The sequence below is a fragment of the Achromobacter mucicolens genome (genome assembly GCF_902859725.1).
Lineage (GTDB): Bacteria > Pseudomonadota > Gammaproteobacteria > Burkholderiales > Burkholderiaceae_B > Achromobacter > Achromobacter mucicolens.
The window spans coordinates 1-55,511 of record NZ_CADIJP010000018.1 but is presented as its reverse complement, the minus strand read 5'-3'; the positions used below and the strand labels follow the sequence as shown (position 1 = coordinate 55,511).

Annotated in this window: 54 protein-coding genes and 3 tRNA genes (1 of these 57 running past the window's edge); 40 read left to right on the top strand and 17 right to left on the bottom strand. The window is 65.7% G+C overall.

All coding sequences use genetic code 11. The annotated features are described in order from the left end of the window. The 3 genes from rfaD to cysM all read left to right on the top strand — a co-directional run. Nucleotides 1-626, top strand: partial view of an ADP-glyceromanno-heptose 6-epimerase gene (gene rfaD / locus HV786_RS21120; RefSeq protein ID WP_062838608.1) — the 3' portion only. The gene continues 364 nt to the left of window position 1, outside the view; 626 of the gene's 990 nt are visible here — the last part of the coding sequence; the start codon falls outside the window, past its left edge; it ends in the stop codon at nucleotides 624-626. A gap of 170 nt (nucleotides 627-796) precedes the next feature. After that, the gene (locus HV786_RS21115) at nucleotides 797-1,303 is read left to right on the top strand and encodes a ComEA family DNA-binding protein (protein ID WP_175211742.1); all 507 of its coding nucleotides are present in this window, start codon (nucleotides 797-799) and stop codon (nucleotides 1,301-1,303) included. A 159-nt stretch (nucleotides 1,304-1,462) separates the two neighbouring features. After that, entirely contained in the window at nucleotides 1,463-2,371 is a 909-nt protein-coding gene (cysM, locus tag HV786_RS21110) for a cysteine synthase CysM (protein ID WP_056322744.1), read from the top strand. A 156-nt stretch (nucleotides 2,372-2,527) separates the two neighbouring features. Here the strand turns inward: cysM and mltB are convergent, their stop codons facing one another. After that, the gene (gene mltB, locus HV786_RS21105; protein ID WP_175211740.1) at nucleotides 2,528-3,688 is read right to left on the bottom strand and encodes a lytic murein transglycosylase B; all 1,161 of its coding nucleotides are present in this window, start codon (nucleotides 3,686-3,688) and stop codon (nucleotides 2,528-2,530) included. Between the two features lie 10 nt (nucleotides 3,689-3,698). On the opposite strand from mltB, the gene HV786_RS21100 reads away from it, so the two are divergent. The 16 genes from HV786_RS21100 to HV786_RS21030 all read left to right on the top strand — a co-directional run bounded on the left by HV786_RS21100 (nucleotide 3,699) and on the right by HV786_RS21030 (nucleotide 22,151). Then, nucleotides 3,699-4,622, top strand: a complete 924-nt coding sequence (locus tag HV786_RS21100; protein ID WP_175211738.1) for a histone deacetylase family protein — start codon at nucleotides 3,699-3,701, stop codon at nucleotides 4,620-4,622. A 71-nt stretch (nucleotides 4,623-4,693) separates the two neighbouring features. Continuing rightward, on the top strand, nucleotides 4,694-5,443 hold the full coding sequence (locus HV786_RS21095) for an electron transfer flavoprotein subunit beta/FixA family protein (RefSeq protein WP_056322273.1): 750 nt from the start codon (nucleotides 4,694-4,696) through the stop codon (nucleotides 5,441-5,443). Between the two features lie 2 nt (nucleotides 5,444-5,445). Then, nucleotides 5,446-6,375: an electron transfer flavoprotein subunit alpha/FixB family protein gene (locus HV786_RS21090; RefSeq protein ID WP_063952771.1), complete on the top strand. Its 930-nt coding sequence runs from the start codon at nucleotides 5,446-5,448 to the stop codon at nucleotides 6,373-6,375. Between the two features lie 183 nt (nucleotides 6,376-6,558). Then, entirely contained in the window at nucleotides 6,559-8,250 is a 1,692-nt protein-coding gene (gene aspT, locus HV786_RS21085; protein WP_128827744.1) for an aspartate-alanine antiporter, read from the top strand. 113 nt (nucleotides 8,251-8,363) lie between these two features. Continuing rightward, on the top strand, nucleotides 8,364-10,184 hold the full coding sequence (locus HV786_RS21080; RefSeq protein WP_128827745.1) for a bifunctional aspartate transaminase/aspartate 4-decarboxylase: 1,821 nt from the start codon (nucleotides 8,364-8,366) through the stop codon (nucleotides 10,182-10,184). Nucleotides 10,185-10,238: 54 nt separating this feature from the next. After that, a complete protein-coding gene (gene aspT, locus HV786_RS21075) occupies nucleotides 10,239-11,939 on the top strand; it encodes an aspartate-alanine antiporter (protein WP_128827746.1) in 1,701 nt (566 codons plus the stop codon). A gap of 205 nt (nucleotides 11,940-12,144) precedes the next feature. After that, entirely contained in the window at nucleotides 12,145-12,786 is a 642-nt protein-coding gene (locus HV786_RS21070; protein ID WP_056322285.1) for a peroxiredoxin, read from the top strand. Nucleotides 12,787-12,999: 213 nt separating this feature from the next. Next, nucleotides 13,000-14,028: a sulfate ABC transporter substrate-binding protein gene (locus HV786_RS21065; RefSeq protein WP_128827747.1), complete on the top strand. Its 1,029-nt coding sequence runs from the start codon at nucleotides 13,000-13,002 to the stop codon at nucleotides 14,026-14,028. A 24-nt stretch (nucleotides 14,029-14,052) separates the two neighbouring features. Beyond that, on the top strand, nucleotides 14,053-14,943 hold the full coding sequence (cysT, locus tag HV786_RS21060; RefSeq protein WP_420809650.1) for a sulfate ABC transporter permease subunit CysT: 891 nt from the start codon (nucleotides 14,053-14,055) through the stop codon (nucleotides 14,941-14,943). After that, entirely contained in the window at nucleotides 14,940-15,839 is a 900-nt protein-coding gene (gene cysW / locus HV786_RS21055) for a sulfate ABC transporter permease subunit CysW (protein WP_128827749.1), read from the top strand. Before cysT ends, cysW begins: the two co-directional genes overlap by 4 nt. Nucleotides 15,840-15,863: 24 nt before the next feature. Further along, a complete protein-coding gene (locus tag HV786_RS21050) occupies nucleotides 15,864-16,928 on the top strand; it encodes a sulfate/molybdate ABC transporter ATP-binding protein (RefSeq protein WP_175211736.1) in 1,065 nt (354 codons plus the stop codon). Next, nucleotides 16,925-17,668: a phosphoadenylyl-sulfate reductase gene (locus tag HV786_RS27380; RefSeq protein WP_128827750.1), complete on the top strand. Its 744-nt coding sequence runs from the start codon at nucleotides 16,925-16,927 to the stop codon at nucleotides 17,666-17,668. Before HV786_RS21050 ends, HV786_RS27380 begins: the two co-directional genes overlap by 4 nt. A gap of 39 nt (nucleotides 17,669-17,707) precedes the next feature. Continuing rightward, nucleotides 17,708-18,616: a sulfate adenylyltransferase subunit CysD gene (cysD, locus tag HV786_RS27375; RefSeq protein WP_062838617.1), complete on the top strand. Its 909-nt coding sequence runs from the start codon at nucleotides 17,708-17,710 to the stop codon at nucleotides 18,614-18,616. A 42-nt stretch (nucleotides 18,617-18,658) separates the two neighbouring features. After that, nucleotides 18,659-19,957 (top strand): sulfate adenylyltransferase subunit 1, encoded by a 1,299-nt coding sequence (locus HV786_RS21040; protein ID WP_175211731.1) that lies wholly within the window; start codon nucleotides 18,659-18,661, stop codon nucleotides 19,955-19,957. Between the two features lie 210 nt (nucleotides 19,958-20,167). Further along, complete coding sequence (locus HV786_RS21035) at nucleotides 20,168-21,604, top strand: PA0069 family radical SAM protein (RefSeq protein WP_175211729.1); 1,437 nt, start codon at nucleotides 20,168-20,170, stop codon at nucleotides 21,602-21,604. 76 nt (nucleotides 21,605-21,680) lie between these two features. Then, nucleotides 21,681-22,151 (top strand): hypothetical protein, encoded by a 471-nt coding sequence (locus tag HV786_RS21030; protein ID WP_175211727.1) that lies wholly within the window; start codon nucleotides 21,681-21,683, stop codon nucleotides 22,149-22,151. A 19-nt stretch (nucleotides 22,152-22,170) separates the two neighbouring features. On the opposite strand, the gene HV786_RS21025 is transcribed toward HV786_RS21030, so the two are convergent. Further along, complete coding sequence (locus tag HV786_RS21025) at nucleotides 22,171-23,043, bottom strand: DMT family transporter (RefSeq protein ID WP_108696456.1); 873 nt, start codon at nucleotides 23,041-23,043, stop codon at nucleotides 22,171-22,173. Nucleotides 23,044-23,256: 213 nt separating this feature from the next. On the opposite strand from HV786_RS21025, the gene rplS reads away from it, so the two are divergent. After that, nucleotides 23,257-23,637, top strand: coding sequence for a 50S ribosomal protein L19 (rplS, locus tag HV786_RS21020; protein ID WP_056322312.1), 381 nt, complete (start codon nucleotides 23,257-23,259; stop codon nucleotides 23,635-23,637). Nucleotides 23,638-23,761: 124 nt separating this feature from the next. Continuing rightward, on the top strand, nucleotides 23,762-24,493 hold the full coding sequence (locus HV786_RS21015; RefSeq protein WP_128827751.1) for a CoA pyrophosphatase: 732 nt from the start codon (nucleotides 23,762-23,764) through the stop codon (nucleotides 24,491-24,493). A gap of 82 nt (nucleotides 24,494-24,575) precedes the next feature. On the opposite strand, the gene rsgA is transcribed toward HV786_RS21015, so the two are convergent. Together rsgA and HV786_RS21005 are read right to left on the bottom strand one after the other, a co-directional pair. Continuing rightward, nucleotides 24,576-25,478, bottom strand: a complete 903-nt coding sequence (gene rsgA / locus HV786_RS21010) for a ribosome small subunit-dependent GTPase A (RefSeq protein ID WP_108696455.1) — start codon at nucleotides 25,476-25,478, stop codon at nucleotides 24,576-24,578. Further along, the gene (locus HV786_RS21005; RefSeq protein WP_128827752.1) at nucleotides 25,475-26,725 is read right to left on the bottom strand and encodes a M48 family metallopeptidase; all 1,251 of its coding nucleotides are present in this window, start codon (nucleotides 26,723-26,725) and stop codon (nucleotides 25,475-25,477) included. Before HV786_RS21005 ends, rsgA begins: the two co-directional genes overlap by 4 nt. 61 nt (nucleotides 26,726-26,786) lie before the next feature. On the opposite strand from HV786_RS21005, the gene orn reads away from it, so the two are divergent. Together orn and HV786_RS20995 are read left to right on the top strand one after the other, a co-directional pair. Next, a complete protein-coding gene (orn, locus tag HV786_RS21000; protein ID WP_062838623.1) occupies nucleotides 26,787-27,332 on the top strand; it encodes an oligoribonuclease in 546 nt (181 codons plus the stop codon). Between the two features lie 59 nt (nucleotides 27,333-27,391). Beyond that, entirely contained in the window at nucleotides 27,392-28,030 is a 639-nt protein-coding gene (locus HV786_RS20995) for an NAD(P)H-hydrate epimerase (protein ID WP_128827753.1), read from the top strand. 23 nt (nucleotides 28,031-28,053) lie between these two features. On the opposite strand, the gene paaX is transcribed toward HV786_RS20995, so the two are convergent. Beyond that, a complete protein-coding gene (paaX, locus tag HV786_RS20990; RefSeq protein ID WP_128827754.1) occupies nucleotides 28,054-28,983 on the bottom strand; it encodes a phenylacetic acid degradation operon negative regulatory protein PaaX in 930 nt (309 codons plus the stop codon). 172 nt (nucleotides 28,984-29,155) lie between these two features. Between paaX and paaA the strand changes: the two genes are divergently transcribed. From paaA to paaK, 9 genes are all read left to right on the top strand, one after another. After that, nucleotides 29,156-30,145, top strand: a complete 990-nt coding sequence (gene paaA, locus HV786_RS20985) for a 1,2-phenylacetyl-CoA epoxidase subunit PaaA (RefSeq protein WP_056322331.1) — start codon at nucleotides 29,156-29,158, stop codon at nucleotides 30,143-30,145. A 194-nt stretch (nucleotides 30,146-30,339) separates the two neighbouring features. Next, nucleotides 30,340-30,624 (top strand): 1,2-phenylacetyl-CoA epoxidase subunit PaaB, encoded by a 285-nt coding sequence (paaB, locus tag HV786_RS20980; protein WP_006388300.1) that lies wholly within the window; start codon nucleotides 30,340-30,342, stop codon nucleotides 30,622-30,624. Nucleotides 30,625-30,640: 16 nt separating this feature from the next. Then, nucleotides 30,641-31,405, top strand: coding sequence for a 1,2-phenylacetyl-CoA epoxidase subunit PaaC (gene paaC / locus HV786_RS20975; RefSeq protein ID WP_062838627.1), 765 nt, complete (start codon nucleotides 30,641-30,643; stop codon nucleotides 31,403-31,405). Beyond that, the gene (gene paaD, locus HV786_RS20970) at nucleotides 31,402-31,908 is read left to right on the top strand and encodes a 1,2-phenylacetyl-CoA epoxidase subunit PaaD (RefSeq protein WP_056322749.1); all 507 of its coding nucleotides are present in this window, start codon (nucleotides 31,402-31,404) and stop codon (nucleotides 31,906-31,908) included. The genes paaC and paaD overlap by 4 nt, the downstream gene beginning before the upstream one ends. Before the next feature lie 14 nt (nucleotides 31,909-31,922). Then, nucleotides 31,923-33,011: a 1,2-phenylacetyl-CoA epoxidase subunit PaaE gene (gene paaE / locus HV786_RS20965; RefSeq protein ID WP_056322336.1), complete on the top strand. Its 1,089-nt coding sequence runs from the start codon at nucleotides 31,923-31,925 to the stop codon at nucleotides 33,009-33,011. Nucleotides 33,012-33,058: 47 nt separating this feature from the next. Beyond that, nucleotides 33,059-34,723 carry a phenylacetic acid degradation protein PaaN gene (gene paaN / locus HV786_RS20960; protein ID WP_128827755.1) on the top strand — a complete coding sequence of 555 codons (1,665 nt, stop codon included), beginning with the start codon at nucleotides 33,059-33,061 and terminating at the stop codon, nucleotides 34,721-34,723. Between the two features lie 15 nt (nucleotides 34,724-34,738). Further along, on the top strand, nucleotides 34,739-35,527 hold the full coding sequence (gene paaG / locus HV786_RS20955; protein WP_128827756.1) for a 2-(1,2-epoxy-1,2-dihydrophenyl)acetyl-CoA isomerase PaaG: 789 nt from the start codon (nucleotides 34,739-34,741) through the stop codon (nucleotides 35,525-35,527). Next, nucleotides 35,527-35,997 (top strand): hydroxyphenylacetyl-CoA thioesterase PaaI, encoded by a 471-nt coding sequence (gene paaI, locus HV786_RS20950; protein ID WP_056322752.1) that lies wholly within the window; start codon nucleotides 35,527-35,529, stop codon nucleotides 35,995-35,997. Before paaG ends, paaI begins: the two co-directional genes overlap by 1 nt. A gap of 36 nt (nucleotides 35,998-36,033) precedes the next feature. After that, nucleotides 36,034-37,347 (top strand): phenylacetate--CoA ligase PaaK, encoded by a 1,314-nt coding sequence (gene paaK / locus HV786_RS20945; protein ID WP_056322344.1) that lies wholly within the window; start codon nucleotides 36,034-36,036, stop codon nucleotides 37,345-37,347. Between the two features lie 42 nt (nucleotides 37,348-37,389). On the opposite strand, the gene HV786_RS20940 is transcribed toward paaK, so the two are convergent. The 6 genes from HV786_RS20940 to radC form a co-directional block, all read right to left on the bottom strand. Further along, nucleotides 37,390-38,790, bottom strand: a complete 1,401-nt coding sequence (locus HV786_RS20940; RefSeq protein WP_155721765.1) for an MATE family efflux transporter — start codon at nucleotides 38,788-38,790, stop codon at nucleotides 37,390-37,392. Continuing rightward, nucleotides 38,787-40,517, bottom strand: coding sequence for an ArnT family glycosyltransferase (locus tag HV786_RS20935; protein ID WP_128827757.1), 1,731 nt, complete (start codon nucleotides 40,515-40,517; stop codon nucleotides 38,787-38,789). The genes HV786_RS20940 and HV786_RS20935 overlap by 4 nt, the downstream gene beginning before the upstream one ends. Nucleotides 40,518-40,641: 124 nt before the next feature. Further along, nucleotides 40,642-40,908, bottom strand: coding sequence for a type B 50S ribosomal protein L31 (locus HV786_RS20930; RefSeq protein ID WP_008164119.1), 267 nt, complete (start codon nucleotides 40,906-40,908; stop codon nucleotides 40,642-40,644). 226 nt (nucleotides 40,909-41,134) lie between these two features. Further along, complete coding sequence (gene kynA / locus HV786_RS20925) at nucleotides 41,135-41,983, bottom strand: tryptophan 2,3-dioxygenase (RefSeq protein WP_062838631.1); 849 nt, start codon at nucleotides 41,981-41,983, stop codon at nucleotides 41,135-41,137. Nucleotides 41,984-42,127: 144 nt separating this feature from the next. Next, on the bottom strand, nucleotides 42,128-42,754 hold the full coding sequence (gene kynB / locus HV786_RS20920) for an arylformamidase (RefSeq protein ID WP_056322353.1): 627 nt from the start codon (nucleotides 42,752-42,754) through the stop codon (nucleotides 42,128-42,130). Nucleotides 42,755-42,845: 91 nt separating this feature from the next. Beyond that, nucleotides 42,846-43,523 carry a RadC family protein gene (gene radC, locus HV786_RS20915; protein ID WP_056322355.1) on the bottom strand — a complete coding sequence of 226 codons (678 nt, stop codon included), beginning with the start codon at nucleotides 43,521-43,523 and terminating at the stop codon, nucleotides 42,846-42,848. Between the two features lie 50 nt (nucleotides 43,524-43,573). Here radC and HV786_RS20910 point away from each other — a divergent pair, with 50 nt between their 5' ends. From HV786_RS20910 to maiA, 3 genes are read left to right on the top strand one after another with little or no spacing between them, the layout of a single operon-like run. Beyond that, nucleotides 43,574-44,050: an FKBP-type peptidyl-prolyl cis-trans isomerase gene (locus HV786_RS20910; RefSeq protein ID WP_081100848.1), complete on the top strand. Its 477-nt coding sequence runs from the start codon at nucleotides 43,574-43,576 to the stop codon at nucleotides 44,048-44,050. Further along, nucleotides 44,050-45,027, top strand: coding sequence for a 4-hydroxy-3-methylbut-2-enyl diphosphate reductase (ispH, locus tag HV786_RS20905; RefSeq protein ID WP_056322361.1), 978 nt, complete (start codon nucleotides 44,050-44,052; stop codon nucleotides 45,025-45,027). The genes HV786_RS20910 and ispH overlap by 1 nt, the downstream gene beginning before the upstream one ends. A 49-nt stretch (nucleotides 45,028-45,076) precedes the next feature. Next, nucleotides 45,077-45,721, top strand: coding sequence for a maleylacetoacetate isomerase (maiA, locus tag HV786_RS20900; protein ID WP_128827758.1), 645 nt, complete (start codon nucleotides 45,077-45,079; stop codon nucleotides 45,719-45,721). A gap of 12 nt (nucleotides 45,722-45,733) precedes the next feature. On the opposite strand, the gene HV786_RS20895 is transcribed toward maiA, so the two are convergent. From HV786_RS20895 to HV786_RS20880, 4 genes are all read right to left on the bottom strand, one after another. Further along, nucleotides 45,734-47,173 carry a DegQ family serine endoprotease gene (locus HV786_RS20895; RefSeq protein WP_128827759.1) on the bottom strand — a complete coding sequence of 480 codons (1,440 nt, stop codon included), beginning with the start codon at nucleotides 47,171-47,173 and terminating at the stop codon, nucleotides 45,734-45,736. Nucleotides 47,174-47,236: 63 nt separating this feature from the next. After that, a complete protein-coding gene (locus HV786_RS20890; protein WP_175211725.1) occupies nucleotides 47,237-48,565 on the bottom strand; it encodes an ATP-binding protein in 1,329 nt (442 codons plus the stop codon). Beyond that, nucleotides 48,562-49,221, bottom strand: coding sequence for a response regulator (locus tag HV786_RS20885; protein WP_128827761.1), 660 nt, complete (start codon nucleotides 49,219-49,221; stop codon nucleotides 48,562-48,564). The genes HV786_RS20890 and HV786_RS20885 overlap by 4 nt, the downstream gene beginning before the upstream one ends. A 139-nt stretch (nucleotides 49,222-49,360) precedes the next feature. Next, nucleotides 49,361-49,436 (bottom strand) — tRNA-Thr (locus HV786_RS20880). 215 nt (nucleotides 49,437-49,651) lie between these two features. Between HV786_RS20880 and HV786_RS20875 the strand changes: the two genes are divergently transcribed. From HV786_RS20875 to HV786_RS20865, 3 genes are all read left to right on the top strand, one after another. After that, nucleotides 49,652-49,727, top strand: a tRNA-Asn gene (locus HV786_RS20875). A 91-nt stretch (nucleotides 49,728-49,818) separates the two neighbouring features. Next, nucleotides 49,819-50,820: a CobW family GTP-binding protein gene (locus HV786_RS20870; RefSeq protein WP_128827762.1), complete on the top strand. Its 1,002-nt coding sequence runs from the start codon at nucleotides 49,819-49,821 to the stop codon at nucleotides 50,818-50,820. A gap of 101 nt (nucleotides 50,821-50,921) precedes the next feature. After that, entirely contained in the window at nucleotides 50,922-51,827 is a 906-nt protein-coding gene (locus HV786_RS20865) for a LysR family transcriptional regulator (protein ID WP_128827763.1), read from the top strand. 224 nt (nucleotides 51,828-52,051) lie between these two features. Here the strand turns inward: HV786_RS20865 and HV786_RS20860 are convergent, their stop codons facing one another. Next, nucleotides 52,052-52,420: a hypothetical protein gene (locus HV786_RS20860; RefSeq protein ID WP_128827764.1), complete on the bottom strand. Its 369-nt coding sequence runs from the start codon at nucleotides 52,418-52,420 to the stop codon at nucleotides 52,052-52,054. A gap of 51 nt (nucleotides 52,421-52,471) precedes the next feature. Then, a tRNA-Met gene (locus HV786_RS20855) sits at nucleotides 52,472-52,548 on the bottom strand. A gap of 63 nt (nucleotides 52,549-52,611) precedes the next feature. Here HV786_RS20855 and scpB point away from each other — a divergent pair. Both scpB and rluB read left to right on the top strand, forming a co-directional pair. Next, on the top strand, nucleotides 52,612-53,844 hold the full coding sequence (scpB, locus tag HV786_RS20850) for an SMC-Scp complex subunit ScpB (RefSeq protein ID WP_175211723.1): 1,233 nt from the start codon (nucleotides 52,612-52,614) through the stop codon (nucleotides 53,842-53,844). Continuing rightward, nucleotides 53,841-55,511 (top strand): 23S rRNA pseudouridine(2605) synthase RluB (gene rluB, locus HV786_RS20845; protein WP_175211721.1); only part of this gene is annotated, 1,671 nt, incomplete at its 3' end. The genes scpB and rluB, both read left to right, overlap by 4 nt.

The following is a 55,511-nucleotide window of genomic DNA, read 5'->3' as shown; positions in this document are numbered from 1 at the left end:
CGACCACCTACGTCGAGCATCCCGACAACGAAGGCCCCCTGAACGTCTACGGCTATTCCAAGCTGCTGTTCGACCAGGTGCTGCGCAAGCGCATGGACAGCCTGACGGCGCAAGTCGTCGGCCTGCGGTACTTCAACGTGTATGGCCCGCACGAGCAGCACAAGGGCCGCATGGCGTCGGTGGCCTTCCACAACATGAACCAGTTCCTGGAACACGGCCACGTGAGGCTCTTCGCGGGCTGGGACGGCTACGTGGATGGCGGCCAGAGCCGCGATTTCATCTCGGTCGAAGACGTGGTCGCGGTGAACCTGCACTTCCTGGATCATCCCGAACAATCCGGCATCTTCAACTGCGGCACCGGCAAGGCGCAGCCGTTCAATGACGTGGCGGCCGCGGTGGTCAACACGCTGCGCGCCGAGCGTGGCGAGGCCGAGCTGACGCTGGCGCAGCTGGCCGAACTGGACCTGATCCGCTACATCCCGTTCCCGGACGACCTCAAGGGCCGCTACCAAAGCTACACGCAGGCCGATGTCACGCAGCTTCGCGCCGCCGGCTTCACGGCGCCCATGCGCGATGTGCAGACGGGCGTGGCCGAATACGTGCGCTATTGGCGCGCGCGCAAATAATCCTTCCGGCAGCCGATCCGACAAGGCCACCGCCATGCGGTGGCTTTTTTTCGCCTGCGTGGTTGCCGGGCTGGATGAATTGATTCACTCGCCGGGCGCGGCGCGGGGCGGGGGCCGATGATGGGAACAAGGCGCGGCACCCGCTGCGCTCCGACCAGTCAGGAGAGCCCATGAATCCCTTCGTCCATTCCACCGTTGCCCGCCACCTGCCGCTGGCGCCGTGGCGCCGCGCGCGTCCGGCCGGCATGCACGCCTGCCCGCGTGTGGGCCAGCGTGCGCTGCGGCAGGCGCTTGGCGCCTTGCTGCTGTCCGCCGGCCTGGGCGTGGCCGCGCCGCCCGCCCAGGCCGTGGATATCAACCAGGCTACCGCGGCCCAGCTTGAGGGCCTGCGGGGCATCGGTCCGCGCACCGCCGACATCATCGTGCGCGAACGCGAACGCGGCGGCCGTTTCGAATCGCTGGACGACCTGACCGAGCGTGTGCGGGGCATCGGACAGAAAAAGGCGCAGGCGCTTCAGGCCGCCGGCCTGACGATCGGCGCGGCGGGCGCCGCGCCGAAGTCTGCGGCGGCAGCCGCGCCCGCAGCCCGACCCGCACCAGGCAAGGCGGCTGCGGCCAAGCCTGCCGGGGCGTCCACGGCGGGCGGCGCGCCGGTCCCGGCCCGCGCCAAGCCCTGAGCCCGGCGATCCGGCGATCCGGCGATCCGGCGATCCGGCGATCCGGCGATCCGGCATCCCCGCATCCCCGCATCCCCGCATCCCGGCGATGCGGGGAGCCCCTGGCGCGTGCGCGGCTTTTGGGGTCGCGCGGCGCCGGGCGGAGTTATGATCGACCGCATGACTACTACCTACCCCACCATCGAGCAGACCGTCGGCAACACGCCTCTGGTGCGCCTGCAGCGCATTCCCGGGGCGGCGGGCGACGCGCGCGGCAATGTCATCCTGGCCAAGCTGGAAGGCAACAACCCGGCGGGATCCGTGAAGGATCGCCCGGCCTTGTCGATGATCCAGCGCGCCGAAGAGCGCGGCGACATCAAGCCGGGCGACACCCTCATCGAAGCCACCAGCGGCAATACCGGCATTGCGCTGGCCATGGCGGCCGCCATGAAGGGCTACCGAATGATCCTGATCATGCCGGACAACCTGTCTGTCGAGCGGCGTGCCGCCATGGCGGCGTATGGCGCAGAGCTCATCCTGACGCCGGCCGACAAGGGCGGCATGGAATACGCTCGCGACCTGGCCACCGAGATGCAGGCCGATGGCCGGGGGCTGGTGCTGGACCAGTTCGCCAATCCCGACAATCCGCGCGCGCACATTGAAACCACGGGCCCGGAACTGTGGAATCAGACGGAAGGACGCATCACGCACTTCGTCAGCGCCATGGGCACTACGGGCACGATCATGGGCGTGTCCACGTACCTCAAGTCGCGCAACCCCGCCGTGCAGGTGGTGGGTGCGCAGCCGGCCGAAGGATCGCAGATTCCGGGCATCCGCAAATGGCCCGAGGCCTATATGCCCAAGATCTTCGACCGCAGCCGCGTGGACGCCTACGAGTCCATCCAGCAGTCCGAAGCCGAAGTGATGGCGCGGCGGCTGGCCGCCGAGGAAGGCATTTTCGGCGGGATCTCCTCGGCCGGCGCGCTGGTCGCGGCCCTGCGCGTTGCCGAGCGCGTCAACGATGCGACCATCGTGTTCATCGTGTGCGACCGCGGTGACCGCTATCTGTCCACGGGTGTCTTCAACTGACCTGCTGGCCGGCCCGCGCGGGCTTGCGCGGCGCGCCGCTCAGGACGAGGCGGCAATCCCTTGAATGAAAAAACGCCCCGGCGGTTGAATCCGCCGGGGCGTTTGTCCATCCGCGTGGCAGCCGTCACCACGCGGGGTAAATCGGCGCGCGCGCGATCATTGCGTCACGCGGGCCTCGATCTCGGTGGCCAGATCGGCCACCGACGTGGCGTAGAAGTAGCTGCGGTTGTACTTGGTGAGCGCAAAGAAGTTGGGCGTCCCCACGCGATACTGCGCCGTGCCGCGCATTTCCTCGACCAGATCCACCACGCCCAGCGGCTGGCTGACCCAGCCATCGCTGGATGCGCCGGGCTTCAGGCGCGAGCCCGCTGCCGTCAGCGTGGTCCAGCTTTGCTTGGGCTCCAGGCCGCCGTCCACCAAGGCGGTCGGGTCGGCGGGCAGCACCACGGGCGCGAACACCGGCAGGCCGCGCTGCCAGCCGTGTTGCGCCAGGAAACTGCCCACGGACATGATGGCGTCCTGGGTGTTGTTGGTCAGATCGATATGGCCATTGCCGTCGCCATCCACGGCGTAATGCATCACGCTGGTCGGCATGAATTGCGGCATGCCTATGGCGCCGGCATAAGACCCTTTGGTTTCCAGTTCCAGCTTGTCGTTCATGACAAGCGTCAGGAAGTCGGCCAACTGCGTGCGGAACATCGTGGCGCGCTCGGGCTTGGCCGGGTCCGGGTAGTCGAAGGCCAGCGTGGCCAGCGCGTCCAGCACGCGGAAATTGCCCATGTTGCGGCCATACAGCGTTTCGACGCCGATGATGGAGGCGATGATCGGGGCTGGCACGCCAAAGCGTTGCGCCGCCTGATTCAGCAGGTCGCGGTTTTCGTTGTAGAACTCGACGCCCCAAGCGATGCGCTTGGGTTCGACGAAGCGTGAGCGATAGGTCAGCCAGCTGCGCCAGACCTTCTTGCCGGGTGGGGAAGGTGCGATGAGCCGCGCCACCGTGGCGTTGTAACGTGAGCTTTCCAGCGCCTGGACCATCGGCGCCAGCGGCAACTGACGCTCGGCGGCCAGGTTTTCGACGAAGGTGCGGACGTCGGGCCGCAAGGCGCCGGATGGCGTCAGCGTGGCTGGGGCGTCGTCCGCGAGTTCGGGGCCGAGCGTCGGCGTGCTGGGCCCGATGCGGATGGCGGGCGTCCCTGAAGCCTGAGCGGTCTGGGAAGCGGAAGTAGTGGAGGTTGCTGCGGTGGGAGTGGTGGTGGAGCACCCCGCCAGCAGGGCGGAAAGCGCGCCGAGTTGCAGTATTCGCCGACAGATGAACATAATCTTCCTTATGGAGACCATGTATCTTACCCACCCGGCATGCCGCTTGCATGAAATGGGAAGCTGGCATCCGGAAAGCCCCCAGAGGCTGGACGCCATCTCCGATCAGTTGCTCGCAAGCGGATTGATGCCTTATCTGGATGACCGGCAGGCGCCGCAGGCGTCCCGCAATGACCTCTTGCGCGTGCACACTGTCCAGTACCTGGACAGTTTGCAGAAACATACGCCGGACCAAGGGTATTACCCTATCGATCCGGATACGCTCATGAACCCGCACACCTTCGAGGCGGCGTTGCACGCGGCGGGAGCGGGGGTGGCGGCGGTCGATGCGGTGCTGGGCGGCGAGGCGCGAACGGCCTTCTGCGCCGTGCGTCCGCCAGGGCACCACGCGTGCCGGTCGCAGGCCATGGGCTTCTGCTTTTTCAACAACGTCGCCATTGCGGCGCAGCATGCCATGGACTTTCACGGCCTGACGCGCGTGGCGATCGTCGATTTCGACGTCCATCATGGCAACGGCACCGAGGATATCTTTGCCGGGGACGATCGGGTGCTCATGTGCAGCTTCTTCCAGCATCCGTTCTTTCCCAATAGCGGCGCGGACCATCCGGCCGCCAACATGCTCAATGTGCCCGTGCCCGCCTATACCGCGGGCGCCGCGGTCAGGACCATCGTCACGGACACCTGGCTGCCGCGGCTGGAGGCGCACCGTCCCGAATTGATCCTTGTGTCCGCGGGCTTCGATGCCCATCGCGAGGACGACATGGGGCAGATGGGCCTGGTGGAGGCGGACTACGCCTGGATCACCGAGCAGCTTGTCGAGGTGGCCGATCGCCACTGTCAGGGCCGGATCGTGAGCACGCTCGAAGGTGGTTACAACTTGTCCGCCTTGGGCCGCAGCGTGGTCGCGCACATACGGGCGCTGGCGAAGCTGTAGAATCAGGAAAAAATTGTGCAATGCGATCCCGGCCCATGCCGGGTCATTATTTTCCAATTGGAGGCAGCGGGATGAAGGTGTTGGTACCTGTCAAGCGCGTCGTTGACTACAACGTCAAGGTGCGCGTCAAGTCTGATCAGACCGGCGTGGATATCGCCAACGTGAAGATGTCCATGAACCCCTTTGACGAGATCGCCGTCGAAGAAGCCACCCGCCTGAAGGAAAAGGGCGCGGTCGCTGAAGTCGTGGCGGTTTCTTGCGGCGTTGCGCAATGCCAGGAGACACTGCGTACCGCCATGGCCATCGGCGCCGATCGCGGCGTGCTGGTCCAGACCGATGCCGAACTGCAGCCGCTGGCTGTCGCCAAGCTGCTCAAGGCGCTGGTCGATAAGGAACAGCCCCAGCTCGTGATTCTGGGCAAGCAAGCCATCGACGACGACGCCAACCAGACGGGCCAGATGCTGGCCGCGCTGCTGGACTGGCCGCAAGCCACGTTCGCCAGCAAGGTCGAACTGGCCGACGGCAAGGTCACCGTGACGCGTGAAGTCGACGGCGGTCTGGAAACCCTGTCGCTGAAGCTGCCCGCCATCGTGACCACCGACCTGCGCCTGAACGAGCCGCGCTACGTCACGCTGCCGAACATCATGAAGGCCAAGAAAAAGCAGTTGGACACCGTCACGCCGCAAGACCTGGGCGTTGATCCCGCGCCCCGCCTGAAGACGCTGAAGGTCAGCGAGCCGCCCGCCCGCAAGGCCGGCATCAAGGTTGCCGATGTCGCGGCGCTGGTGGACAAACTCAAGAACGAAGCGAAGGTGGTCTGATCATGACGACGCTGGTTATTGCCGAACACGATAACGCCCAACTCAAGGGCGCAACCCTGAACGCCATCGCCGCCGCCGCCAAGATCGGAGGCGACGTGCACGTGCTGGTCGCCGGCGCCAACGCGCGCGCCGTGGCCGACCAGGCCGCCCAGGCCGCCGGCGTGGCGAAGGTCCTGCTGGCCGATGCCCCGCATCTGGCCGACGGCCTGGCCGAAAACATCGCCGCGCAGGTGCTGGCCGTGGCCTCGAGCTACAGCCACATCCTGTTCCCGGCCACGGCCTCGGGCAAGAACGTGGCGCCGCGCGTCGCCGCCAAGCTCGACGTGGCGCAGATCTCCGACATCATCGGCGTCGAATCCGCCGATACGTTCCAGCGCCCGATCTACGCCGGCAACGCCATTGCCACCGTGCAATCGGCCGACGCCGTCAAGGTCATCACCGTGCGCACGACCGGCTTTGACGCGGTTGCCGCCCAAGGCGGTTCCGCTTCGGTCGAGGACGCTGCCGCTGTCGCCGACTCGGGCCTGTCCACGTTTGTGGGCCGCGAAGTCGCCAAGAGCGACCGTCCTGAACTGGCCGGCGCCCGCGTCGTGGTGTCGGGCGGCCGCGGTCTGGGCAGCGCCGAAAACTTCAAGATCCTGGATCCGCTGGCGGACAAGCTGGGCGCCGCGCTGGGCGCTTCGCGCGCCGCGGTCGACGCCGGCTACGCGCCGAACGACTGGCAGGTTGGCCAGACCGGCAAGATCGTCGCGCCGCAACTGTACGTGGCCGTCGGCATCTCGGGCGCCATCCAGCATCTGGCCGGCATGAAGGACTCGAAGGTCATCGTCGCGATCAACAAGGACGCCGAGGCGCCGATTTTTGGCGTGGCCGATTACGGCCTGGTGGGCGATCTGTTCCAGGTCGTGCCTGAACTGACCAACGCGCTGTAAACCGCAGCGCAGGCGTCAATCAGAACCGCGGGCGTTACGCCCGCGGTTTTTTTTTGCACGTCTTATCTGCGCCGCAAAATTGTCAAAAACGTTTGATTTTCGCAAAGACTCTGCTAACGTAACCGGCGCGCTACCCCCTGTTTGCGAATGTGCTTGACCTGTACAGAACGAAGGAGATTCGTGATGGAATGGTTCTTTGACACACTACGTAAGTACCCGGAGCTGGCGATTTTCCTGACCTTGGGTCTGGGCTATTGGATCGGCGCCAAGAAGATCTTCGGCTTCAATCTGGGCGCAGTAACGGGAACCCTGTTGGTGGGCGTGCTGGTCGGCCAGCTCAACATATCGATTGCCCCCATTCTCAAGCAGGTGTTTTTCCTGCTTTTCCTCTTCGGTCTTGGCTACGGCGTAGGACCGCAATTCTTCCGCGGCATGAAAAGCGATGGCCTTCCTCAGGTCATTTTTGCCGTCATCATCTGCGTGCTCTGCCTGCTGGTCACTTGGGGGACCGCGGTCGCGTTCGGCTTTGACGCCGGCACCGGCGCGGGATTGCTGTCGGGCGCGCAGACCATTTCGGCGGTCATGGGCGTGGCCACCGACACGATCAACGGGCTGTCCGTAGACGCCGCCACCAAGAAGCAGTGGATCGACAGCATCCCCGTCGCGTACGCGGTCTGCTACATCTACGGCACGGTGGGCAGCGCCTGGCTGCTGGCGTCGCTGGGCCCGAAGCTGATGCGCGTGGACATCGTGAAGGAATGCCAGGAGTACGAGGCCAAGATGTCCGGCGGGGCCGATTCGATGGAACTGTCGGGCTACCGCAAGTTCACGGCGCGGGCCTACCGGCTGGACAACACGGAATACGTGGGCAAGACGGTGGGCGACCTGGAGGCGAAGTTCGTCGACGCCCGCGTGTTTGTGGAGCGTATCCGCCGCGGCGACCAGATCATCGATGCCGACTCCGGCACGGCGCTGCAGGCCGGCGATGTGCTGGGCGTGACCGGCCGCCATGACGCGCTGGTGCTGCAGGCCTCAGGTCTCATCGGCACCGAGGTCGAGGACCGTGACGTCATCAACCTGCCCGCCGAAGTCGTCGAAGTCGTGCTGACCAACAAGAACGTGGCCGGCAAGACGATCAAGGAGCTTGCCGATAACGAGACGGTGCGCCAACTGGGCCGGGGCGTGTTTCTGCGCAAGGTCGTGCGCGGCGGCCACGAGATGCCGGTCAACTGGGGCCTGAAGCTGGACCGCGGCGACCGCCTTTTCATTCTGGGCGCCAAGCGCGACGTCGAACGGGTCGTGGGCAAACTGGGCTACGTGGACCGCGCCACCAACCAGACCGACATGGTGTTCGTGGGTTTCGGCATTTTGCTGGGCGGGTTGTTCGGCACGCTGGTGCTGACCGTGGGCGGAATTCCGATCACGCTGTCGACCTCCGGCGGCGCGTTGATTTCAGGGCTGGTGTTCGGCTATCTGCGCTCCGTGCATCCGACGTTCGGGCGTGTGCCCGAGCCGGTGCACTGGTTCCTGACATCGGTCGGCCTTACCGCGTTCGTCGCGGTCGTGGGCATCGTGTCCGGACCGGGGTTCGTGCAGGGCTTCCAGCAGTTGGGCGCCAAGCTCTTCATCGCAGGCGTCATCGCCACCAGCATTCCGATGATCCTGGGCGTGCTGATCGCCCGTCATGTCTTCAAGTTTCACCCGGCCATTGCGTTGGGCGTTTGCGCCGGCGCCCGGACCACGACCGCGGCCATCGGCCAGATCACCGAAACGGCGAAAAGCCAGGTCCCGGCGCTTGGCTACACGGTGCCTTATGCCATCGGCAATACCCTCTTGATCATCTGGGGCATTGTCATCGTCATGCTCATGGCCTAGCAGGACAGCCCGCAAGCCGCGGCTTGCGGGCGGTACAGAGAAGAGAAGCGCGGCAATCGTAACGGCGCCGGTCTTTACCGAGCCGGTCAACACGCACATCAGGAGTACACAAAATGGCTTCCACTGCGCCCGTCACCGTCAGCCTGGCCTCGGCCTTGAAGACCACACGTTCCCATCAGCGCGACCTGGAACAGTTGTCTCCGTTCGAACTGAAGGACTATCTGATTACGCTGGCCAAGGATAGCCAGCAGTCGGCCGCCGCCTCCATGCTGAACGCAGGCCGCGGCAATCCCAATTGGATCGCCACGGAGCCGCGGGATGCGTTTTTCCTGTTGGGGCGGTTTGCCATGAAAGAGGCGCGCCGGGTGCGCGACGAAGGCATTCTGGCGGGCATGCCCGCGAAAAAAGGATGCGCGGAACGGCTACGCAAGTTCCTCTCCAAGCACAAAGGCGAAGACGGCTACGACTTTCTCGTCGGGGTGCTGGAATACGGCGTGAAGATCAAGGGGTTTGATCCGGACGAATGGATCCATGAACTGACCGACAGCATCATCGGTGACCACTATCCCGTGCCTCCCCGGGCGCTGGTGCACACCGAGCAGATCATTCATGACTACCTCGTCAAGGAAATGTGCGATGGCCGCCCGCCCAAGGGCAAGTTCGACCTCTTCCCGGTGGAAGGCGGCACGGCGGCCATGTGCTACATCTTCGATTCGCTGATGGTCAACGGTCTGCTCAAGCAGGGCGATACCATCGCGTTGTTCCTGCCCACCTTCACGCCCTACATCGAAATCGCGCACCTTGAGCGCTTCCAGTTCAAGATCGTCGGCATCAATGCCAACAGCATGCGCGCGGATGGCACACACGACTGGCACTATCCGGCCTCGGAAATCGCCAAGCTGGAGGATCCCAAGATCAAGCTGGCGGTCACGGTGAACCCCAGCAACCCGCCATCCGTCGCATTCAGTCCGGTCGAGATGAAGCAGATCGTGCGTCTGATCCGAAAGAATCCCGACCTGGTGCTGGTGACTGACGATGTTTACGGCACCTTCGTGCCGAATTTCCGGTCGCTGATGGCGGAGGTGCCGCAGAACACCATCTGCGTGTACTCCTTTTCAAAGAACTTCGGCTGCACCGGCTGGCGCCTGGGCGTCATCGCCACGCACGAGAACAACACGATGGACCGGCGCATTGCCCAGCTGCCCGCCGCCTGGAAAAAACGGCTGGACAAGCGCTACGGCGCCATGACGATGGAGCCGGAGAAACTGAAGTTCATCGACCGCCTGGTCGCGGACAGCCGTGATGTCGCCCTGAACCACACGGCCGGGCTGTCGTTGCCGCAGCAGGTGCAGATGGGCTTTTTCGCGCTGTCGCATCTGCTGGACCTGAAGGACGCCTACAAACATCTGACCATGCAGATCGTGCGCAGCCGGCGCGACGCGCTGTGGCGGGGGCTGGGTATTCCGATGCCGCCGGAAGATCCGATGCGGGGCTGGTACTACGTCGAACTGGACTTCATGGTCTGGGCCAAGGTCATGTATGGAGACGCCTTCTGCAAATACATGATCGACAACTACGAACCGGTGGACTTCCTGTTCCGCTTGGCGGAGAAGTCGGGGGTCGTACTGATGGACGGCGGCGGCTTCGGCGGCCCGCCGTGGTCGATCCGAATTTCGCTCGCCAACCTGGACGACGGGGACTACGCCAAGATCGGCAAGTACATGGTCGAATCCGCGACCGAATATGTCGAGGCGTGGAAGTCGTCTGAGCTGGTGCGTTCCGGCCCCACCGCGGGCAAGGGCCAGACGGTCAAGGCATCTGCCGCCAAGAAGCGCGTCCCGGCTGGCAAGACGGCGGCCAAGAAGGCCGTGAAGAAGGCGGTGAAGAAGGCCGACACGGCTGCGAAGTCGGCAAAGAAGGCCGCCGAAAAGTAGGCGGCCGCAACGCAGGCGCTCATCGCGCATGCAACAACAGGACGGCGTGAACTCATGACGTGTTCGGTCGGGTTTTTCAATAGCGTCCCCATCGCGGTGTTGTTCGTCACGGTGGGCTTGGGATACCTGATCGGCAAGCTGAAGGTCGGGCCGATACAGCTTGGCGGGGTGTGCGGCACGCTCATCGTCGCCCTGCTGATCGGCCAGACGGGCTGCCAGATGCGCGGCGACTTGAAGGAGGTCGCGTTCGCCCTGTTCATCTTTGCCATGGGCTACTCCGGCGGCCCGCAGTTCTTCGCCAACCTCAACCGATCCAGCCTGCGCTTTCTGGCGCTGCCGCTCATCGAGGCGGTGCTGGTCTTGACGATCGTGCTGACGGCCGTGCCGCTGTTCGGGCTGGATGCCGGCACCGCCGCGGGCCTGGCGGCCGGCGCGGCCACAGAATCGGCTGTCGTGGGCACCGCCGCCGAGGCGCTCAAGCACCTGGGGCTGCCGGATGCCGAGGTGCAGCGCATGGAGGCCAACATCGCGACGGCCTACACGCTGACCTATCTGGTGGGTCTGATCAGCATCGTGTTCTTCACCAGCCAGGTGGCGCCTGCGCTGCTGCGCATCAACCTGCGCGAGGCGTCCAAGGCGCTGGAGGCCCAGCTGGGCGCCACGCCCGGCGACAACGACGAAGCCAGCGTGCCCACGCTGCCGCGTCTGGTGGGGCGCGCCCACGTGGTCAAGGACGTGGACGGCAAACGGGTCGCCGACGTGGAGGACCTGTTGGGCGGGCGCACGGTGCTGAGCCGGATCCTGCGCAATGGCGAGGCGGTCGATGCCACGCCCGATTATGTGCTGGCGACCGGCGATATCGTGGTGGTGCTTGGACTGCGCCGTTTTGCGCTGCGGGCCGGATCGGTGATCGGCCCGGAGATCCAGCTGCCCGAGGCGCACGCGGACGACCTGCAATTGAGCGAGCTGCAAATCATCGTCAGCAAGAAGACCGTCAATGGTCACACGGTGGGCGAGCTGGCCAAGCGTCCCAACGCCCGGCGCGCGCGTGGCGTGTTCCTGCAATCCATTTCGCGGTCGGGGCACGTGCTGCCCCTGACCCCCGCGACGGTCGTGCAGTACGGCGATCTGGTCACCCTGGTGGGCGCGGAGCCGGAGCTGTCCGAGGCGGGCGCGGCGCTGGGATCCGAACTGCGCCGCAGCGGCGTGACCGACCTGGTCTTTCTGGCGTTCGGCATTCTTGCCGGGCTGATGATCGGCAGCCTGGGGGCAAGACTGTGGGGGATTCCGGTATCGCTGGGCAGCGGGGGCGGGGCGCTGGTCAGCGGCCTGGTGTGCGGCTGGATCAATGCGAAGCGGCCGTCGATCGGACACATGCCGGCCCATGCCGTGCAACTGCTCAAGGACCTGGGACTGGCGATCTTCGTGGCCTGCGTGGGTTTGTCGGCCGGGCCGGATGCGCTGTCGCTGATCCGCGAGCATGGCGCGGTGCTCCCCTTGATCGGCCTGCTGGTGTCGCTGGGGCCGGCCTGCCTGTCGCTGTGGGTGGGACACAAGCTGCTGAAGATTGAAGGGCCGCTGCTGGTGGGCGCCATTGCCGGGCAGCATGTCAGCACGCCGGCCATCAGTGCCATCCTGACGGCCAGCGGCAGTTCGGTGCCCCTCTTGGGTTACACGGTGACATACGCCATCGCCAACGTGCTGCTGCCAGTGCTGGGGCCGATCATCGTGTCGCTGGCGTACCACCTGGGCTGAGCGGCTTCGGCCCGGAGGGCGGGGCGGCGCAAAGCCGCTGCGAATATTGCATAAGGTTATATGACTTGCGTATTTCCCCGCCTGCAGGTTTGATGGAAGAATCGTTTCACACGCGGTCACCGCCGCCCCGAAACGCGATTGCCCGCTGCGGTCCAAGCCGGACCGGCGGCCGGTCCCATCAACTGAATCCCGTACAGGAGACATCATGAGTCAACTACGCCTGGGCGACACCGCCCCTGATTTCGAGCAGGAATCCTCGGCTGGCAAGATCCGCTTCCACGAGTACCTGGGCAACAGCTGGGGGGTGCTTTTCTCGCATCCGGCCGATTTCACGCCCGTCTGCACGACCGAGCTGGGCTACACCGCCAAGCTGGCCGACGAGTTCGCCAAGCGCAACGTGAAGGTTCTGGCCCTGTCGGTCGATGGCGCCGATTCGCACGCCAAGTGGATCGAGGACATCAACGACACGCAATCGACGACGGTCAACTTTCCGATCATCGCCGACAAGGACCGCAAGGTCTCCGAGTTGTACGACATGATCCACCCGAATGCCAGCGCCACGGCGACCGTGCGTTCGGTGTTCGTCATCGATCCGAACAAGAAGGTCCGCCTGACCATCACGTATCCCGCCAGCACGGGCCGCAATTTCAATGAGATCCTGCGCGTCATCGATTCGCTGCAACTGACCGACAGCCACAGCGTGGCCACGCCGGTCAACTGGGAAGACGGCGACGACGTGATCATTGTTCCTTCCCTGCAGGACGAAGCGGTCATCAAGGAGAAGTTCCCCAAGGGCTACAAGGCCGTGCGTCCGTACCTGCGCATCACGCCGCAACCGAATAAGTAAATACGAAAAACAGGGGGTGCGCGCTGCCGCTTCAGCGCGCCCGATGACCACCCGGACCGCCGCAATCTTCATAGAGGATTGCGGCGGTTTTTCGTTGCTGGGACGCGCGTCCTATATGCCTCTTGGCGATGAGCAATCAAAAAATGATTCGTTCCGTTCAGATCGGCCTGCCCGCAAACTTGCCTCCACATTGCAGATCACAGGGAGCAGGGCATGTCTTTCAGGAAAGCCGGTTGGTTGGCCGCCTTGGCCGCAGTCACGGTGTCGTTTGCCGCGGTGGCGCCCGCGCAGGCACAGCAGAAGCAGACGCTGTTGAACGTGTCCTACGATCCGACGCGCGAACTCTATCGCGCCATCGATGACGCCTTCGTCAAGCAGTACAAGGAAAAGGCCAACGTCGATCTGACGATTCGCCAGTCGCACGGCGGTTCCGGCCGCCAGGCGCGTTCGGTCATCGACGGGCTGGAAGCCGACGTGGTGACGCTGGCGCTGGCCTACGACATCGACGCCATCGCCGACCGCGGCCTGCTGCCCGAAAACTGGCAGACCCGCCTGCCGCAGAACAGCTCGCCGTATACGTCCACCATCGTGTTCCTGGTGCGCAAGGGCAACCCAAAGCAGATCAAGGACTGGGACGATCTGGTCAAGGACGGCGTGCAGGTCATCACCCCGAATCCCAAGACCTCCGGCGGCGCCCGCTGGAACTACCTGGCCGCGTGGGCCTATGCGCTGGAAAAGAACGGCGGCAGCGAGGACAAGGCGCGCGCCTTCGTCGGCGACCTGCTCAAGCACGTGCCGGTGCTGGATACCGGCGCGCGCGGGGCCACCACGACGTTCGTGGAGCGCGGCGTGGGCGACGTGCTGCTGGCCTGGGAGAACGAAGCGTTCCTGGCCCTGGAGGAACTGGGCCCGGACAAGTTCGACATCGTGGTGCCGTCGCTGTCCATCCTGGCCGAGCCGCCGGTGGCCATCGTCGACAAGGTCGTGGACAAGAAGGGCACGCGCGCCGCCGCGCAGGCCTATCTGGAATTCCTGTACACCCCGGCCGCCCAGGAAATCATCGCCAAGAATTACTACCGTCCGCTGGATAAGACGGTCGCCGCCAAGTACGAGGCCAAGTTCCCCAAGGTCAAGCTCGTCACCATCGATGACAAGATCTTCGGCGGCTGGCGCAAGGCGCAGAAGGACCATTTCAGCGACGGCGGCACCTTCGACCAGATCTACCAGCCGCAGAAGAAATAACGGCATCACGTTCGGACGATGGCCATGACTTCAGCCTCGAACCCGGTGGCAAACGGCGCGCAAGCGCCTTTTGCCGCTCGGCGCAACAGCCCGGGCGTGCTGCCCGGATTTGGCATTTCCATGGGTTACGCGGTGCTGTATCTCAGCGTGCTCGTGCTGATCCCGCTTGCCGCCTTGCCCATCAAGAGCGCCGGCCTGGGATGGCAAGGCTTCTGGGACGCGGTCACCGCGCCGCGCGTGCTGGCCTCCTACAAGCTGACCTTCGGCGCCTCGTTCATCGCGGCGCTGGTGAACCTGGTGTTCGGCACGGTGGTTGCGTGGGTGCTGGTGCGCTACCGCTTTCCCGGCAAGAAGATCCTGGACGCGCTGGTTGACCTGCCGTTCGCGCTGCCGACGGCTGTGGCGGGCATTGCCCTGACCGCGCTGTATTCGCAGAAGGGCTGGCTGGGCGGGCCGTTGTCGGAATGGTTTGGCCTGAAGGTGGCGTTCACGCCGCTGGGCATCGTCATCGCGCTCATCTTCATCGGCGTGCCGTTCGTCGTGCGCACGGTGCAGCCCGTGCTTGAAGATGTCGAGCGCGAAATCGAAGAGGCCGCCGCCAGCCTGGGCGCGGACCGCTGGCAGACCTTCCGCCGCGTGCTGCTGCCGACCATCACGCCGGCCCTGATGACGGGGTTTGCGCTGGCGTTTGCGCGCGCGGTGGGCGAGTACGGATCGGTGGTGTTCATTGCCGGCAACATGCCCATGGTGTCCGAGATCACGCCGCTGCTGATCATTTCCAAGCTGGAGCAGTTCGACTACGCCGGCGCGGCCGCCATCGCGACCGTGATGCTGGTGCTGTCGTTTGTCCTGCTTCTTGTCATCAATCTGTTGCAGGGCTGGCAGGCGCGCCGCGGCCTGGGGAGGCAGTCATGAGCGCATCGGATCGTCCCGCGCATCTGACCGAGCCGCGCTGGGTGCGCGGCGTGCTGCTGTTCATCGCGTTGGGGTTCCTGGCGCTGTTCCTGCTGGTGCCGCTGGCGGCGGTGTTCGCCGAGGCCTTCCGGAAGGGATGGGCGCTGTACCTGGACGCCATCGTCGAACCGGACGCGCTGGCGGCGATCCGTCTGACGCTGCTGGTCGCGGCAATCGCCTTGCCGGTCAATCTGGTGTTCGGCGTGGCGGCCGCCTGGGCCATCACCAAGTTTCAGTTCCGCGGCAAGCAGTTCCTCATCACGCTGATCGACCTGCCGTTCTCGGTCTCGCCCGTGGTGGCGGGTCTGGTGTTCGTGCTGTTGTTCGGCTCGCAGGGCTGGTTTGGCGAGTGGCTGCAGGCGCACGACATCAAGATCGTCTATGCGGTGCCCGGGATCATCCTCGCGACGTTGTTCGTGACGTTCCCGTTCGTGGCGCGCGAACTGATCCCGCTGATGCAGGCGCAGGGCAGCGAGGAAGAGCAGGCCGCGCTGACGCTGGGAGCGAGCGGCTGGCAGATCTTCTGGCGCGTGACGCTGCCCAACATCAAGTGGGGCCTGCTGTACGGCGCCATCCTGTGCAATGCGCGGGCGATGGGCGAGTTCGGGGCGGTGTCGGTGGTGTCCGGGCAGATCCGGGGGCTGACCAACACGATGACCCTGCATGTGGAGATTCTCTACAACGAATACCAGTATTCCGCGGCGTTCGCCGTCGCCTCGCTGCTGGCCTTGCTGGCGCTGGTGACCCTGGTGGCGAAGAACGTGGTCGAGTGGCGCAACGCGCGCCTTCTGCGGGGCGCCGACCAGCCGGTGGAGTATCCCGGTCCCGCGGTTGCCATCAACCCGGCGGCCGTCTGACGGGCCGGGCAAGGAGACATAGGCATGAGTATCGAAGTACGCAATCTATCCAAGCGCTTCGGCCAGTTCCGGGCGCTGAACGATGTGTCGCTGCACATCGAGACCGGCGAGCTGGTGGCGTTGCTGGGGCCGTCGGGCTGCGGCAAGACCACGCTCTTGCGCATCATCGCCGGGCTGGAGTCGGCCGATTCGGGCAGCGTGCTGTTCGCGGGCGAAGACGCCACGGCCGTGGACGTGCGGCAGCGCCAGGTTGGATTCGTGTTCCAGCACTACGCGCTGTTCAAGCACATGACGGTGTTCGAGAACGTGGCCTTCGGCCTGCGCGTCAAGCACCGCTCGCAGCGTCCTTCCGAGGATCAGATCAAGCGCAAGGTGCATGACCTGCTGAGCCTGGTGCAACTGGACTGGCTGGCCGACCGCTATCCGGCGCAGCTGTCGGGCGGGCAGCGCCAGCGCATCGCCCTGGCGCGGGCGCTGGCGGTCGAGCCGCGCGTGCTGCTGCTCGATGAGCCCTTCGGCGCGTTGGACGCCAAGGTGCGCAAGGAACTGCGCCGCTGGCTGCGGCGCCTGCACGACGAACTGCACGTGGCCAGCGTGTTCGTCACGCACGATCAGGAAGAGGCGCTGGAAGTCTCGGACCGCGTGGTGCTGATGAACGCCGGCCGCATCGAGCAGGTGGGCACGCCGCGCGAGGTCTGGGAAAGTCCGGCCACGCCGTTCGTCTACGGATTCCTGGGAGACGTGAATCAACTGCAAGGCACCGCCACGCGCGGGGTGTGGGAAGGCGCCGGCCTGTCGCTGCCTGCCCCGGAACTGGCGCAAGCCGACGCGCAGCGCGCCACGGCCTATGTGCGGCCGCATGAGTTCGAGGTCGAGCGCTACCGCGCCGGCGCCGAGGGCATTGCCGTTCGGCTTTCTCACGCCTATCTGGCAGGCCCCAGCGCATACCTGGAACTGGCGCGCCAGGACTCGGACGCCGTCATCGAGGCCGAGGTGCCGGAATCCGTTTATCAGCACCTCAATCTGCAGGATGGCGAGATCCTGTTGGCGCGTCCCCGGCGCGCCCGTATTTTCGCGGTGCAACCATGACCACATCGGAACTCCCTTCAGAACTTGAACCCGCCTTGGCTGCACGCTGGCGCGACCTGACCGCGCGGCTGGCGGACATCCGCCGGCGTTACCCGGACGCCGCGCTGGCCTCGTCTTTGGCGGCCGAGGACATGGTGCTGACGCATGCCATCTATGGCTCGGACCTGGATCTTGAGGTCTTCACGCTGGACACGGGGCGGCTGCATGCCGAGACGCTGGGTGTGCTGGATGCGGTGCGCGAACGCTACGGCCGCGAGGTCACGGTGTACCGGCCCGTGCAGGCGGCGGTCGACGAACACGTCGCGGCGCATGGCGCCCATGCCTTCTACGAAAGCGTCGAGCTGCGCAAGGCCTGTTGCCAGATCCGCAAGGTCGAGCCGCTCAAGCGCGCGCTGGCCGGCCGCGGCGCCTGGATCACCGGCCAGCGGCGCGCACAGTCCACGACGCGCGGCGAGCTGCTGCTCGAAGAGGACGACAAGACCTTCGGCCTCTACAAATTCAACCCGCTGGCCGAGTGGAGCGAGGACGACATCTGGTCCGCCATCCGCGCGCTCGGCATTCCCTACAACCCGCTGCACGACCAGGCCTACCCGTCCATCGGTTGCGAACCCTGTACGCGCGCCATCCGCCCCGGCGAGGACCTGCGGGCAGGGCGGTGGTGGTGGGAATCGTCCGACTCGAAGGAATGCGGCCTGCACGCGGGCAACCGGGTCATCACCATTGCGGCGCGCGCCGATTGAGCGCGGCCATGAATTCAAAATCGTTTTAGGGGAAAACCTATGTCTGCTGTTATCCAACGCAGCCACCTGGATTGGCTGGAATCGGAAGCGATCTTCATCCTGCGCGAAGTCGCGGCCGAATGCGAAAAGCCCGTCCTGCTTTTTTCGGGCGGCAAGGATTCCGTGGTGCTGCTGCGCCTGGCAGAAAAGGCCTTCCGGCCCGGCCGCTTCCCGTTTCCGCTGATGCACATCGACACCGCGCACAACTTCGACGAGGTGATCGCCTTTCGCGATGCCCGCGCGGCCGAGCTGGGCGAGACGCTGATCGTGCGCAGCGTCGAGGATTCGATCAAGCGCGGCAGCGTCGTGCTGCGCCGCGAGACCGACTCGCGCAATGCGGCCCAGGCGGTGACGCTGCTGGAAGCCATCGAGGAATTCGGCTTTGACGCCTGCATCGGCGGCGCGCGCCGCGACGAGGAAAAGGCGCGCGCCAAGGAACGCATCTTTTCGTTCCGCGACGAGTTCGGCCAGTGGGATCCCAAGGCCCAGCGTCCCGAGCTCTGGAGCCTGTTCAACACGCGCGTGCATCGCGGCGAGAACATGCGCGTCTTCCCGATCTCGAACTGGACCGAGCTGGACGTCTGGCAGTACATCCAGCGCGAACGGCTGGCGCTGCCGTCGATCTACTTCGCGCACGAGCGCGAGGTGGTGCGCCGCAAGGGTCTGCTGGTGCCCGTCACCCGCCTGACGCCGCCGGCCGAGGGCGAACAGGTCGAACGCCTGTCGGTCCGGTTCCGCACGGTGGGCGATATCTCGTGCACGTGCCCGGTCGCCTCCGACGCAGGCGACACCATGGCCATCATCGCCGAGACCGCCGTGACGGACATCACCGAGCGCGGCGCCACGCGCATGGACGACCAGACTTCCGAGGCCTCCATGGAGCGCCGCAAGAAGGAAGGCTATTTCTGAACGACAAGACGCGCCGGCGCATGCCGGCGTCTGGGGAACCACATGAACGCACTGAACGATTCCTTTCTTTCCGGCGCCGACACCGGCGTGCTGCGCCTGATCACGGCGGGCTCGGTCGACGATGGCAAGTCCACGCTGATCGGCCGCCTGCTGTATGACAGCAAGGGCGTGTTTGCCGACCAGCTCGATGCGATCTCGCGCGCCAAGCACAAGCGCGTCGCGGGCGACGGCATCGATTTCTCGCTGCTGACGGACGGCCTGGAAGCCGAACGCGAGCAGGGCATCACCATCGACGTGGCGTATCGCTACTTCTCGACGCCCACGCGCAAATTCATCATCGCCGATGCGCCGGGTCACGAGCAGTACACGCGCAACATGGTGACTGGCGCATCAACCGCGGATGTCGCGGTCATCCTCATCGACGCCACCCGCGCCGCCGACGGCAAGCTGCTGCCGCAGACCAAGCGGCACAGCACCATCGCGCGCCTCTTGGGCATACGCCACATCGTCGTCGCGGTGAACAAGATGGACCTGGTGGACTGGGACCGCGCCGTTTTCGAACGCATCCGCGACGCCTATGCGGACCTGGCCGGCAAGCTGGGCATCGCGCATTTCGACGCGTTGCCGTTGTCGGCGCTGAGCGGAGACAACGTCGTCACGCTGTCCGGCAAGACGCCCTGGTACGACGGGCAGCCGCTGCTCGCGCTCCTGGAATCGCTGGATTTGTCGGGCGACGGCCGCGCGTTGCCGCTGCGCTTTCCGGTGCAGTGGGTTGCGCGGCATGGCGGCGAGCGCGCCGATGATTTCCGCGGCTACGCGGGCCGGCTCGCCAGCGGCGTGGTCCGCCCCGGCGACGCGGTGACGGTGCAGCCTTCTGGCGTGACGGCGGTGGTGCAGGAAGTGCGCGCGTTCGACCGCACGCTTGACGAAGCGGTGGCGGGCGACTCCATCACGCTGGTGCTGGACCGCGATGTCGACGTGTCGCGCGGCGACGTGATCGTGCACACGGCCGCGCCGGCGCAGGTGTCGCGCGAGTTCGAAGCCGAGCTGTGCTGGCTGGACGCGCAGGCCTTGAATCCGGCGCGCAAGTATCTGCTCAAGTCTGGCACGCGTCTGACGTCGGCGAAGGTGCGTGCGGTGCTGTCGCATCGGGACATCCATGAACTGCAGGAAGTCGAGAACACCGAAGGCACGCTACGCATGAACGACATCGGACGCGTGACGCTCACCACGCGCGAGTCGCTCGCGGTCGATCGCTACGACGAGGTGGCGGCAACCGGCGCGTTCATTCTGATCGACGAGGCGACGCATCAGACGGCTGCCGCCGGCATGCTGCGGTAAGCCGCAACCGGGGCGAAACCGCTGAATTTCGCGCCCGATTTTCGTGTTGTTTTTCGTCCAAACCTAGTGTTGGAGCGGGTTTCCGGGCGATATCGCAAGATGAAATCGAATTGTTCAGACGATGTCTTCTTCTTGCGGTAAAGTTGGGCTGTCTTACGAAAAGGCTTTTGGTGCTTGCCAAAATCACTGTGTTTTTGTACAGTAGTTTTTATGGCACGCACCGATCATTCTTTTCCCGCCGGTTCTGGGTCCCCGGCTGCCGCCCCCGCCGCCTTGCGCGGTCGGGGTGCGGTTACTAATGTTCGGCATCGCTTTCAGCGCGATGACCGCGTCCAGGTCGACGATGGCTGGTCCGCTTCCGGTCTGCCGCCCGATTTCATCGACTCCGTCCCCGATAACGTGTCGGATGCCGGCGACCCGGCCCGTTCTTCCGCCCGCTCGTCCGTTATCCCCATCCTGCCCGACACCCGCTGCGCGCCGCCCGCACCCAAGACCACGGTCACTGCGGAAGAAGCGCGCAAGATCCTGTCGCGCAACGATTCCCCGGACATCCCCTTCGACGTCGCCGCCAATCCGTATCGCGGCTGCGAGCACGGTTGCGTGTATTGCTATGCCCGCCCCACGCATTCCTACCTGGGCTATTCGCCCGGGCTGGACTTCGAAACCCGGCTGGTGGCCAAGGCCAACGCCGTGCAGGCACTGCGCGCCGAACTGTCCCGGCCCGGCTACAAGCCGTCGCCCATCAACATCGGCTCGGCCACCGACGCCTACCAGCCCATCGAACGCGACTGGCGCCTGACGCGGGGCATGCTCGAGCTCATGCTCGAAACCCGGCATCCGGTCACCATCGTCACCAAGAACGCGCTGGTCGCCCGCGACCTGGACCTGTTGGCCTCCCTGGCGCAGCAGAACCTCGTGGTCGTCTACATCAGCATCACCACGCTGGATGCCGGCATGGCGCGCACGCTGGAGCCCCGCGCCGCTGCGCCGTGGCGCCGCCTTGAAGCGGTGCGCAGCCTGACCGACGCCGGCGTGCCAGTGGGTGTGCTGGTGGCCCCGGTCATTCCGTTCATCAACGACGAATCCATGGAACACATCCTCCAGGAGGCCAAGGCCGCGGGCGCGCACTACGCCAGCTACACGGTCCTGCGCCTGCCCTGGGAGGTCAAAACCCTGTTCGAAGACTGGCTCAACGCCCACTATCCGGACCGCGCGCAGCGCGTGTTGCATCGCATCGAAGACCTGCGCAACGGCCGCCGCAACGATCCCAACTTCGGGTCACGCATGCGCGGGACGGGCATCTGGGCCGACCTGCTGCGCCAGCGCTTCGCGGTCGCCACGCGCAAGCTGGGGCTCAACCGCACGCGCCTGTCGCTCGATGGCAGCCGATTCGCGCCGCCCGTGGGGCCTGGCGCTTCGGCGTCGCTTTTCGACGCTGTGGCTGCGTCTGCGGCTCCGGCGGGCCCGGCCGCGGCTACGCCGGGTGATGCCGGCGGCGCCGACTCCGATTTTCCATCCCCGGCTGGCGCGAAAGCGTCTTCAGGGGTCCCTTTTGCTGGTGGTTTGCCCGCGGTCAGCGGCGCGTACGGGCGCGGTGCGCGCCAGTTGCGCGCCATGGCCGCCGGCCAATTGTCTTTGTTCGACTGACCGCAGGCTGCTGTTGCCTCGGGTGCATGCCAGGGCGAATCGCCTCGGCGCTGGAACGTTTATCCAAGGAGTTCCCATGAACACCGCTGATTTTTCCGTCCTGCCGGATGAGCTCGCCGTTTCCCTGAATCCGCTGCGCCGCGGCGCCAACCGCGCCCGCGCGTTCTGCGCCAGCCTGACGGGCATGGCCTTGCCCTGGAGCGGTTCGGCCTCTGGCCCGCGCACGCGTGCCACCCGCATGCCCGCCCGCTGGCCATTCCCCCCGGCGCCCACGCCTGAGGAAGTGTCCGGCGTCCCTGCGGCAGGCGTCCCTGCGGCAGGCGCTCCTGCGGTCGACACCCCGGCTAGCGTGTCGGCCCCGGCCGCCGCTCCCGCGGCCGTGCCGGCCGCCATGGGCGCGCGCGATCACAGCATCGGTGACGCCAACGCTCAGCCCGTTGCCAACCAGCTCACCATGAAAGCCATGATCACGGACGTCGTGCTGGTGTTGGCCTGGGGCGCAATGATTCCCGGCCTGATGTGGTTGGGCGTGGCGGGCGGATTCTGAACACGCTGCCACGCGGCGGTCAGCTCGATCCCAACAGGATCACGCCCGCCAGAATGGACACGCAACCGGCCAGACGGCCGACGCCCACTTTTTCACGCAGCAGGAACATGCCGGCCAGGGTGCCGAGCATCATGGACATTTCGCGGGCAGGCGCCACCAGGCTCAGCGGCGCGCCGTTGCGCAATGCATACAGCACCAGGATGTATCCCAGCGGCGACAAAAAACCCACGGCCAGCGCCAGGTGCCAATGTCCGCGCATGGATTCCCACGAATGCGTGGGGCGGCGCAGCATATGGGGCGTCATCATCGCGGTGCGGGTTACACAGGTGAACCAGTCGAACAGCACCGGGCTGATCAGCAGCACTTTTACGCCGTACGCGTCTACCACCGTGTAGGCGGCGATGAACAGGCCGATCACCACACCCCAGCGCACGCCGATCCACGCCTGCGGCTGCTTGAAGATGGCCAGCCGTCCCTGGGTGGCGATCAGCAGCACGCCGGCCACCACGCACAGCATGCCCGCGATCCCGGTGCTGGTGGCTGGTTCTCCCAAGAGCAGAAAGGCGCCCGTGGTGGAAAGCAGCGGGCCGGTGCCCCGGGCAATCGGATAGACCACGGACAGGTCGGCCACTTGATAGCCGCGTTGCAGGCACAGGCTGTAGCCCAGATGCAACAGGCTGGACGCCAGGATTGCCCCGACGACGGGCCAGGTCCAGTTCATGCCGTCGTGCATCAACACCCAGATCACCCAGGGCGCGTACAGCACCGAGGCGCACAGGCCGTACGCGAAGACGAAGGGCGCGCCCACCATGGCCGCGCGCTTGGCAAGGAGGTTCCACGTGGCGTGGGCCATCGCCGCCAGGACGACCAATAACAGGGACGAGTACGACATGAGGGAACAGCGTCAGATGACGTGTTTGTTACAGGGAGTTGGAAGGGTACCGCAAACCATGCTCAAGGCGCACATGTTACCCGAGGCTTAGCGGAATTTTTGGTGTAGAATCATTGGTTTGCCAAATCTCATCCTCTGCTTGCGGCATAGCACTCACAATACTGAACGGCAAAAAGTATTACCCCGCAAAGGCATGATGATCTAGGAGTTCACATGAACCTCATCGCTATCCTGGAACAGGAAGAAATTGCCCGTCTGACCGGCGGTCAAGCCAAGCCTGAATTTGCTCCTGGTGACACCGTCATCGTGAGCGTCAACGTTGTCGAAGGCACCCGCAAGCGCGTGCAGGCTTTCGAAGGCGTTGTGATTGCCAAGCGCAATCGCGGTCTGAACTCCGCGTTCACCGTGCGCAAGATTTCGTCGGGTGAAGCCGTGGAACGTACGTTCCAGCTGTACTCGCCGCAAATCGCCAGCATCGAAGTGAAGCGCCGCGGCGACGTGCGCCGCGCCAAGCTGTACTACCTGCGCTCGCGCTCGGGCAAGTCGGCTCGCATCAAGGAAAAGCTGGTCAGCAAGCAAGCCAACGCGGCTTGATCGCTTATCGGTACACGGCCCTGCCAGTGTCGGACGTACACGCCAACCCGCGTTTCCGTCCGGCACGGGTTTCCGGGTTAAAAAGGCACCTGCGAGGGTGCCTTTTTTCTTATTTCTGAGCCGTATGTCTGATTCCTCGTCTTCCGCGCGGCCCCGACGGCCGCTGGCGCGTCCCGGCTTCGATCCCGCGACGCAACCGTGGGTGGTGGCCAACGAAGCGCTGCCGCCCGTGCCGACCCGCCTGCTCACGCCGGACTCGCTGCGAGGCACGCTGAGCCAGCCGTCCACCTGGACGCTGGAGTTATCGCGTGACAACGATCTGCGCTATCCCGGACGAGAGGGCGCGCCGGTGCCTGCCGCCGTTCTGATTCCGCTGGTGACCCGTGACGAGGGCGTGAACATCATGCTGACGCAGCGCGCCGCGCACCTGCATGATCACGCGGGCCAGATCAGTTTTCCCGGCGGTCGCATCGAGACCAGCGACGCCACGCCCGTGGCGGCGGCGCTGCGCGAGGCGCAAGAGGAAACCGGCTTGCCGGCCAATCACGTGGAAGTCCTGGGCAGCATGCCCCCGTACCTGACGGCGACTGGCTTTTCGATCATTCCCGTCGTGTCGCTGGTGCGGCCGGGGTTCGAATTGGCGCCCGATGCGTTCGAGGTGGCCGAGGTGTTCGAGGTGCCGCTGTCCTTTCTGATGGACCCGGCCAATCACCGCTTGTACGAAGCCCGGCTGGATGATGGGCGGGTGCGCCAGTATTACGGCATGCCGTATGGCAAGCATTTCATCTGGGGCGCGACCGCGGGAATGCTGCGCAATCTTTATCACCTGCTGCGCCACGGATTCACGCCGCGCTGACGCGCCTGGGGCAGGGGTTTTCGCGACCCGCACAAGCTGACGGCCCCGATTGGGGCCGTTTTCAATGGCGCGGCGCCAAGCGTCAGTAGCGCTGCTGGCCCGCCAGGTTTTCCTCAAGGATGCGTTCGTAGAGCGCGTAGCGCGCCGGATCGATCCTGCCGGCCTGCAACGCCGCCATCACGCCGCAGCCGGGCTCGTGGCGGTGGGTGCAGTTGTAGAAACGGCATTCCTCGATGGGCTGCGTGAACTCCGGAAAGCCGCGGATGATGTCTTCGCGGGTCAGGTGATGCAGCCCGAAAGCCTGGAATCCCGGCGAATCGATCAGGTCGCCGCCCGGCGCCGGCAGATGGTAGAGGCGGGTGCTGGTGGTGGTGTGCTTGCCCATGTCCAGCGCGGTGGAGTGCTCGCGCGTGGCGGCGGCGGCGTCCGGCACCAGCGCGTTCAGCAGCGTGGACTTGCCCATGCCGCTTTGCCCCAGCAGCAGGTTGGTGCGGCCAGCCAGGCGTGGCGCGAGCAGGGTGTGGACCTTTTCGGGCTCGAGCGCGCTCAGTTCGATGATATCCACGCCCAGCGCCGCGATAGGCGCAAGCCGTGCGCGGGCGGCCGGCAGCTCGTCGGTCAGGTCCGTCTTGTTCAGGATGATGAGCGGCGCGATGCCTGCGCTCCATGCCCCCGCCAGGGCGCGGCCCGTCAGATCGTCCGAAAAGGTGGGCCGCACGGCCACGACGATCAACAGCTGGTCCACATTGGACGCAAATTGCTTGGACCGCATTTCGTCGGAACGATAGAGCAGGTTGCTGCGCGGCAGGATGGCGTCGATGGCGCCTTCGTCCTTGCCTTGCGGCGTGATCTTGACCCGATCGCCCACCGCGGCGCCGGTCTTCTTGCCGCGCGGGAAGCACTTGCGTAGCGCGCCGTCGGCCAGTTCCACGGTGTAGTGACGGCCATGCGCGGCGATGATGCGGCCTTCCATTGGCGCGCTCATGCGGCGGCCGCCATCAGGTGGCGGATGCGCACGGCGGCAGGCGGGTGGCTGTCATAGAAGGCGGAATGCACGGGGTCGGGCGTCAGGGTGGCGGCGTTGTCGTCGTACAGCTTGACCAGCGCGGAAACCAGGCGGTCCGGCGAGCTTTGCTCGGCGGCATAGCGGTCCGCTTCGAATTCGTCGCGGCGGGAATACCAGCTGGCGAGAGGCGTCAACATGAAGGTGAATACGGGAATGACCAGGAAGAACAGCAACAGGGCCATGGCGTCGTTGCGGCCGCCCAATTGCGGCAGCACGCCCAGGCCCACGTAGAACCACGGTTGCTGGGCGACCCAGCCCAGGATGGCAAAGAACACCAGCGCGGCGGCAAAGCTGAAAACCACGCGCTTGATGATGTGGCGCTTGGCAAAATGCCCCAGCTCGTGCGCCAGCACGGCTTCGATTTCGTCCGCGTTCAGGCGGGCGAGCAGCGTGTCGAAGAACACGATGCGGCGGGATTTTCCGAAGCCCGTGAAGTAGGCGTTGCCATGCGCCGAGCGGCGCGAACCGTCCATGACGAACAGGCCGTTCAATGCAAAGCCGCAACGCTGGGCCAGGCGCTGGATGCGGCCGGCCAGTTCGGGGTCGGTAAGCGGCGTGAATTTATTGAACAGGGGGGCAATGAACATCGGGTAGATGATCAGCAGCGCCAGGTTGAACACGGTCCAGAGCGCCCAGGCCCAAATCCACCAGTAGGCGCCTGCACTGCCCATCAGCCACAGCACGGCGGCAGCCAGCGGCAAGCCCAGCACGGCGGCGACCAGGAGGCCCTTGAGGGCATCGGCCACGAACAGCCCGGGCGTCATGCGGTTAAAGCCAAAGCGCGCTTCCAGCTTGAACTGGCGCCAGAGCGTGAAGGGCAGGCCCAGCAACCCCAGCACCAGCGCCACGCCCACCAGCAGCAGCATCTGCCGCGCGAAGTCGTTGCTGGTAAGCTGGCTGACCGCAAGGTCGATGAACTGCAGCCCGCCCAAAAGCGTCAGGGCGACCAGCACCAGGGCGTCATAGGTGCGCTCCAGCATGCCCAGCCTGACCCGCGCCACGGTGTAATCGGCCGCCCGTTGGTGGCTGGTCAGCCCGATGCGATGGGAGAATTCCGCAGGCACCTGGTCGCGATTGCGGGCGACGTGGCGGATCTGGCGCGACGCCAGCCACATGCGCACGGCAATATCGGTCAGCAGGAAGGCAACGAACAGCAGTGTGAACATGGGCAATGCGTTTTGCTCAAGAAGGGATGTGCGAAAATCGCGTGTTTTAAAGGCAAATTATATGGCTGCGAACGAAAACCGCCTGATCTGGCTCGACATGGAAATGACGGGGCTGGACCCCGAGAAAGAACGGATTATCGAAGTCGCCGTCGTGGTGACCGAGCCTGACCTGACGGTCGTGGCCGAAGGGCCGGTGATCGTGGTGCACCAGTCCGACAGCCTGCTCGACGCCATGGACAACTGGAACAAATCCACCCACGGCAAAAGCGGGCTCATCGACAAGGTCAAGGCCTCCACGGTGTCCGAGGCGCAGGCAGAGGATACGCTGTTGGCGTTCCTTGCGCAGCATGTGCCGGCCGGAAAATCGCCGATGTGCGGCAACACCATCAGCCAGGACCGGCGTTTCATGTTTGCGTACATGCCGCGCCTGGAACAGTTCTTCCATTACCGCAACCTGGACGTCAGCACGCTCAAGGAGCTGGCGCGCCGCTGGGCCCCCGCCGTCTACAAGGGATTCGAGAAAAAGAGCCGCCACGAAGCGCTGGCCGACATCTACGAGTCCATCGACGAACTCAAGTACTACCGCGAGCACTTCCTGAAGGTCTGAGACCGGCGGCGGACCGCCGGGTTCCAAACGACACACGGCCTTGCCGCCGCGCTTCGCTTATGCCGTCCTACTCCGTCGCGCAGATTCGTCTTGCAGAGCAGCGCGCCCTGGCATCCGGGCGCACCCTGATGCCGCTTGCCGGCGCCGCGGCCGCCAACTTCGTTGCGGCGCGGGTGCCCGCGAACGCGTCGGTGCTTGCCCTGGCCGGTCCCGGCAATAACGGCGGGGACGCGTTGGAAGCGGCCACGCTGCTGCTGGCGCGGGGCTTCGATATCCATGTGGTGCTGCCCTCCGGTCCCGACAAGCTGCCCGCCGACGCTGCCCGTGCCTGGGCCGGCTGGCTGGCCGTAGGCGGACGAGCGCGCACGCACGACGACCTGCCTGGTGGACCGTCCCCCGATCTGGTGATAGACGGCCTGTTCGGCATCGGCCTGAACCGTCCCCTGGATGCCAAATGGCAATCCCTGATCGATGCGGTCAATGCCTTGCAGGTGCCGGTGCTGGCGCTGGATGTGCCCAGCGGCATCGAGGCCGACAGCGGGGCGGCGCTGGGCCGGCCGATTCAGGCGCGCTGGACGCTATCTTTCATTGCGGTCAGCCGCGGGCTGTCGCTTCCCGGCGCGGGGCGCGAGGCCGCCGGAGAGTGCCACGTCGATACGCTGGGCGTCGTCATGCCCGCCGACAGCGCAGACCGCTGAGCGGCCGCGTCCGGGGGGGGCTGTCAGGCCGGCCGTCCGCCAAACCGGGTTTCGACCTCGGGCGACAGCGGTCGATAGCGTTCGTTGTCCTGGCCGGCCAGGGCATCCAGGTGGATCTCGGACGGATCGAATACCTTCCAGTAGAGCCGGCCGCATAGGTCGCGGGCGGCGTGGCCGGGCCAGTTGTCCGGCAGCATGGGGGCGGGAAGCTGGGGGTCGTGCAAGACGATCCGGCGCCAACTGTGCAGCACCATGACGCGGACGGTAAATGCGTCTGCGGGCGAGGGCGCGTCGTCCAGCAGCTTTTCCAGCGGGCCGAAATTGCGCGAGAACTGCCGGTATTGCTCGGCCACGTCGTCCAGGTTCCAGCACTGGGTGGCCAGGCTGGCGATGGGCAGCCCGCCGGCCCCGGCCAGATCGCGGGCCGACAGCACCAGGGCGCGGTCCGGAATGCCCAGCTTCTCAAGGATCTCGTGCGCGGCGCGCGCCTCGGTGTGCGGATGCGCAAACAGCCCCGGCGCGATCATGCCGAAGCCTTCCCAAGTCAGTTCGCGGCGCAACTCGCCGCGTTCAGCCAGGCCGTTGCCCGTGCGGGGCAGCGCGACCAGCGTCCATTCCCCGTTCCATTCCTTGGCGCCGCCTTCGTAGATGCGTTGCGACGCGTGCGACGTATATCGCGCGCCTTGCTCGGAGATCAGGTACAGGCTGCGCCGGCCGTGCCGTTCGGACTGCAGCCAGTTCTGCGCCACCAGGCGAAAGACGCTGGTGCGCAGCAGGCGTTCGTTGATGCCCAGCGGGGCGAGCAGCTCGATCAGGCTGCCCAGCCAGATGGCGCCGCCGTGGGGCGCAAGCGCATCGCCCAGCACGCTGACGCAGAGCGATTTCGCGCGGGGCGGATCGCTTTTCAATAAGCGGGACAGGGCGCGTGCCAGGGGCGACTGAGGGTTTGCCATAAGGAGGGCCGCGGACGGCCGATATCGGGATGCTGGATATGATACATAAATCCAATGTGATACAGATTTGAGTTTGACAATGAATTTTTTGTATTAAATAATCGATCCATGACATGACGGCACTGCGCAGCGTTTGCTTTGCGTTTTCGCAAACCGTCTCAAGGAGACAACTATGTACGCTCAACTCGTCGAAACCGGCGTCAAGCAGGTCAAGACCGCGGACCAGCTTGAAGGCCTGGAACAGACGTTCCAGCGGCGCATCGACGACGGCGTCCGCATCGAGGCCAAGGACTGGATGCCCGAGGCCTACCGCAAGACCCTGATTCGCCAGATCTCGCAGCACGCGCACTCGGAAATCGTGGGCATGCTGCCCGAGGGCAACTGGATCACCCGCGCGCCGTCCCTCAAGCGCAAGGCCATTCTTCTGGCCAAGGTGCAGGACGAAGCGGGCCACGGGCTCTACCTGTACAGCGCCGCGGAAACCCTGGGCGTGTCGCGCGACGACCTGATCGACGACCTGCACGCCGGGCGCGCCAAGTACTCCAGCATCTTCAATTACCCCACGCTCAGCTGGGCCGATATCGGCATGATCGGCTGGCTGGTCGACGGCTCGGCGATCATCAACCAGATCCCCCTGTGCCGTTGTTCGTACGGCCCGTACGCGCGGGCCATGGTGCGTGTCTGTAAGGAAGAGTCCTTCCACCAGCGCCAGGGCTATGACCTGCTCATGCAGATGTGCCTGCACGGCACGCCCGAACAGAAGGCCATGGTGCAGGACTCGCTGAACCGCTGGTGGTGGCCGGCCCTGATGATGTTCGGCCCGTCGGATGCGGATTCGCCCAACAGCGCCCAATCGATGGCCTGGAAGATCAAGCTCTTCTCGAACGACGAGCTGCGCCAGAAGATGGTGGACCAGACCGTGCCCCAGGCCGAGTACCTGGGCCTGACCGTCCCGGATCCTGACCTGAAGTGGAACGCCGAGCGCGGTCACTACGACTTCGGCGAAATCGACTGGACCGAGTTCTACGCCGTGCTCAAGGGCAACGGCCCCTGCAACCGCGAACGCCTCGCCGCGCGCGTCAAGGCGCACGAGGACGGCGCCTGGGTGCGCGACGCGCTGGTCGCCCACGCCGAAAAGCAGTCCGCCCGTAAAGCCGCTTGAGGTTGTTCCCCCCCCCCCGGAGCGCTGCGCGCTTCCCCCCCAGGGGGGCGCCGCAGCGGACCGGCGGAGCCCGGATCCGCGCGGCCCCGCTGGCCCTTGCTGGCGCTTCGGGATGCGTGAATTTCTGGACACCTTCTTTTTATTTATTGCAGACCGGCCGTGCGATGCGCACCCGGCATTTGAGGAAATCCATCATGAGCAAAGACTGGCCTCTGTGGGAAGTCTTCATCCGCAGCCAGCACGGCCTGGCGCACAAGCACGTGGGCAGCCTGCATGCCCCGGATGCGGAAATGGCGATCAATCATGCCCGCGACGTGTATACGCGCCGCAACGAGGGCCTGAGCATCTGGGTGGTGCGCGCCTCCGATATTTCGGCCAGCAGCCCGGGCGACAAGGATCCGCTGTTCGAGCCGGCCAACAGCAAGGTCTACCGGCATCCGACCTTCTTCCCGATGCCTGAAGAAATCAAGCACATGTAAGGCGGGTGGGGGAGACATGGATAAAGCACTCTTTGAATACCTGCTGCGTCTGGGCGACACGTCGCTCATCCTGTCGCAGCGGCTGGGCGCCTGGACGGGCCACGGTCCGATCCTGGAAGAAGACCTGGCGCTGACCAACACGGCGCTGGACCTGCTGGGCCAGGCCCGCATGTGGCTGACGCTGGCCGGCGAGGTCGAGGGCGCGGGCCGCGACGAGGACGCGCTGGCCTATCTGCGCGACGCGCACGAATTCCGCAACGCGCTGCTGGTCGAACGCGACAACGGCAACTACGCCGACACCATGGCGCGGCAATTCCTGTTCGACGTGTGGCATTACTTCCTGCTGCAGCGCCTGGAGACGTCCGCCGACGAGCGCGTTGCGGCCATCGCGGCCAAGTCGCTCAAGGAAGTGACCTATCACGTGCGGCGTTCCTCCGACATGGTGGTGCGTCTGGGCGACGGCACGGCCGAAAGCCACGCCAAGATGCAGGCCGCCATCGACGACGCGTGGCGTTTCACCGGCGAGCTCTTTGCCGATGACGCCATCGACCAGGACCTCGCGGCGCGCGGCATCGGCTGTGAGCTGGCCGCGCTGCGCCAGCCGTGGCTTGCGCATGTGCGCGAAGTGCTGGAAGAAGCCACCTTGACGGTGCCCGACGAGGCGGCCGCAAACCACGCGGCGCACCGCGGCGGACGCCAGGGCAAGCACACCGAGGCGCTGGGCTACGTGCTGGCCGAAATGCAATACCTGCCCCGCGCCTACCCGGGAGCCACGTGGTGAACGCGCTCGCGCCCATTTCCGCCGACCAGGTCTATGCCTGGCTGCAGGAGGTTCCCGATCCGGAGATCCCCGTGCTGTCCGTGGTGGATCTGGGCGTGGTGCGCGATGTGTCGTGGGACGGCGACGCCTGTGTCGTCGTCATCACGCCGACCTATTCGGGCTGCCCCGCCATGCGCGAAATCACGCAGGACATCCGCCAGACGCTCGAACGCCACGGCGTGCCCGAGGTCCGCGTGGAAACGCGCCTCGCGCCCGCCTGGACGACCGACTGGATGACCGAAAAAGGCCGCGAAGCCCTCAAGGGTTACGGCATCGCGGCGCCCGCCGAACGCGCCATCGACATTTCGGGCATCAGCCGCCGCGCGGCCGCGCCGGCCATCGCCTGCCCGCGCTGCGGGTCGCGCGACACGCGCCTGGTCAGCAATTTCGGGTCCACGTCGTGCAAGGCGCTGTATCGCTGCGTCTCGTGCCGCGAGCCCTTCGATTATTTCAAGACTCACTAAAGAGTGGTTTCGAGATGAGCCAGAACCAATTCCATGCATTGAAGGTGGCGTCCGTCGCGCGCAACACGCGCGACGCCGTGGTCGTGACCTTCGACCTGCCCGAGGCGCTGACGGAAGAATTTGCCTTCCAGCCCGGCCAGTACCTGACGCTGCGCACGCAGCTCAACGGCGAAGAACTGCGCCGTTCGTATTCGATCTGTTCGGCGCCGCGCGACAAGCTCCTGCGCGTGGCGATCAAGAAGGTCGACGAGGGCGTGTTCTCCAGTTGGGCCAATCACGAATTGCAGCCTGGCCAGACGCTCGAAGTCATGGCGCCGGCCGGCAACTTCACCGTGGATTTCTCGCCCGAGAACCAGCGCCACTACGTGGCCTTCGCAGTGGGCAGCGGCATCACCCCGGTGTTTTCGCTGGTCAAGACGGCGCTGTCGACCGAACCCAAGAGCAAGTTCACCCTGTTCTTCGGCAACCGCGCGTCGTCCGCGGTGCTGTTCCGCGAGGAAATCGAAGACCTGAAGAACCTGTACATGGACCGCTTTTCGCTGGTCTACGTCATGAGCCGCGAGACGCAGGACATCGAGCTCTTCAACGGGCGCCTGGACGGGGACAAGGTCGATCAGCTCATGTCGGCCTGGATGAGCCCCGAGGATATCGATTACGCTTTTGTGTGCGGTCCCCAGACCATGACGGAGAGCGTGGTCGAACGGTTGCAGGCGCGCGGCATCCCGAAGTCGAACATCAAGTTCGAACTCTTCGGCGCGCCGAAGGGCCCGCGCGCGCTGCGCACCGGCCAGGACGCCCGCCAGGCACCCGGCAAGGGACAGTGCGAGGTCACCGTGGTGCAGGACGGGCATAGCCGCATGTTCGTCATCGACAAGAACAAGGACAGCGTGCTGGATTCGGCGCTGGCGCAGGGCATCGAACTGCCGTATTCGTGCAAGGGCGGGGTGTGTTCCACCTGCCGCTGCAAGGTGATTGAAGGCGAGGTGGACATGGACGCCAACTTCGCCCTTGAAGACTATGAGGTCGCGCGCGGGTTCATCCTGAGCTGCCAGAGCTTCCCGGTCAGCGACCGGCTGGTCATCGACTTCGACCAGGAAACCTGACCCGGCGCGCGCCAGGCAAGCATTCAAATCTTATTGGAGAGACAAGCGTGTCCCAGAAATTCTTCGAACGCCACCAGCCCCTGCTGGAACAATCCCTGGCAGCCGCCGCGCTGCGCGGCTACTGGAGCCCGTTTGCCGAGTCGCCCAGCCCGCGCAACTATGGCGAGACCGCCAACGACGAGGGCCGCGCCGCCTTTGAAGCCCTCAAGGGCAAGCCCTTTCCGCTGAACCTGCACGATGCCGACGGCGTGGTGGGCGGCGAAAAATCGCCCTATGGTTTCGACCTGGGCATCACCTATCCGCGCGTGCCGGCCGACAAGCTGATCGCCGCTTCCAAGCGCGCGCTGCAAGACTGGCGCCGCGCCGGTCCCCACGCCTGGGTGGGCGTGTCGCTGGAAATTCTGGCGCGCCTGAACAAGCTCAGCTTCCAGATCGCCTACGCGGTCCAGCACACCACCGGCCAGGGCTTCATGATGGCCTTCCAGGCCGGCGGCCCCCACGCGCAGGACCGCGGCTTTGAAGCCGTCACCTACGCCTGGCAGGAAATGTCGCGCATTCCGGGCGTCGCCGTCTGGGAAAAGCCGCAGGGCAAGAACGATCCCATTCGCATGGAAAAGCACTTCACGATCGTGCCGCGCGGCGTCGCGCTGGTGATCGGCTGCTCGACCTTCCCGACGTGGAACGGCTATCCCGGGCTGTTTGCCAGCCTGGCAACGGGCAACACCGTCATCGTCAAGCCGCACCCGGGCGCGATCCTGCCGCTGGCCATCACCGTGAAGGTGGCGCGCGAAGTGCTGCAGGAAGCCGGCTTCGATCCCGACGTCGTGCAGCTTGCCGCCCATGAAGCGGGCGACGACACCGCGCAGAAGCTGGCGCTGGACCCGGCGGTCAAGATCGTCGACTTCACCGGCAGCACCGCCAACGGCGACTGGCTCGAGAACAATGCGCGCCAGGCCCAGGTCTACACCGAGAAGGCCGGCGTGAACCAGGTCATCATCGATTCGACCTCGGACCTGAAGGGCGTGGCCCGCAACCTGGCGTTCTCGCTGGCCCTGTATTCCGGCCAGATGTGCACCGCGCCGCAGAACATCTACGTGCCGCGCGACGGCATCAACACGCCCGAAGGCCGTGTCAGCTTCGACGACGTGGCCGCCGCGTTGGGTGTGGCGCTGGAAAAGGTCGGCGCCGATGCCGCCAAGGCCGTCGAACTGACGGGCGCCATCCAGAACGAAGGCATCGTCGAGCGCATCGAGAAGGCGCGCGCCTTGGGTCTGCCCGTCGTGGCCGACAGCAAGACGCTGGTCCATCCGCAGTTCGAGAACGCGCGCGTGCGCACGCCGCTCTTGCTGCGCACCGAGGCCGGCAACCCGGCGCTCAGTCAGGAGTGGTTCGGCCCCATCGCGTTTGTGGTGGCCACCGATTCCACGGCTCACAGCATCCAGCTGGCGCGCGACAGCGTCATCGAGCATGGCGCGCTGTCCCTGTCCGCCTACACCACGGACGAGCGCGTGGCCGAGCAGATCCAGGACGCCGCCGAAGTGTCGGGCGTGTCGCTGTCGCTGAATCTGACCGGCGCGGTGTTCGTCAACCAGACCGCGGCCTTCAGCGACTTCCACGGCACCGGCGCCAACCCGGCGGCCAACGCGGCGCTGTCGGACACGGCGTTCGTCTCCAACCGCTTCCGCGTGGTGCAAACCCGCCGTCACATCTAAGCCGGGCGATCGCACATGACCTACCAGGATATTCAATTCGACCTGTCCGGCGGCATCGCGCGCCTGACGCTTAACCGCCCGGACAAGCTCAACAGCTTCACGGCCAACATGCACGCGGAAGTGGCCGACGCGCTGACCCGCGTCGAAACCGAAGGCGCGCGCGTGCTGGTGCTGACGGGCGCCGGCCGCGGTTTCTGCGCCGGCCAGGACCTGAGCGAGCGCAAGCCCGCGCCCGACGGCACGCCGCCCGATCTGGGCGAGACCGTCGACAAGTTCTACGCGCCGCTGGTGCGCCGGCTGGGCGCCTTGCCCATGCCGGTCGTGGTGGGCGTGAACGGCGTGGCCGCGGGGGCGGGAGCCAATCTGGCGTTTGCGGGCGACATCGTCATCGCCAAGGCGTCGGCCAACTTCATCCAGTCGTTCTGCCGCCTGGGGCTCATTCCGGATACGGGCGGCACGTTCGCGCTGCCCCGTCTGGTGGGCCGCGCCCGCGCCATGGGCCTGGCCATGCTGGGCGACAAGCTGAGCGCCAAGCAGGCAGAAGAGTGGGGCCTGATCTGGCAATGCGTGGCCGACGAGGAATTCGACGGCGCGCTGGAGCGCCTGGCCACGCATTTCGCGACCGCGCCCACCAAGGGCCTGGCGTTCACCAAGCGGGCGCTGCAGGCCAGCCTGGGCAATGACCTGTCCACGCAGCTGGACCTGGAACGCGACATGATGCGCGAACTGGGCCGCAGCGCCGACTATGCCGAAGGCGTGGCCGCGTTCCTGGGCAAACGCGAACCGCAGTTCAAGGGGCAATGATGGGCGTCCACGTTCCCCCCGTTGAAGTGCCGGCCGATCCGCAGGAACTGGCGCAGGCCGTGGGCTCGGTGATGTATGCCGGCGACGCGGCCTCGCAAGGCCTGGACATGAAGATCGAGGAAATGGCGCCGGGCTACGCGCGGCTGACCATGCGGGTACGGCCCGACATGCTGAACGGCCACAAGACCTGCCATGGCGGCTTCATCTTCGCCCTGGCCGACAGCGCCTTCGCGTTCTCGTGCAATTCCCGCAACGTCAGCACCGTGGCGTCGGGTTGCACGATCGACTATCTGGCGCCGGGATTCGAGGGCGACCTGCTGACCGCCGTGGCCCAGGAGCGTTCGCTCGCTGGCCGCACCGGCGTCTACGACGTCACCGTGACCAACCAGGACGGCCGCAACGTGGCCTTGTTCCGAGGACGTTCGTACCGCATCAAGGGCCAGATCGTCGGGACGCCCACGGACGCCTGACTGCATTACAGAACCAAAGAGAAGAGAGACATCATCATGCCCAACACCATGAGCAAGCCGGGACTGGATCCTATCGAGCATGCCAGCCAGGACGAGCTGCGGGCGCTGCAGCTGGACCGCTTGAAGTGGACCCTCAAGCATGCGTACGAAAACGTGCCGCACTACAAAAAGGCGTTCGACGAAGCCGGCGTGCATCCGGACGACCTGAAGCAGTTGTCCGATATTTCGAAGTTCCCGTTCACCACCAAGAAGGAACTGCGCGAGAACTATCCGTTCGGCATGTTTGCCGTGCCGCGCGAGCGCATCTCGCGCATTCACGCGTCCAGCGGCACGACCGGCAAGCCGACGGTGGTGGGCTACACGAAGGGCGACCTGGACAACTGGGCCAACCTGGTGGCCCGTTCGATCCGCGCGGCGGGCGGCAAGCCCGGCGATACGGTTCACGTGGCCTATGGCTACGGGCTGTTCACGGGCGGCTTGGGCGCGCATTACGGGGCCGAACGCCTGGGATGCACGGTCATTCCGATGTCGGGCGGACAGACTGAAAAGCAGGTCCAGCTGATCAATGATTTCCGTCCGGACATCATCATGGTCACGCCTTCCTATTTCTGCAACATTCTGGAAGAGCAGCGCCGCCAGGGTATCGATCCGCGTCAAAGCTCGCTGCGCATCGGCATTTTCGGCGCCGAACCTTGGACGGGCCAGATGCGCGCCGACATCGAGGCCGAAGCCGGCATCGACGCCGTCGACATCTACGGCCTGTCCGAAGTGATGGGCCCGGGTGTGGCGAGCGAATGCGTCGAGACCAAGGACGGTCCGGTGGTCTGGGAAGATCATTTCTACGCCGAGATCATCAACCCGGACACGGGCGAACCGGTGGCCGACGGCGAACCGGGCGAACTGGTGTTCACGTCGCTGACCAAGGAAGCGATGCCCATCGTGCGCTACCGCACGCGCGACCTGACCCGCCTGTTGCCGCCCACGGCGCGCAGCATGCGCCGCATCGGCAAGATCACCGGCCGCAGCGACGACATGCTGATCGTGCGCGGCGTGAACATGTTCCCCACGCAGGTGGAAGAACTGGTCCTGAAGATCGCGCAGCTTGCGCCGCATTACCAACTGGTGCTGAGCCGCACGGGCAACATGGACGAGCTGGAGATCCTGACCGAAGTGCGCGCCGAGTTCTCGGGCCTGTCCGACGCTGAACGCGCCAACCTGGGCAAGCAGTTGCAGCACGCGGTAAAGACGCACATTGGCGTCAGCGCGCGCATCCAGGTGTCGGATGCCGGGCATGTGGAACGCACGTTGACCGGCAAGGCGCGCCGGGTGATCGACAAGCGCCCGAAGTAAAAAAAAGCAGCCGCAAGGCTGCTTTTTTTAATTGCGCCGTCACTACTGCCCCACGGTGCGCAGGATCCGCCGGTACCAGAAGTGCAGCAGGGCGGCCGACAACGCCAGGCCGAACATGGCCATCAGCCACATGCTGCCGGCGCCTTGCGGCGATCCCGGCACCAACAGGTCTCGCAGGCCGTCGATGCCGCCCTGGCCGGGACCGAAGCCGAACCACCAGCCGCCCACCAGCCCCACGCCGGCCAGCGCGACCGTCTGCAGGATCAGCGGCACGACGGCGATCTTGTAGGCGCGCAGCAGGTACGAGTTGATGCACTGCATCGAATCGAACAGATGGAACAGCGGCAGGACGGCGAGCAACGTGGTCGCCACGGCAGCGACCGCGGCGTCGTCCGTGTATGCGGCCAGGATGAGCGGGCGGCCAATCAGCAGCACGGCGGCCGTCAGCAGCGCGCCTATCAGGCCCAGCGCCAGGCCGGCCATGCCGGTGCGGTGCGCATGCGCGTAGTTGCCTGCGCCGATGGCCTGCGCCGTCAGCGCGGCGGTCGCCACGCCCAGCGCCATCGGCATCATGTAGCAGAGCGCGGCCAGGTTCGACATGATCTGATGCCCGCCGGTCACGAAAGTGCCCTCGCGCGCCACCAGCAGCGCCATGAAGGTGAACGCCGACACCTCGACCAGGTAAGAGCCGCCCATCGGGACGCCCAAACGCAGCAGTTCCTTGAGCGCCTTCCAGTCCGGCTTGCCGATGCGCAGCTGGAAACGGCGGTAGTAGCGGTCGTGCGTGATCACCCACAGGCCCAGGCCCAGGCTCATCCAGGACACCACGGCCGTGGCCAGTCCCGCGCCGGCCGCGCCCATCGCGGGCAAACCCAGCTTGCCGTAGATGAAAATCCAGTTGAACAGCGCCTTGAAGCCGATGATGGACAGGTTGATGGCCATGACGAGCTTGGGCCGCGACACCGCGGTGCCCAGCGCATAGATGGTGCGGAACACCAGCGCGGCGGGCAGGGCCAGCACCAGCGCCTGCAGGTAGGACGCGATGCGGTCGCGCACGCCGGGGGCAACATCGCCCGACATGAAGAGCCACATGTCCGGAAACAGCATCAGCACCGCGCCCACGACCGACAGGCCAAGCGCCAGCCACACGCCCTGGCCCCAGCTTTTGCCGACTTCCAGGTTGTTGCCGGCGCCGAATTGCTGCGCCAGGATCGGGATCAGGGCATGCACGACGCCCATCAGGCCGACGAAGATCGTGATGTAGATGGAAGCGGAAAGCGCCATCGCCGCCAGGTCGTCGGGGCTGGAATGCCCCGTCATGGCGGTGTCCAGCACGCCGAACGAAATGCTGGCCCACTGGCTGATAAGCACGGGCCAGGCCTGCTTGAGGATCCCGCGCAGGGTGGCGCCGAAGGTCATCGGCGCCGTCATGGCAGGGGTCATGGCTTGGCGCCGGTGCGCAGCAGGCGGAAGGTTTCGGAACGGTCGGCACGGCGGCCGCCTTGCCAGAGGACTTCGGCGCCTTCGCTGTAGGCAGCGGTGCCGTCGCGCAGGCTTTGGTTGGTGGTCTGTTGCAGAACCAGTGTGCAGCGCGTGTCGAACGGGAACGACAGGTTGTTGAAGATGAGGAACGAGGCGCGTTGCCCGCTGCCCAGGCTCAGGCCGCGGATGCACTCGCCAGGACGCTTGTGCTGCGCGATGGCCCCGGCCAGCTGGCCCGACACGGTGCGATAGCTGCGCGCGTAGTCGACCGCGGGTTGCCACAGCAGCACCAGGAGGATCCAGGTCACGGTCAGGCCGCCAGCCGAGAGCACCGTGCCGCGCCACAGCGCCTGCGGGCGCACGCGCAGCCGCCATACGACAAGAACGATCCAACCCAGCGTGAAAAGTACGGCCAGGGCAAAGGCCACCCACGAGATCACGGGCTCATAGCCGGTGGTCTGGCGGGCGATGTTGCGGGAAATCTGCGCCGGCCAATGGAAATGCAGCGCCACCCAACCGAGCCAGGCCGTGGCCACCGTCAGCGAAAAGCACATGACGGCAAACCAGTCCAGCGTGTTCACCACGCCGCGGCGCAGGGTGGGCAGCGAGAACGCGCCCAGCACCGCGCAGGGCACGGCCAGCAGCACGAATTCGGAATCGCCGGCCTCGTCCACGAAGAACAGGATGACGGTTGAGCACGCCAGCAGCATCAGGGGCACCCAGATGTGCGGGGCGTAGATCCATGCGCGCCAGCGCCAGATTGCCAGCAGCGCCAGCGGCCAGGTCGGCCACAGGTACCACGGCAGGTCGCGCAGCGTGCGGGCGGCGTCGTGCAGCCCCGGGATGGCGAACGACGACAGGTTCCAGGTCTTCCAGTTGCGGATCCAGTATTCGCTGCCCTGGCTGGCCGGAATCCACCAGGCGAGGATCAGGCCGGCGGCCAGCACCGCGGCCCAGAGCAGCCAGCGCTTGCATTTCCAGAGCGGGCTGCGCGGATAGAAGGCCAGCGCCGCGCCGATCATGATGGGCAGGGCGCCGACCCATCCGCGCGTCAGAAAGCTGGCGGCCAGCGCGATGCCCAGCGTGGTGGAGCCGGTGACGGGGCGGTCGACGGTGCGGGCCAGCGAATAGAACGCCAGCGCCTGGCAGGCCATGATCGCGGGCATGACCGTCGTTTCATGGGTGCGCTGCAGGATGCCGACGGTGGCGAGCAGTAGCAGCAGGGCGGCGTCGGCCAGCATGCGTCCGTAGTCGCGGGGTTCGGGTTCGCCGCCGAAGGGCAGCGCTAGCGGCTGGGCCTCGGCGCGGCGGCCGAGCAGATACGTGCCGTACCAGACGCTCGAGGCCGTGATCCCGAACCACAGCAGGTTGGGTAGGCGGCCGGCGGTGATGTCGCCGATGAACGGGCCAAACAGCCAGATGCTGATCGCGCCCACCCACGTGATCAGCGGACCTTCCTCGGCGTGCGCCAGATGCCCCACCTGCGGCAGCAGGCAGGTCAGGCCGCCTTCGCGGATCGCGGTGATCATGGTCGCCAGTCCGACGGCGTCGTCGGTTTTCCACGGGTCGCGCATGAACAGCCCGGCCACGATGTAGGCCAGGGACAGGCCCAGCAGGATGAGGCGGGGCAGTTTTGCGGTGGCGACCGACGTCAGCCGGGCCGGGGTGGAAATGGAAAGTGGGGACACGGGCGTTAATGTAACCGAGTGGTCGGAATGCGCCACCCCCTGACCGATTGTTCGGCATCAAGGGGGGAAAAAAAAGCAGCCCGAAGGCTGCCTTTTTGCTGTGACTCCCGCAGGAGCAACAGGATCAGGAAGCGGACTTGACCGTGCCAGCAGTGCGGGCGAAGCGGGCGCGGAACTTTTCCACGCGGCCGGTTTCGACGATGCGGGTCTGGGCGCCAGTGTAGAACGGGTGCGATTCGGAGGTCACGTCGCACTTGAAGAGCGGGTACGTCTTGCCGTCGAGTTCGACGGTTTCGCGCGTCTGGACGGTGGAACGGGTGATGAACTTGTTGCCCGTTTGCAGGTCGGCGAAGACGACTTCGCGGTATTCGGGGTGAATGCCTTCTTTCATGGTGCTTTCCTAGACTCGGTCGAGTCTTTTTCAAGAGTTAGGGTCGCCAGCTACAGCTGCCTGGGTCGCTGCCCAAGTTGGGCTGACCTACACCCATTGGCGCGACAGGCGCTAGCCACGTATCCAAAAAGTAACCACGCATTCTAGCATGCGATATTGCCCTCGGCCAGCCGTAACTGGGCGCCTGGGCCAGCCTGCGGCCCGGGCGCCTCGACTTGGGAGAAAGTCAAAGATCCGTGCGCAGCTTCCAGATTTCCGGAAACAGCACGACTTCCAGCATGCGCCGCAGGTAATCCACCCCGGACGTGCCGCCCGTGCCGCGCTTGAAGCCGATGACGCGTTCGACCGTCGTCACGTGGCGAAAGCGCCACAGCCGGAAGGCATCCTCCAGGTCGGTCAGCTTTTCGCCCAGCTGGTACAGCGCCCAATAGCGGTCCGTGTCGCGGTAGACCGCCAGCCACGCGGCTTCAACCGCCGCAGACGCTTGATAGGGCTGCGTCCAATCGCGCTCCAGGTAGTCCGCGGGAATGTCCAGGCCGTTGCGCGCCAGCAGCCGCAGCGCCTCGTCATACAGGGACGGCGCCTCGTACGCGCTTTGCACCTGGGCCAGCAGGTCGGCGCGGTGCGAGTGCGGCTTGAGCATTGCCGCGTTCTTGTTGCCCAGCAGGAATTCGACCTGGCGGTACTGGTAGCTCTGGAATCCGCTGGACCGCGCCAGGTAGGGACGCAACGCGGAGTATTCGGGCGGCGTCATGGTGGCCAGCACGTCCCAGGCGTGCACGAGCTGCTCCATGATCTTGCTGACGCGCGCCAGCATCTTGAAGGCGGGCTGCAGACGGTCCGCCGCCACGCTGGCGATCGCCGCGCGCAGCTCGTGCAGCATCAGCTTCATCCACAGTTCGCTGGTCTGATGCTGGATGATGAACAGCATTTCGTTGTGCTCGGGCGACATCGGATGCTGGGCGCCGAGCAGTTCGTCCAGATGCAGGTAATCGCCGTAGGTCATGTCGCGCGCGAAATCGAGCTGCGCTTTTTCCTGGTGGACGATGTCTTCGGGGCGTTCGTTCTGGTTCATGCGCGGCCTCCGGGGCAGGGCGGGGCGGCGCGGCGGGCAGATGCGGGCAGGGCGCGCCAGTGGGGCGCGAAAAGCAATTGCATGGTCGATTCTCCAGGCGGGGCGGCTGCAGTCGCGCAGCCGCTCCCGGGCAGGCAAATCAGCCTACAGTTCGCGCAGGACCGCGCGGACCGGGCTGGCATCGGCCTGGACCAGCGCCAACGGCAAGGCGATCAACTCGTAATCGCCTTCTGGCACGTCGTCGAGCACCAGGTTCTCCAGTACCCGCATGTCATGCCGCAAGATCGTGTGGTGGCTGTCCAGGGTCTTGCTGGAAGCGGGGTCGATGCTGGCGGTGTCCAGACCGATCAGCATGACGCCGCGTTCGGCCAGCCATTCGATCGTCTGGGGCGCATAGGCGGAGAAGTCGTCCGTCCACCAGTCCTGCGCGGCGTGCTTGGCGGTGCGCACCAGCACGCGGGGCGGCAGGTTGTGCGCCGCGTGGGCAAGGTGATCGATGGTGATGAGCGCGCCGCAGTCGATCGCGTGGATGACGCGGCAGGGGCCCAGAAAGGGTTCAAGCGAGACCGCGCCGATGGCTGCGGCCCCGTTTTGGTAGTGCAGCGGGGCGTCGGCGTGCGCACCGATGTGCGGCGACAGCGTGATTTCGCTGACATTGACCGGACAGCCAGGCGTGAGCGACCACTTCCATTGCTGGCGGTACGGCGTGTCGCCCGGAAACACGGGCGATGCCGTCGAGACGGGCGGGGAAATGTCCCACAGGCGTTTCATGGCAGGCAAGAAGGGTCGCGAGGGCCGAAATTAGGTTAAGCCTAAAACAATATCGGGCGGTAGTCTAACGGAATTCCGGCCCGCGTTGCGGTCAGAGGCAGCCCAGCTCGGCCATCGACAGCGCCGAGCCGCCCGCGACGATCAGGTGGTCGACCAGCCGGATGTCCACCAGCGCCAGGGCTTGCTTCAGGTGCCGGGTAAAGCTCTGGTCAGCGGCGCTTGGCGAGGCCACGCCCGACGGGTGATTGTGCGCCACGATGAGGGCCGCCGCATGGTGGCGCAGGGCTTCGCGCACGACCTCCCGGGGGTAGACCGCCGCCTGCGACAGCGTGCCCCGCGCCAGTTCGCCGGTGGCGATCAGGCGCAGCTGGGCGTCCAGGTAGAGCGCGATGCAGTGCTCGACCTGGCGATGCCCGAGCGCCGCCTTGCAGTATTGCTTCACGCGGGTAGGGTGGTTCATGGCGATGTCCCTGACCAGGTCTTCTTCCAGCGCCCGGCGCGCCAGTTCCAGCAAGGCCGCCAGGGTGCAGGCCTTGGACGAGCCCAGGCCGGCGACGGCCATCAGTTCCTCGGGCGAGGTGCTTAAAAGGCCCCGCAGGCCGCCGAACCGGTCCAGCAGCTGGCGGCATAGATCCACCACATTCAGCCCCGGAATGCCCGTGCGCAGGGCGACGGCAAGCAGCTCGGCGTCCTGGATGGATGCGGCCCCGTGGCGCAGCATGCGCTCTCGGGGACGGTCTTGTTTTGGCAGCCGGACGGACAATTTCATAAGAGGCTCTAAAATCAGGGTTTACTCAAATACCCATACGGTGGCAGATCGTGAGCATCGCCTCTAATGAAGTGAACGTTTTGGTCCGTCCGGATTCCTACCTGACGCTGCACTACCGCATCACGCTGGCGTCCGGCCCGGGCGCGGGCTCCATCTTCACGGATACCTTCGACGGCCGGCCCGGCACGCTGCAGATGGGCAGCGGCCAGTGGGCGCCCGGCCTTGAGGCCGCATTGGTCGGCCGCGCCGAAGGCGACAAGTTCAGCGTCACCATCGAGCCCGCCGATGCCTATGGCGACCGCAACCCCGAACTCATCCAGCGCGTCACGCGCGCCATGCTGGCCGAACACGCGGGTCCGGATGCCACCTTCGAACCTGGCGACCTTGTCGAATTCACCGCGCCCAACGGGGGCCGCTACTCGGGCGTCCTGAAGGAAATCAACGACGACTCGGCCCTGTTCGATTTCAACCACCCGCTGGCGGGCATCAGCCTGAAAGTGGACGTCGCGCTGCTGGGAGTGCTTTGATGAGCCAGGCTGTCACCGCCTCCGACGCCGAAGTTCTGCTGGCGCAGCCGCGCGGCTTCTGTGCAGGCGTGGATCGCGCCATCGATATCGTCGAGCGGGCCATCGAACTGCACGGCGCGCCCATCTATGTGCGCCACGAGATCGTTCACAACCGCTATGTCGTCGAAGACCTGCGCGCCAAGGGCGCCATCTTCATCGACGAGCTCGAGGACGCGCCGGCGGGCGCCATCGTGGTGTTTTCGGCGCATGGCGTCTCCAAGGCCGTGCGCGCCGAAGCCGAATCGCGCGGCCTGCAAGTGTTTGACGCCACCTGCCCGCTGGTCACCAAGGTCCACATCGAAGTCGCGCGCATGCGCGCGGCCGGCCGCGAGATCATCATGATCGGCCACAAGGGCCATCCCGAGGTCGAGGGCACCCTGGGGCAGGCGCAGGGCGGCATGTATCTCGTCGAAACCGTCGAGGACGTGGCAGGCCTTGATGTCGCAAACCCTGAAAACCTGGCCTTCGTCACGCAGACCACGCTGTCGGTCGACGACGCGGCCGCCGTGTCGCAGGCGCTCAAGGCGCGCTTTCCCAACATTGCCGAGCCCAAGAAGAGCGACATCTGCTATGCGACGCAGAACCGGCAGGACGCGGTCAAGGTCATGGCGCCCGAATGCGACCTGGTGCTGGTCGTGGGCAGCCCGAACAGTTCGAACTCCAACCGGCTGCGCGAAGTGGCCGAGCGCAAGGGCGTCGCGTCCTATCTGATCGACGGCGCGGATTCCATCGATCCCGCCTGGCTGGCCGGCCGCAAGCGCATTGGCGTGACGGCGGGCGCCTCTGCGCCGGAAGTGCTGGTGCAGCAGGTCATTGCGCGGGTCAAGGAACTGGGCGCCGTCTCGGTGCGCAAGATGCCGGGGCTTGAAGAAAACGTCGCGTTCCCGTTGCCCAAGGGCTTGTCGCGCAAGGCGGCCCAGACCGAATCGCTGGAATGAACAAGCGCCGCCCACGCGGGCGGCGCCACAAGAACACCGAGGAGACTTCATGCAGCTCTACAGCTACTTCCGCAGCTCGGCCGCTTACCGCGTGCGTATCGCCTTGAACCTGAAGGGCCTGCCGTACGAATATGTGCCCGTCCATCTGCTGAAGGACGGCGGCCAGCAGTTGTCGGCCGATTACCGCAAGGTGAATCCGACCGCTCTGGTTCCGGCGCTGGTCGACGGCGATGCGGTCATCGGCCAATCGCTGGCCATCATCGAATACCTGGAAGAAACCCATCCCCAGGCGCCGCTGCTGCCGGCCGACGCCATCGGCCGCGCCCGGGTGCGCGATCTGGCGCTGGGCATTGCCTGCGACACGCATCCGTTGAACAACCTGCGCGTGCTGAAGTACCTGAAGCACACGCTGGGCGTGGACGAAGCCGCCAAGACCGCCTGGTACAAGCACTGGGTGCATCAGGGGCTCGAAGCCCTGGAAGCCCAGTTGGCCGGCTCAAGCGCCACGGGCCAGTTCTGCCACGGCGACACGCCCACCATCGCGGACCTGTGCCTGGTGCCGCAAGTGGCGAATGCGCAGCGCTTCGAGTGTGACCTGTCGGCCATGCCCAATGTGCTGCGCATCGATGCGGCGTGCCGGGCCTTGCCGGCTTTCGAAAAGGCCGCGCCGGGCAATCAGCCCGACGCGGAGTGACACAGCGGCCGGTCAGCCGATCTGCACCGGCACGAAGATCTTGTCTTCGCCCCGCTGCACCAGCAAGGCCACGGTCTTGCCCGCCTTGGACAACTCGGCCTTCACCTGGCCGACGTTGTGCACCGGCACACCATTGAGCGACAGCAGCACGTCGCCGGGCTGAATGCCAGCCTTGGCGGCGGGGCCGGCCGAACGTTCGATCAGCAAGCCTTCCGCACCGGCCTCCTGTTGCTCCTGCGGGCTCAGGGGGCGCAGTGCCAGCCCAAGCTGGCCACGCTGCACTTCCTGGCCGTCGGCCGACGCCTGCGTCTTGTCCTTGGGCACGCCACCCAGCGTCGCGACCATTTCCTTCTGCCCGCCGTTGCGCCACACGTCCAGCTTGATCTTCTCGCCGGGGGCGGCCATGGTGATCGTGGAAGCCAGGTCGCCCGAAGACACAATGGTCTTGCCGTCGATCTTGCGCACCACGTCGCCCGGCTGCAGTCCGGCCTTATCCGCCGCGCTGCCCTTTTCGACGCTCGACACCAGCGCGCCCGACGGCGAGTCCAGCTTGAACGAATCGGCCAGGTCCTGGTTCACTTCCTGGACCGTCACGCCCAGGCGCGCATGCTGCACCTTGCCGTGCTCGAGGATCTGGTCCTTGATCTTGTAAGCCAGGTCGATGGGGATCGAAAACGACAGACCCTGGAAGCCGCCGGTGCGGCTGTAGATCTGCGAGTTGATGCCCACGACTTCGCCGCGGTCGTTGAACAGCGGGCCACCCGAGTTGCCGGGATTCACGGCCACGTCGGTCTGGATGAACGGCACCGAGGTGTCGTCCGGCAGCGAGCGGCCCTTGGCGCTGACGATGCCGGCGGTGGCGGTGTTCTCCAGGCCGTAGGGCGAGCCGATGGCCAGCACCCATTCGCCCACCTGCAGCTTGTTGACGTCGCCCACCTTGACCACCGGCAGGTTCTTCGCGTCGATCTTGATGACGGCGACGTCGGTCTGCGGATCGGCGCCCAGGACCTTGGCCTTGTACTCGCGGCGGTCGGTCATCTTCACGGTCACTTCCTTGGCGTCCTGGACCACGTGCGCGTTGGTCAGGATGATGCCGTCCGAGCTGACGATGAAGCCCGAGCCTTCGCCGCGCATCGGCACTTCACGGGCCGGCGCGCGGCCGCGCGATCCGGGAATCTGACCAAAGAACTGGGCGAACGGGTCGTCGCTCTCGTCGGCGGACACCTTGCGTGTGCCGCTCACGCTGATGTTGACGACGGCCGGACCGGATTCGCGCGTGATCTGCGCGAAATTGGGCGGCACGGACGCGCTGATCGGCTGCGAAGCCGCGGTCGGGGCGTCGGCAGCCATCGAAACGCTGCCGGTCAAGGCAGTGGCGCCTGCGCCGCCAATGGCGCCGGCGGCCAGCAGCGCCATGATGAGGCGCGAGGGTTTGATTTGCGTGGTCTTCATGTCGGCTCCTGCGATCATGTTGGGGACATGGCGCTATCTTCAGGCTCGACACTTAGGGGAAACTTAAGCAGGAAAATCCACGCGCGCACGCAGGCCCTGGCCACCCGGCGGATCTTCCAAAGTGATGGTGGCGCCGTGGCGGTCGGCGATGGTGCGCGCGATGGCTAGCCCCAGCCCGCTGCCATGCGTGGTGTTGCCTTCGGCGCGATAGAAGCGGTCGAACACGCGCTCGCGCTCGTGGACGGGGATGCCCGGTCCCGCATCGTCGATCAGCAGCGAGACCCGGTCCGGCGTGCGGTCAAGGCGGATGCCGATGCGCTCGCCGGCAGGCGAGTGCTTGATCGCGTTGTCCAGCAGATTGCGCGCCAGCAGCACCAGCGCATCGCGATTGCCGCGCACCTGCGCCTGCGTCTCGCCGTCCAGCGCAATGTCGATGGATTTGGCGTTCGCCTGTGGCAGCGTCTCGGATACGGACTGGCGCAGCACGTCGGCCAGGTCCACGGGCGCAAGCGGCGTCTGAGCCTGCGCGCCTTCCTGGCGCGCCATCGACAGCAATTGCTCGACCAGCCGCGTGGCGCGATCGATGCCCGCGGCCAGGCGCTGTTCGGCAAGCTGGCGGGCCTCGGGGTCAGTTGCGCGCTGCAGCGCCTGCATCTGCAGGCGCAAGGCCGCCAATGGCGAGCGCAGTTCGTGCGCCGCGTCGCCCACGAATTGCTTCTGTTGGGCAAACGCGCCGCGCATGCGTTCGAGCAGCAGGTTCAGTTCCTGCACCAGCGGGCGGATTTCATCGGGCAGCCCCCGCACGCTCACGGGCGACAGGTCTTCGGGCTGGCGCGCGGCCACTTGCGCGCGGGCGCGCTTGACCGGCCGCAGCGACCAGCTCACGACGCACCAGATGATCAGCATCAGCAGCGGCGCGGCCGCGGCGATCGGCGCGACGGTGCGCAGGGCAAGCGCGCTGGCCATGTTCTTGCGCACGCGCATATCCTGCGCCACCTGGATCACCTGGAAAGGCGTGGCCAGCGAATACACGCGGTAGGTCTCGCCCTCAAGTTTGGCATCCGAAAACCCCAGCACGATCTGGCTGGGCAGGCGCAGGCGGGAGCGCGAATTGAAGACCCGCAGGCCGTCCGGCGTCCAGATCTGGATGATGAGATCGTCGGCAACCGGCGAACCCGCCCCGCGCGCGTGCGTCGGGCCCGTGCTGAGCAAGCCGTCGCCGGTGCCCAGCGACAGGGCGGTGCGCTGCAGCAGCGAATCGAAGATGTCGTCAGCTTGCGCCAAGGTGCTGCGGTAGGCGATTGCGCCTTGCACCAGCGCGCCGACCGCGATGGCGGCCAGCAGAAAGAAAAGCAGCCTGGCTCTCAGCGAGTAGCTAAGCGGAATGCTCATGTTTTGGGGATGACATAGCCGACGCCTCTGACGTTCTGGATCAGGTTCGGACCCAGTTTCTTGCGCAGGCCATGAATATAAACCTCAACGGCATTGCTGCTGATGCTGTCCTTCCAGCTGTAGAGTTTTTCTTCGAGCTGGGCGCGGGAGAAGATCATGCCGGGCCGGGCGATCAGGGGTTCCAGCACCGCCCATTCGCGGGCGGTCAGCGTGACCGGCGAGCCGTCGACCATGGCGGCATGGGATTGCGGGTCGATGGTGATGCCTTCGTGTTCGAAGATGGGTTCGGCCCGGCCCGCGCTGCGGCGGATCAGTGCCCGCATGCGAGCCAGCAGTTCGTCCACGTCGTAGGGCTTGACGATGTAGTCGTCGGCGCCGGCGTCCAGTCCCGCGATACGGTCGCTGACCGCATCGCGCGCGGTGGCGATGAGCACCGGCGTGCGGTCCTTGCGCGTGCGCATGTCGCGCAGCAAGCTCAGCCCGTCGCGCTTGGGCAGGCCCAGGTCGAGCAGGACAAGGTCGTAAGGGTCGGTGCGCAGCGCCGAGTCCGCCGCGCTGCCGTCCCGGACCCAATCAACGGCGTAGTGTTCCGCGCGCAGGCAGTCCAGCACGCTTTCGCCGATCATCATGTCGTCTTCCACGAGAAGAATGCGCATGGTTTTTTCCGCTGGGGTGGTCCAAGGGGGTTGGACGCGCGGCGATCAGCTCGAGTTCCCAGCTGGGGCGGGGTGGGCGGGACGAGGATAGGGGGCGGAAATGAAAAAAGCAGCCCGAGAGGGCTGCTTTTTGGAAATCTGGTGCCGGCAATAGGAGTCGAACCTACGACCTTCGCATTACGAATGCGCTGCTCTACCAACTGAGCTATGCCGGCAAGACCATTTGCTTTTGTTTCTGGACCAGGCCGGAAAGCGCTAAGCAAAACATCTTTTTTCTTTCCCGTTCGCTGCCTTTTTTGGGGCCCGATCTGGAAAGACCGAAATCATATCAGAGTTTTTTCGCGATGGGAAACAAGCAGTGAAAAAAATCCGGAAAAAGATGGCATTTGCACGCGATGAATTTTTAGTTCATAATTTCGGTCTTGGCAGATCCCCGATAGCTCAGTCGGTAGAGCGACGGACTGTTAATCCGCAGGTCGCTGGTTCGAGCCCAGCTCGGGGAGCCAAAAGAAATTTTGGGCCGCTCACGCAAGTGAGCGGCCCTTTTGGTTTTTGCGGCGCGCAGCCATTGCGCGTCCATCAAAGGGTCGAATCGGCATGAGTGACGACAAGCGCGTTGGCGTGACCGTGGTGTCCGGCTTTCTGGGCAGCGGAAAGACGTCGCTGCTCAATCGCCTGCTGCAAGAGCCCGCCTATGCCGGCGCGGTGGTCATCGTCAATGAATACGGCGATATCGGGGTTGATCATCATCTGGTCCGGCTCGCCCCGGACAATGTCGTGTTGGTCGAGGGTGGCTGCCTGTGCTGCGTCGTAAGCGGCTCGGTGGTCGACACCTTGCGCGATCTGTTCATGTCGGCGCTCGGGCGCAAGATCAAGCCGTTTCGGCACGTCATCATCGAAACCAGCGGCCTCGCGGATCCGGCGCCCATTCTCTTCACGCTCAAGCATGAACGGTTTCTGGCCGAACGCTACGTGTACCGGGGCGCGATCGTGGTGGTGTCGGCGACGCATGGCGCCGGGCAGTTGCAGACGCAGCCCGAGGCGGCCCGGCAGCTGGCGCTCGCCGACACGGTCGTCGTCAGCAAGTCCGACCTGACCGATCAGGCGCAAGTGCGGCAGGTCGAGCGGGCTATTGCTGCCGTCAATCCCGGCGCGCGGCGCTGCGTGCAGCGCCCGGATGAGCCGCTTGCGCTCATGCTGCGCGAGGCGCCGGATCTTTTTGCGCGGCAGGATGGCGTGATTGCCGCCAATTGGCTTGCGGCCTTTTCCACGCCTCCGGGCGCTCGGCATGCGGGCGTGGGCAGTGTGTCGATCACGTTGCAGGCGCCCGTCGGGCGGGCAGCGTTTCTGGCAGGCATGGCCCGTATCCAGGAGCGCTACGGGCAGGGCTTGCTCAGGATGAAGGGGCTGATCTGCTTCGAGGGCGATTCGATGCCCTGCGAGGTGCATGGCGTTCATGGCGAGTTGTACCCGCTGCAGGCCTTGCGCGCGTGGCCGGACGAATCGCGCGCGTCGCGGCTGGTGCTCATTGTGCGTGGCATGTCGGAAACAGAAGTGGCCGGGGCCGTGCGCGAGGCGCTGGGTCAGCCAGCGGCCTGATCCTTTCGAAGGACCCCGTTTCATTGATCGATATTCCGTTGCGGATGCGGCGCGGAAATACGGTATAACCGGTACGGTCTGATGCCCGTGCCGAGACGAAGATGGATCGACTGAAAGCCATGCAGGTGTTCGTCGAGGTTGCCGACCGGGGCAGCCTGTCGGCGGCCGCCGTCCATCTGGACATGTCGCGGGCCATGGTGTCTCGCTACCTGGCCGAGATGGAGCAATGGGTCGGCGTGCGGCTTCTGCATCGCACCACGCGGCGCCTGAGTCTGACGCCGGCCGGCGCCGAAACGCTGCCGCGCTGCCGCCAGATGCTGGATATGGTCGGCGACCTGCATAGCGCCGTCGCCACCCCCGAAGACACACCGCGCGGTCTGCTGCGCATCACCACAAGCATGTCCTTTGGCGCCCGTCACCTGGCGCCGGCTGTCACCGACTACGTCAAGCGGCACCCCGGCACGTCGGTCGACCTGATGCTGGTGGAGCGGGCGGTCAATCTGGTGGAAGAGCGCGTGGATCTTGCCGTGCGGATCACCAACGACCTCGATCCCAACCTGATCGCGCGCAAGCTGGCGGTGTGCCGCTCGGTGGTTTGCGCATCCCCGGAATATCTGGCGCGCGAAGGTGTGCCGGCGCGCATCGAAGATCTGTCATTGCGCAACTGCCTGACGCATTCCTATTTCGGTAAAAGCCTCTGGCGTTTCGAACGCGACGGCGAGCCGGTCGATGTGCCGGTCGGCGGCAACATCAGCGCCAATGAAGTGTCCGTGTTGTCGTCCGCTGCGGTGGAGGGGGTGGGCATCGCCATGTTGCCCACCTATTACGCGGCCGAATACATTGCGTCCGGCAAGCTGCAGGTCATTCTGCGCGAGTGCAAGCCTCAGGAGCTTGGCATTTATGGCGTTTATGCGTCGCGCCGGCAAATGCCGCTGATTTTGCGCTCGATGCTGGATTATCTTGCCGAGCGGCTGGGATCTGCGCCGTGGGACAGGCCGGCAGTCTAGGCTCCGGTTGCGCCGCAGCTTGAGAGCGCAATATATGGCGGTATAATTTGCCGGCATTTGACCTTAAAAAACCTAAGAATCATTCCGGCCTGGTGGCAGGCCGGCGCAGTCCGCAGCACGGCTCGGTTTGCGCATGGGGGTGTGCCAGTGGGCGTGTCTGTCTGGCAGCGGCGCTATTGCGTCGCGCGGCTGTGGCCGATGCCTATTGGTTCTAGTCTTTGCTATCAATACTTTCGCGGATAACGCTTGGTGCCGGTGGTTCCGGCGCGTTCCGCAGCCATTTTGGCGACCGGCGTCGGCATAGCTGGCGCCAGCTTTTCCAGATTTTGCTCAGACCGGATTTTGTTCAGACGTTTGCCGCTGCTGCGCAGCAGCGGTAGGCATTCCGCCTTATTGGCGCCGGCGCGGCGGTCTTGCGCGGGGCCGCGCCAAGAGGCCGGGGCGCGGCGGTAAACAGGAACCCAGTGACAATTTCGCAAGCCAACATCGATTGTTGCGCCGCCGCTCATGCGGCGGCCCGGGTGTTTGCGCGCGAAGATGCCTGCTGCCGCGGATTTAGTCGCGATCCGAATGCCGGTTTCTCGCGCATTCAATTCGGCGGCGCAAATGAAAAAGGCCCGGCGAATGCCGAGCCTTCATCAAATTGGTTGCGGGGGCAGGATTTGAACCTACGACCTTCGGGTTATGAGCCCGACGAGCTGCCAGACTGCTCCACCCCGCGTCTGAGAAAAGAATATTAACCTTATTTCAAACCAAGCGCAAGTTAGCCCCTTTTTGAATTTGGATGTCGATGAACGATAGCGAGGCAATACTCGTGCTGGAAACCGCGCTGCTGTGCGCGGTGCAGCCGATGCAGATTTCCGATATGCGCAAGCTGTTCGGGGATGATGAACAATTCGACAACAGTGCCGTGCGCCGGCTGCTGGAGACCTTGCAGGCCAACTGGGCCGACGGCGGGTTGGAACTTGTGCAGCTTGCCTCCGGCTGGCGTTTCCAGAGCCGCCCCAGCATGCAGCGCTATCTGGAGCGTCTAAGCCCGGAAAAACCGCCTAAATATTCCCGCGCCGTGATGGAAACACTGGCCATCGTGGCTTGGCGCCAACCCGTGACGCGCGGGGATATCGAAGACATCCGGGGCGTGACGGTGTCGTCGCAGATCGTCAAGGCCCTCGAAGACCGTGGCTGGATCGAGGTGATCGGCCATCGTGACGCGCCGGGACGCCCCGCGCTGTTCGGCACCACGCGTCAGTTCCTGGACGATCTGGGACTGCGCGCGCTGGACGAGCTGCCGCCGCTCGAAACCGCGCACGCGGCCGCCGCACTCGCCGGGCTGGATCTGGGCGAAGTGCAGCAGGTGCTGGGCGAGGGGCCGGAACAGGCCGAAGGCGAGGGCGCCGCGCCAGCGGGCGAGGCTGCCCACGAAGGCGCCACGCCCGGCGCCGATGGCGCAGAGCCGGGCTCGGATGTTGAGCCGGACCAGGCGGCGCCCGAAGGCGAAAATCTGCCCCTGGCTGGCCTCGACGAACAAAACCGCGAGAACTTCCCCGTTGCGGAATTGTCTGTTTCGGAAGACGAGGTCCCCATAGCGGCCATCGATAGCGTAGAATCCCAGCTTTCGCGCACAGAAGAAGGCGCGGATCCCGCCGACGAATCCACCGTCCGGGAGCAAGCCGAAGGCTTGTCCAATACGCCGCTCTCGTCCGATCTTCCCGACGACAGGGCTGGCAACGACATTTCCGATATGGCCGCCGATGCCTCCGAGGCCGGTGCTGCAAAGGAAAGAGTCGAGAACGCAAAACACGCGGAACCGACTGACCCGACTGACAAGACCGATGCCGAGGCCCCTGGCGACGCCAGGCGTGAGCCCGTTCATGGTCTTGGCGGGGCTGTTCAGCCCGACGCCGATGCCGCCGACGCGGCGCCGGAAGAGGCGGACCCCGAACGGTCCGGGTCTGGACGGAATTCGGCGTCCCCAGATGATGACGAGCCTGCTCCCGGCAGGCCTACCCAAGTTTGAAATTCGGAGCTGTCCCAGTGACAACGAATACAGCAATACAGGACGACACCCCCCGTTCGGATGACGCCGTTGCCGGCGCGCCGGAATCCTCCGCTGCGCGCGAACCGGCCGCCGAAGGCGATGCCGGCGCCCGCGGCCGCGGACGCAAGCTGAGGACGCCGTTCCGCCGCCGTCGTGGCGATGCCGCCGCCGAGCAGGCCCCCGCCGCCGAAGGCCAGGCTGCCGCGCCGGCTGCGCCGGTCGAGTCCGCGGACGCCCGTGGCGGCGAGCAGGAGGCTGAGCAGGCCCTGTCCTACCTGGATACGGCTGACCGCATGGAACAGCGCCTGGGCAAGTACCTGAACAGCGAAGCGGTCATGCCCAAGCTGCACAAGGTGCTGGCCGACGCCGGTATCGGCTCGCGCCGCGAAATGGAAGAACTGATCGTGGCGGGCCGCGTGTCCGTCAACGGCGAGCCGGCGCATATCGGCCAGCGCGTGGGTCCCAACGACCAGGTGCGCGTCAACGGCAAGCCCATCATGCGCGCCAACACCAAGAAGCCGCCGCGCGTGATCCTGTATCACAAGCCCGCCGGCGAGATCGTCAGCCACGACGACCCCGGCGGCCGTGCCAGCGTGTTTGCGCGTTTGCCCAAGCTGCGCACCGGCAAGTGGCTCTCAGTGGGCCGCCTGGACTTGAACACCGAAGGCCTGCTCATCTTCACGACGTCGGGCGACATGGCCAACCGGATCATGCACCCCCGTTATGGCACGGAACGCGAGTACGCGGTCCGTGTCCTGGGCGAAATGGACGAAGCGCAGCGCCAGTCGCTGGTGGACGGCATCGAACTCGAAGACGGTCTGGCCGCATTCGGCGCGCTGGATTATCTGGGCGGAGACGGCAGCAACCGCTGGTATCGCGTCACGCTGCAAGAAGGCCGCAACCGGGAAGTGCGCCGCATGTTTGAAGCGGTGGGCGTCACGGTCAGCCGCCTGATCCGTACGCGTTTTGGCGATGTGGTGCTGCCGCGCACGCTGCGCCGTGGCCGCTGGGACGAACTGGATGCGTCTCTCGTGACCGCGCTGATGGTGCAACTGGGGTTGTTGCGAGAAGACGACGATTCGTCCGGCAACCGCCGCCGTTCCAAGCAGCCGCAATCGCATGACAGCGCGCTGCCCCCGGGGTTTGGCACGCTGGACCGCAATGGCATGAATGGCGCCCGCATCGGGCGTCGCGGCAAGTTGCAGGGCGGCGGTGTGGGCAGCGCGGGTCAGGCTGCGGCGTGTCCGTCCGATCCGTTCGGCACCGGCCTGATGATTGCTGGCGGCTATGCCAACGGCCACCCGCTCTCGGGCGAGGGCGGCTTCGGCAATCGCAAGGGCAAACCGGGTTCTCGGCCCGCTGGCGCCGGCAAGCCCGGTGGCAAGGCGGGCGGTAAGTCGGGTGGCAAGGCGGGTGGACGCTCCGGCGGCAATGCCCGCGGGCCTCGCGCTGCGGCGAACGCCGGCCCGGGTAACCCGATGGCCAGCAGCCCGGTGGGCGGCAATGTCGCAGGCGTCAACCCGGCGGTTGGCGGCATGGCGGAAGCGCCGGCTGGCGCGGGCCGCAGGCCCGGTGGCAAGTCCGGGGGCAAGCCGGGCGGCGGCAAGCCGGGCGGCAACAAACCGGCAGGCGCGCGTGGCGGCAAT

What these genes read in the sequence shown, in the direction of transcription:
- HV786_RS21115 (WP_175211742.1), top strand. Translation starts at nt 797, where the DNA reads ATGAATCCCTTCGTCCATTCCACCGTTGCCCGCCACCTGCCGCTGGCG.
- cysM (WP_056322744.1), top strand. Translation starts at nt 1,463, where the DNA reads ATGACTACTACCTACCCCACCATCGAGCAGACCGTCGGCAACACGCCT.
- mltB (WP_175211740.1), bottom strand. Translation starts at nt 3,688, where the DNA reads ATGTTCATCTGTCGGCGAATACTGCAACTCGGCGCGCTTTCCGCCCTG.
- HV786_RS21100 (WP_175211738.1), top strand. Translation starts at nt 3,699, where the DNA reads ATGGAGACCATGTATCTTACCCACCCGGCATGCCGCTTGCATGAAATG.
- HV786_RS21095 (WP_056322273.1), top strand. Translation starts at nt 4,694, where the DNA reads ATGAAGGTGTTGGTACCTGTCAAGCGCGTCGTTGACTACAACGTCAAG.
- HV786_RS21090 (WP_063952771.1), top strand. Translation starts at nt 5,446, where the DNA reads ATGACGACGCTGGTTATTGCCGAACACGATAACGCCCAACTCAAGGGC.
- aspT (WP_128827744.1), top strand. Translation starts at nt 6,559, where the DNA reads ATGGAATGGTTCTTTGACACACTACGTAAGTACCCGGAGCTGGCGATT.
- HV786_RS21080 (WP_128827745.1), top strand. Translation starts at nt 8,364, where the DNA reads ATGGCTTCCACTGCGCCCGTCACCGTCAGCCTGGCCTCGGCCTTGAAG.
- aspT (WP_128827746.1), top strand. Translation starts at nt 10,239, where the DNA reads ATGACGTGTTCGGTCGGGTTTTTCAATAGCGTCCCCATCGCGGTGTTG.
- HV786_RS21070 (WP_056322285.1), top strand. Translation starts at nt 12,145, where the DNA reads ATGAGTCAACTACGCCTGGGCGACACCGCCCCTGATTTCGAGCAGGAA.
- HV786_RS21065 (WP_128827747.1), top strand. Translation starts at nt 13,000, where the DNA reads ATGTCTTTCAGGAAAGCCGGTTGGTTGGCCGCCTTGGCCGCAGTCACG.
- cysT (WP_420809650.1), top strand. Translation starts at nt 14,053, where the DNA reads ATGACTTCAGCCTCGAACCCGGTGGCAAACGGCGCGCAAGCGCCTTTT.
- cysW (WP_128827749.1), top strand. Translation starts at nt 14,940, where the DNA reads ATGAGCGCATCGGATCGTCCCGCGCATCTGACCGAGCCGCGCTGGGTG.
- HV786_RS21050 (WP_175211736.1), top strand. Translation starts at nt 15,864, where the DNA reads ATGAGTATCGAAGTACGCAATCTATCCAAGCGCTTCGGCCAGTTCCGG.
- HV786_RS27380 (WP_128827750.1), top strand. Translation starts at nt 16,925, where the DNA reads ATGACCACATCGGAACTCCCTTCAGAACTTGAACCCGCCTTGGCTGCA.
- cysD (WP_062838617.1), top strand. Translation starts at nt 17,708, where the DNA reads ATGTCTGCTGTTATCCAACGCAGCCACCTGGATTGGCTGGAATCGGAA.
- HV786_RS21040 (WP_175211731.1), top strand. Translation starts at nt 18,659, where the DNA reads ATGAACGCACTGAACGATTCCTTTCTTTCCGGCGCCGACACCGGCGTG.
- HV786_RS21035 (WP_175211729.1), top strand. Translation starts at nt 20,168, where the DNA reads ATGGCACGCACCGATCATTCTTTTCCCGCCGGTTCTGGGTCCCCGGCT.
- HV786_RS21030 (WP_175211727.1), top strand. Translation starts at nt 21,681, where the DNA reads ATGAACACCGCTGATTTTTCCGTCCTGCCGGATGAGCTCGCCGTTTCC.
- HV786_RS21025 (WP_108696456.1), bottom strand. Translation starts at nt 23,043, where the DNA reads ATGTCGTACTCGTCCCTGTTATTGGTCGTCCTGGCGGCGATGGCCCAC.
- rplS (WP_056322312.1), top strand. Translation starts at nt 23,257, where the DNA reads ATGAACCTCATCGCTATCCTGGAACAGGAAGAAATTGCCCGTCTGACC.
- HV786_RS21015 (WP_128827751.1), top strand. Translation starts at nt 23,762, where the DNA reads ATGTCTGATTCCTCGTCTTCCGCGCGGCCCCGACGGCCGCTGGCGCGT.
- rsgA (WP_108696455.1), bottom strand. Translation starts at nt 25,478, where the DNA reads ATGAGCGCGCCAATGGAAGGCCGCATCATCGCCGCGCATGGCCGTCAC.
- HV786_RS21005 (WP_128827752.1), bottom strand. Translation starts at nt 26,725, where the DNA reads ATGTTCACACTGCTGTTCGTTGCCTTCCTGCTGACCGATATTGCCGTG.
- orn (WP_062838623.1), top strand. Translation starts at nt 26,787, where the DNA reads ATGGCTGCGAACGAAAACCGCCTGATCTGGCTCGACATGGAAATGACG.
- HV786_RS20995 (WP_128827753.1), top strand. Translation starts at nt 27,392, where the DNA reads ATGCCGTCCTACTCCGTCGCGCAGATTCGTCTTGCAGAGCAGCGCGCC.
- paaX (WP_128827754.1), bottom strand. Translation starts at nt 28,983, where the DNA reads ATGGCAAACCCTCAGTCGCCCCTGGCACGCGCCCTGTCCCGCTTATTG.
- paaA (WP_056322331.1), top strand. Translation starts at nt 29,156, where the DNA reads ATGTACGCTCAACTCGTCGAAACCGGCGTCAAGCAGGTCAAGACCGCG.
- paaB (WP_006388300.1), top strand. Translation starts at nt 30,340, where the DNA reads ATGAGCAAAGACTGGCCTCTGTGGGAAGTCTTCATCCGCAGCCAGCAC.
- paaC (WP_062838627.1), top strand. Translation starts at nt 30,641, where the DNA reads ATGGATAAAGCACTCTTTGAATACCTGCTGCGTCTGGGCGACACGTCG.
- paaE (WP_056322336.1), top strand. Translation starts at nt 31,923, where the DNA reads ATGAGCCAGAACCAATTCCATGCATTGAAGGTGGCGTCCGTCGCGCGC.
- paaG (WP_128827756.1), top strand. Translation starts at nt 34,739, where the DNA reads ATGACCTACCAGGATATTCAATTCGACCTGTCCGGCGGCATCGCGCGC.
- paaI (WP_056322752.1), top strand. Translation starts at nt 35,527, where the DNA reads ATGGGCGTCCACGTTCCCCCCGTTGAAGTGCCGGCCGATCCGCAGGAA.
- paaK (WP_056322344.1), top strand. Translation starts at nt 36,034, where the DNA reads ATGCCCAACACCATGAGCAAGCCGGGACTGGATCCTATCGAGCATGCC.
- HV786_RS20940 (WP_155721765.1), bottom strand. Translation starts at nt 38,790, where the DNA reads ATGACCCCTGCCATGACGGCGCCGATGACCTTCGGCGCCACCCTGCGC.
- HV786_RS20930 (WP_008164119.1), bottom strand. Translation starts at nt 40,908, where the DNA reads ATGAAAGAAGGCATTCACCCCGAATACCGCGAAGTCGTCTTCGCCGAC.
- kynA (WP_062838631.1), bottom strand. Translation starts at nt 41,983, where the DNA reads ATGAACCAGAACGAACGCCCCGAAGACATCGTCCACCAGGAAAAAGCG.
- kynB (WP_056322353.1), bottom strand. Translation starts at nt 42,754, where the DNA reads ATGAAACGCCTGTGGGACATTTCCCCGCCCGTCTCGACGGCATCGCCC.
- radC (WP_056322355.1), bottom strand. Translation starts at nt 43,523, where the DNA reads ATGAAATTGTCCGTCCGGCTGCCAAAACAAGACCGTCCCCGAGAGCGC.
- ispH (WP_056322361.1), top strand. Translation starts at nt 44,050, where the DNA reads ATGAGCCAGGCTGTCACCGCCTCCGACGCCGAAGTTCTGCTGGCGCAG.
- maiA (WP_128827758.1), top strand. Translation starts at nt 45,077, where the DNA reads ATGCAGCTCTACAGCTACTTCCGCAGCTCGGCCGCTTACCGCGTGCGT.
- HV786_RS20895 (WP_128827759.1), bottom strand. Translation starts at nt 47,173, where the DNA reads ATGAAGACCACGCAAATCAAACCCTCGCGCCTCATCATGGCGCTGCTG.
- HV786_RS20890 (WP_175211725.1), bottom strand. Translation starts at nt 48,565, where the DNA reads ATGAGCATTCCGCTTAGCTACTCGCTGAGAGCCAGGCTGCTTTTCTTT.
- HV786_RS20885 (WP_128827761.1), bottom strand. Translation starts at nt 49,221, where the DNA reads ATGCGCATTCTTCTCGTGGAAGACGACATGATGATCGGCGAAAGCGTG.
- HV786_RS20870 (WP_128827762.1), top strand. Translation starts at nt 49,819, where the DNA reads ATGAGTGACGACAAGCGCGTTGGCGTGACCGTGGTGTCCGGCTTTCTG.
- HV786_RS20865 (WP_128827763.1), top strand. Translation starts at nt 50,922, where the DNA reads ATGGATCGACTGAAAGCCATGCAGGTGTTCGTCGAGGTTGCCGACCGG.
- scpB (WP_175211723.1), top strand. Translation starts at nt 52,612, where the DNA reads ATGTCGATGAACGATAGCGAGGCAATACTCGTGCTGGAAACCGCGCTG.